Consider the following 50,055-nt stretch of genomic DNA (forward strand, 5'->3'; position numbering starts at 1 on the left):
TTCTCGCCATGCACATTGCCCGCCAGCAGCGGAATGATGCAGACGATGAAGAGCGGCAGCAGCGAGGCGATCGTCAGCAGCGTCTGGATCTGGGCGGTGCGCAGAATGCCGCGATGCTGGATCGCGAACACCACCAGCATGATGGCCGCACCCAGCAGGAAGGTCGCATTGAAGCGCAAGCTGAGGCCATCGGAGATGAAGCTCAGATCCACCAGCGTGGCCTGCCAGGTCATGATGCTGGCATCGGGTGCATAGAAGACCGAGAGCAGGTAGCCGGCCCCCAGCCCCGACCCGATGGCAAGCACCGGGGTCCAGGCCAGCCAGTTCGACCAGAGCGACAAGGGCGCCAGGATCTGGCTGTAGCGGATCCAGGCGGTGGCGCCATGGACGGCGGTGCCGCCCGTCTTGGACGGATGCAGGCCCGCGATCTCGGCATAGGTGAAGGCCTGGGCGAAGCCCAGCAGGACCGAGATGGTCCAGACCAGCCAGGCCGGCGCGCCGACCGTGGCCGAGATGCCGCCCATCGAGAACAGAACCAATGCGGGCACGCCAGCCGCCACGAAGACGACCTGTTTCCAATCGACGTCCCGCAACATCGTTGGACTCTGAGTGGTAGCGCTTGCCATGAGTAATCCCCCTAAAGTGGCCGTTGGGCCCATCGGGCCCGATTTGCCGAAAGCGGCGGCGCCGGTTGCCGGTCTTCCCCCGCCCGTCGATGAATGATCAGGAGACGGCGCGAGGCCGCCTTCGCAATGGAGGGCGATGGCGCGGCCATGCCGTCATGGTTCCCGCCCGTCACGGGCCGGCCCCAAAACCGACGATGTCTCGCGCGTCCTCTCGACATGGATTCCCGCTTCGAAACCCAGCCCAAAACAAAACCGCCACGTCCGTTTCCACGGAACGCGGCGGGCAACCGGATCACCGGGGTGCCGTCGGCACCTTGTGTCCCCTCAACTCCCAGGGCGTCAGGATCTTTACGTCCGAATCCGCCATGGAATCTGGATATCAGAGTGGCCCCGCCGACGCAACGCGGGTGCTTTCGATTTATCCCCGATGAGCCAATTCGATACCGCTTTACCCGATCCGGGCCCGACAACCCGGTCGAACGGGGTCAGGACTCGGAGTCACGGGCGGCTTGCGCCTGGCGGCGGCGGAGATGCCAGAGCTCCCAGCGCAGCCGGGCCTGTTTGTAGGCATCCAGGATCGACATCGCATAGACGAAGACTCCGCCGGCATAGCGGCCGAGAAAGGAATGGTCAGGCGAGGTCAGGTGATAGGTGATCCAGCCAAGGCTCAGCATCGAGAAGGCGAACATGAAGGCGCGTTTGGAATCGCCATTGAAGATCTGCCCCACACCGGGAAAGACCGACATCGCCAGCACGAGATAGGGATGGAAGGGTGGCTTATCCTCGCCCGTGGCCGCCGGCGGCGGGCTTCTGGGTTTCGTGGTCTGCGGTTTCGCCATGCGGGCTCTCGTCATGATGGGCAGGCGGCATCCGGCGGCGGGTCGCGGCGCAATTCTTCAATGATCGCGATCGCCCGGTCGATCAGGCGGCGCGCGAGCGCTGGATCGAGGCGCAGATGCGGGCCGAACTCCGCCTGGCGCAACACCAGATAGTACGGACGCTCGGCCTCGGCCAGTTGATAGACGAGCCGAACGCCCTTGGGCGTCATCACCAGCTCTTTCATCTTGCTGTCGTCGAACAGCGTCGCCTGGTTCGCGATCACCGCGGGGGATGGCAGGCCCTCCGTCCCGTCGGCACTCACGCGCAAGCCCGCCGGATATCCGGCCGGCGTCGGCAGGCGATGCTCCATATGGCTGCTGGGCGAATAGAACTCCGTGTTGAGCGGGCGCGCCAGGAAATCGAGCGCCGACCGCTGCGGCAGCTCGGCCTTGACCGTCGCCAGCAGCCAGAGCGAGGGCAGCTTTCGCACGGCGACATGATCGACCAGCGCTTCGAGCTTGATGTCGAAGCCGCGATAACCGCCGACCAATGCCGGGAAGTCCACATCGTCCTGCTCCACGCGATAGCGCTCGAACAGCGTCAGCACATTCTCGAACAGCGCGCCGCGCTCGGCTTTGACCGCCACGCGATGGCGCCGGTGCATGACGATCAGGATGACGAAGAAGAGAACCGCCAGCGGGGCGGCGAGCCATGACATCGTGCCGGTCCGAAGCCTGTTATCCGGAAAATAAAAGGCCGGCGGCAGAACTTCCGACGCCGGCCCAGTCACAGTGGGAGGTAAGGCGACCGCCGGCAAGCGGCGGTCGCTTATTGCGCTCAATAACCGAGCGGTTTCGGCCAGGCCATGGTGAACTGGTCACCGCGCCGGACGAACTGGTAGCGGCGGAAATGGAACCAGAGCGAGGCGACGATATAGAAGAACATCATCGCCAGGAGCTGGCGGCCATAACCGAGATAGACCGCGAAGAAGGTGATGATGCAGAGCGACAGCAGCACGGCCGCCGGCAGCGGATGGAACGGGTGCTCGAACCCGCGCCGGATCGAGCCGATCGGCCATTTCTTGCGGAAGCTCCACATGTTGATCGGCATGAAGGTGTAGTTCAGCAATCCTGACAGGATCGAGAAGGTGATGATCTGTGCCAGCGGCACCCAGATGGCGAAGATCGCCGCGATCGGAATCAGGAACACAATGGAGCGGTAAGGCGTGCGATAGCGCGGATGCACGGCGCCGAACCATTGCGGCAGATAGCGGTCGCGGCCCATCGAGAACCAGGCCCGCGCGGCGTCGTTGATGCAGCCATTGGCCGAAGCGATGGCCGAGAACAGCGTGCCGACGAAGAGCGCCACATGCAGGAAGGTGCTGCCCGACACGCGCGCCGCGTCGAACAGCGGGGCCAGCGTCGCGTCCCAGCCCAGATATTCCCAGGGCAGCATGCCGACGCAGACATACCAGGTGAGGCCCGCTGCGATCAGCAGCGTGATAATTCCCGTCATCGTGCCCAACGGCAGGGCGCGACCCGGCGAGCGGACCTCTTCCGCCGCCTGGCAGGTGCCCTCGATGCCGAGATAGAACCAGATGCCAAAATGGAAGGCTGCGATCACGCCGAGCCAGCCATAAGGCAGATCCGTCAGCAGCTCGGTATGCCGCATGATTTCATGCGGGTTCCAGGGCTGCAGCCCGATGAAGAGAATGATGATGGTGAGGAAGGCCGCGGCGGTGATGACGAAATTCACCGTGAGCGTCATGAAGACGCCGCGATAATTGAGCCAGGCCAGGATCGCCAGCGACAGGACGGTGAAGGGAACCCAGTTCACGGTGCTGCCCAGCTCGCCGATGCCGATCTGGATCAGCTGGCCCGCGACCTGGATGTCGCCCGCCTCGAGCATGGTGTAGGCCAGCACGAGATAAAGCCCAACATTGAAGGCCATCAGCGGCCCGATCGTGTGCTTCGCCTGGGCGTATTGGCCGCCTGCGGCCGCCACGGTCGAAGTGATCTCGGAATCGATCATGGCGACGCAGGTATAGAGCAGGCCGATCACCCAGCAGGCGATGAGCGCGCCATAGGCGCCGCCCTTGCCGACCGCGTAGTTCCACCCCATGAACTCGCCGACCAGCACGATGCCGACGCCCAGCGCCCAGACATGCGCCGGCCCCAGCACTTTCAGGAGCTGGATGCGTTGAGACGAAGGTGCCGCCATTGTTTGCTCGGCCATGGCTCAGCCCCCCTTCTTGGTTTCGCCGAAGAGATCGTCGACGCCTTCGCGCGAGCTCAGAAGCTGCGCTTCGCTGTAGGAGCGATCCGTCTTCACGAAATCGAACAGCATCCAGGCGAACAGCAGCGCCGAGACGATCCAGGCTGCCCATTCCGCGATTTGCCAGATATCCATGATGTTTCCCCCGGGCTCCCGCGCTACTCGAACTTCTCGGCGATGACGTCTTTGTATTCGCGCCGGGAAAGGACCAGCACGAAGACGAAATAGCCGAGGATGACCACGCCGGTGATGGCAATGCCGCCGACATCGAGCGTGTAGTCGAAGGGCTGCGTGACAATGTCGGCCGCGCCCTCGACCGTGTAGCCCAGGGCCTGCCAGCGTTCCTGCATGGTGGCGTTCTGTCCGATCGCTTCCCAGGTCAAGCCCGTCCAGGTCTGGGTCGGATTGCCGTCGGCGTCGGTCCCTTCGGTGAGTTGGACGGTCGCGGGCAGGACGCGAACGCGCGACGGCACCGCGATCTTGAGCCAGACCGGCACGAACAGGACCGCGAAGACCATCACCAGAAGACAGGCGACGTCGAAGATCTGGCCGATCTTCCTTTGCTGCGGCGGAATGTATTTCTGCGCCATGAATGTTCCCCCTCGCTCGGCGTCGGCGTCAGCGGCCGGCGTCGAGATGTTTGATATCGAGCCCGTAGATATGTTCCTTGTCGTGGCTGTAATGCCGGACCATCGCGCCGATCGACGCGGTGTTGAACAGCAGCAGCACCAAGGCGGCGACCCAGGAGGCGATCCTGATGCCGTTCGACGGAATCATCGAATTGACCGAGAGCAGGACGAAGGCGACCGTGGCCCAAAGCGCCACGACCAGGCCCCAGGCGAAGATCCTGTCGCGCCCGAACATGCTTTCGATGCGCGCAGACAGATTCTGAGCGGATTGTGCCATTGGCTTCCCCCTTGCGACGGGCCGGCCGCCCCGTTCGGGGTCGTCTCGGACCTTGTTCGGCACCGCCGGCAGGCTCGTCGCCTCGCTGGACTCCCCGGATCGAGACCCGACCGGGTAGCCGGAAGGCGCAATCCTCAACCTTTGGCGCCACTCAATTAGGAATCTTCCGTTCCCTATAGGAAACGGTGCCCCGGCGCTCCTCCTGATGTCCAAGCGTCATTTGGCTGCGGGCTTCGCCCGTTTGAGCGGACCATCCCCCGAATTGGGGAGAATCCAGGCCCAACTGGACAAGCGACGCCCAAGCGGTTCCACTGATCGGCAGGGAGGGATGGGACCATGCGGACGATGCGACCCGACGGCAAAATGCCGCCCGACGCGGAGCCGGTGAGTTTGCCGACGCGCGGTCCGACCGGCGCGAGCCGATCTTCGCACCCCGTCCCCATGTCCGAGACCGACCGGCTTTTCGAAGCGATCGCCAACTACACTTACGACTGGGAGAGTTGGCTCGGCCATGACGGCCAGCCGCTCTGGATCAATCCGGCGGTCGAGCGCATGACGGGATATCGCGTCGCCGAATGTCTGGCGATGCCGGATTACCCGCTGCCCCTGGTCCATGAGGAGGATCGGGCCCTGATCGCGGAGGTGATCGATCGCGGCGAGCGCGGGGAGAGCGGCAACGACGTCGCCTTCCGCCTCCGGCGCAAGGACGGCAAGCTGGTCTGGGCCGCGGTCAGCTGGCAGACGCTGTTCGACCGCGCCGGCCGTTCGCTCGGCTTTCGCACCAGCGTGCGCGACATCACCGAACGCAAGCTGTCGGAAGACGCGTTGCGCGATGCCCATGCCGAGGCCGAGCGTGCCAACCGCGCCAAGTCGCGCTTCCTCGCCGCCGCCAGCCACGATCTGCGCCAGCCCTTGCAGGCGGCGCATCTGTTCGCGGCCGCCTTGCGCATCGGCCTGCGCGAGCGCAGCGATCTGGATCTCTTGGGCTCGATCGAGGATGCGCTGAAGGCGGCCAACGAGTTGCTCGACGCGTTGCTCGATGTGTCGCGGCTCGATGCCGGCGTGCTGGCGCCCAAGTTCCGAGATTTCGCCGTGGCCGATCTGCTCGACCAGATCGAGACGGAGTTTTCCGAGGCAGCGCGGGAGAAGCGGCTGGCGTTGCGCGTTTTGCTGTCGAGCGCCACCATCCGCACCGACCCGACCCTGCTGGGCCGGATCCTGAGGAACCTGGTCTCCAATGCGCTGCGCTATACCGAGCGGGGCAAGGTTCTGATCGGTTGCCGGCGCGCCGGCGACCGGCTCGCGATCGAGGTGCTGGATACCGGCATCGGCATCGCGCCCGACAAGATCGAGCGCATCTTCGAGGAGTTCTATCAGGTCGGAAATCCCGAACGCGATCGCACGCGCGGGCTGGGGCTGGGGCTGGCGATCGTGGCCGGTGTCGCCAAGCTGCTCGGCCATCCGATCGAGGTTCGTTCGAAACCCGGCCGCGGCTCGATCTTCCGCGTCCTGGTCCCGCTCACGGAGTCCCATGCGGCGATGGCGTCGCCGGTGCCGCAACGCCCGGCAGCAGCGTCACCGCCCTCGGGAGCGCTGCTGCTCGCGATCGACGACGATCCCGACCAGCTCGAGGCGATGGACGCGCTCTTCGGCCGCTGGGGCTATCAGGTGCTGGTGGCGGATTCCGCACCGGCGGCCCTGGCGAAACTGACCGAGAATGGCCGCACGCCCAGCGCCATCATCGCCGATTACCGCTTGCGCGACGGGTTCACGGGCGCCGACGCCATCGGCTATCTCCGCGAGCGGCTGGGGCTGAAGGTGCCGGGCCTGATTCTGACCGGCGACACCGAGCCAGCCCGGCTGGCCGAGGCCAGCGCCTCGGGTTTCGAGCTGCTGCACAAGCCGATCGAGGCCCATCGCCTGCAAGACGCGATCGAGCGCCTCTTGTCGCTTCGCTAGGTGCGTCCGGCGAGAAATCACGAACAGGACGACCCGGCAATCCCGGTCAATGAACCGGACGCGCAGGATGCCAGCCCAGGCCCGCCGCGACCATCGCGGCCTGCGTGCGGTTGGCGACGCTGAGCTTGTTCAGGATCACCTTGATATGCGCTTTGACCGTGCTTTCGAGCAAGCCCAGATCGCGCGCGATCTCCTTGTTGGATTGCCCGGTCATGAGCAGCCCCAGCACGTCGCGCTGGCGATCGGTCAGATGGGCCAGGGGATTCTCGGGACCGCCCTTGCCCGCCGGGCCGCCCCCGCCCTTGAGTGCCCGCTCCTGCAGCAGTTCCGCCGGCACATAGGTTTCGCCCGACATCACCAGCGACAGGGCGTGCTTGAGCGCCGCGTCATTGATCGTCTTCAGCACATAGCCGCGCGCGCCGCGCTCCAGCGCCTCGCGGATCCGATCCGAATCGCTGATCGCCGAGACAATGACGATCGCCGCTCCTGGCGAGGCATCGCGCAGCTGCTCCAATCCGGAGAAACCGTCCATCCCCGGCATGGCCAGATCGAGCAGCACGAGATCGACCGAGATTCGGCGCACCGCTTCGAGTGCGCTCGCGACATCGCTGGCTTCTTCGATCTCGATTTCGGGATAAAGCCGCTGCAGCAGGAGGGAAAAGCCGCGCCTGAAGAGGGTGTGGTCGTCAACGACGAGAATTCGCATGATAATGCCTGTTCGCAGCCGCCGAGAGGTCGCTTGACGGAGGTCAAGAAACACGACCGCGTTGCGGGCGGCAGCATAGCGCTTTCGAGCCGCGCCGCAAAAGAGTCCCGGCTGGCACCGGATTGGGCCTGAATTTGGCCACTGGCGGAGTTCTAGGGCCTCGTGCCCTTTTGTCCCAAAAGGCAGGGGCGCTGGCCTATGGCCAGCGCCCCTTTGGTCATGGCAAAGGAGGCCTGAACGTGCCGCTACATGCGCTCCGGCGTGTGTTCGGCCTGGATCGCCTTCTGCAGATTGTCACCCTGCTTCAGCATCGCCGCCTCCTGTTCGAGCTGGCGGTTTTCCATCTTGATCTGCCACACATGCCAGCCGATCCAGAAGATGATGCCTACGATGGCCATCGGCACCTCCCATCCCACGAAGGGATAGAGAGGGCCTAGATCGAACATATTGCCGCTCCAATCAGAGAAATTACCCGTCGTCATGACAGTATCCTCTCCTTTTTCTATTCAGCGGCTGCGGGCGAACGCCCGGCCTCAATCAGCACCGCCCTGATCTCGTCGTCCTCGCGCACGGTCACGGCGTGGGCATGATAATCGAGACCGGCCAATTCAACCTCGCGCGGAATGCGCAGCAGGTTCAGTTTCTTGAGCACCCAGGAGAGGGCATAGCCCGGAATGAACCCGAGACCCCAGAACATGATCATGGCACCAGCGAACTGGCCCCATGGCGTGATCTTGGCCCAGGCATGGTCATGCCCCAGCAAAGCATCGGGCGAGGACGGATAGCCCCACAGCACGAAGCCCGTCGCGCAGACGCCGAGGAATCCCGCATAGCCATGAACCGCCACCGCACCGACCGCGTCGTCGATTTTGAAACGGCGCTCCACCCAGTAATGCAGTTTGTAGATAATCACGACGATGATTGCCGCGATCAGCATCGCCTGGATCGGATGATAGAGATCGTTGCCGGCCGAACAGGCGATGACGCCGGCGAGGCCGCCCGAGAACGTCCAGTAGGCGTCACCCTTCGAGACAATGTAACCGGCCATCAGACCGCCGCAGAGCGACATGATGAAGTTGAAGGTAATGGCCGATAGTGTGGTCGGTTGCAGATAGATATTGGTGGCGGACCAGAACACACCGTCGCCAGCCTGCACGTCATAGATCGGAATATTGCAGGCCGCGTAGAAACCCCAGAAGCCCGTATAGATCAGGAACAGACCTATGCAGACCAGCCAGGGATTTTGTGGCGGAATGTTGCGCGGCGTGCCATCCGCTCTGAACTTGCCGATGCGAGGCCCAAGATTCAACAACACGGCCAGGCAAGTGCCGCCCGCGATCGCATGCACGACACCGGACGCGTAGGCATCATGGTAGCCCAGCAGCTGAACCATCCAACCTGCCGGATGCCAACCCCAGGCCGCGTCGATGATCCAAGTCACCGAGCCGATCATGACCGCGATCAGCCAGAAGGCGCCAGACTTGACGCGCTCGATGATCGATCCGGAGACGATCGAGGCTGTGGTCCATGAGAACAACAGGAAGGCGCCCCAGAATACGCCGTTCAGTCGCGCCCACAGCGCCGTGTCCGCGGGCGTTAGACCGGTCTGCACGGGTTTGCCGCCCATATGCGTGCCCATGAGCTCGCTCCAGGGCGTGGCGAAGGGCGCCGGCACGAGACCGCCGGTGATGCCGGGGCCGTTGACCATCGAGGAATAGAGCCACCAACCGAAGAGATAGAAGCTGACGCCGACGACCGGAATCACCATCGCGTTCTTCATCAGCGTGGCCAGATGATTCTTGCGGCGCGAGACGCCGACTTCATAAGTGCAGAAGCCGACATGGATCAGGAACATGAAGACGATCGTGATCCAGTAGTAGGTCTCGGTGAAAAGCACCTGTAAGGCGGTAATGTCGTTGTCCATCGAGTCCCCCTTAAGTCGCTCTGGCGCACAGAATGGGACAAACCGGAAGCACCGAACCGGTCAACGGGCAGGCTCAAAGGCGGCGTTGATTGCTTCTTCCCCCAAACGGCTACCCATCCCCCATCCGGAGGAATTATTAACATTCGTTCAGGGTTACTTCAATCCAACTGGGTACGCCCCGAATGGATAGAGGTACGGAATTGGTCCGGGTTTTCGTCTATTCGGCGCCGGGCTGGGAGTGGCTCTCCCGCGTCGCGAACTCTTCGAGCCGTCCCGAATCGCCCGCGAGATCGAGCGCGGTATAGCGGTTGCGGGTCTGGCGCGCGCGGATGAGCGCCGTCCGGTAAAGCACGGCGGACCAACCGAGATCGAAGGCGCGGCGCGGCGCGCCCGTGACCACGAGGGCGCGCTCGAGCGCCAGCACCGGACGCATCACGCTCTGGAGTCGCGCCCGGATCCGGTCCCAGTGCTGCGCCAGGCGCTGGGTGAGAATCTCGGCCTTGGTCGCGTCGAGCGCCTTGCCTTGCCATTCGCGGCGGCAGGCCTCGCCGCGCTCGGCGCCGAAATGCCGCTTCAGATCGCCCGGAGCGATGGCGGTCGGCCGCAACACCGGCGGCGGCCCGTCGAGGAGACGATGCTGCAATCGCGCGAGGCTGAGGGTGGTGACGCCGATCTGTTCGCCATGGAAGGTCTCGGGCAGCTTGTCGCCCTGCATCATCTCGACATAATGCGAGACCAGATGCTCGCCCTGGCTCGCGGGATAGCTGCCATTGCAGATCACCATGCCGAGGCCGGAGAGCACCAGCGTGCGCGCCAGCCGCGTCATGGCCGCGGCATTGCCGGCGATGAGCGCGCCGGCTTCCTCGAGCAGCGCGCTCTCGTCGGCGGCGAGCAGCGCGAAGGGCGCCTCCCGATAAGGCGTTCCCAGGATCAGATGCGAAAGCAGCCAGTCGGCCTGGGCGGTCGAGCGGCAGAGCGAATCGCCGAGCCCGCTGCGGATCATGCGTCGCGGGGCCGCGGCCAGCACCGAGAGATCGAGGAACACGCCCGCCGGCACGCGCGCCGCCAGCGACTTCTTGAGACCGCCGGCCGTGATCGCCGCATTGGCCGAGCAATAGCCATTCATCGAGGGCGCGGTGCCGAAGACGGCATAGGGCTTGCCGTCGAGGAAGGCCGCATATTTGCAGAGATCGTTGATCGTGCCGGCGCCGACCGCGATCAGCGCGTCGGCGCTCGCCGTTGCGGCGCGGATCGAGGCCACGGTCGCATCGTCGGGGTGAGGACGGTCGGGCAGCGCCACGCGCTGGAGATCGGCGATGCTGCCCAGCGCGCGCTCGACCCGGCGGCCGAGGATGTCATGCGTCGTCGGATCGCTCACCAGCGCCAGGCGCCGTCCGAGCCCCAAAGGTTTGAGCAGATCGGCTTCACTGCCGGCGAGGCTGGGCGCGATCTCGACGCTGCGGATCGATACCGTGACGGCGGCGCCCGTTTCGGGATCGCGCCAGCGCCCGGCCAGGAGATCGGCGATGAGGGAATCGGACATCGCGATCCTACTCGGTCCCGAACATCGGCTTCAGCGACCGGAAGAGCTGGCGATAGCGCCCATGTGCCTCGCGATAGAGCCGGTTGCGATGCGCATCGGGCTCGATCATGAAGCCGGCGGCGCCCATCAGGCCCGCGGCCGTCGCCAGGTCGGGCAGGATTCCGGCGGCCACGCCGCCCAGGATGGCGGCACCGACCGCACTGGCATCGGAATGCCGCGCGCGTTCTGCCGGCAGGCCCGTCACGTCGGCGCGGATCTGCGCCCAGAGATCGCTGCGCGCACCGCCGCCCAGAAGCCGCAACCGGTCGGTCGCCACATTCATCGCCTTCAGCGCCAGCACCACATCCTGGAGGCCGAAGGCGTTGCCTTCGAGCACCGCGCGCGCCAGATGGCCCGGACCATGCGACGGTGTGAGTCCATAGAAACAGCCGCGCGCGCCCGCAATCCATTCGGGGGTCATGGCGCCGCTCAAGGCCGGCAGGAAGAGGAGCCCGTCGGCGCCGGGCGGCACCGCCGCCGCCAGGCGATCGAACGCGGCAAAATCCGGAATGCCCAAGGTGGCGCGCAGCCATTCGAGCGCGCCGCCCGAGACCCAGCCCGGATTCTCGATGTAATGGAACCTAGCGCCCACATAGCGATGGGTCTCGGTCAGGGCCGAGGGATCGATGCGCGGCTCGCGATCGAGCGCGCCCACGACCTCGGCTGTGCCCAGCACGTCGGCGACGATGCCGGTCTGCATCACGCCGCCGCCCAGCGGCGTCGAGAAATCGTCGCCGGTCCCGACCGCGACGGGAATTCCAACCGGCAGTCCGGTGAGCCTTGCCCCCTCGGCGTTGAGGCGGCCGGCCTTGTCCTCGCTGCGGCGCAAGGGCGGCAGCAGCTTGGGCTGAAGCTCGAAGGCCGCCATGAGCTCCGGCAGCCAATTGCCTTCAGCGAGACCATAGACGAGCGAGGTCGAGGCCAGCCCGTGATCGATGGCGCGCGCGCCGGTGAGACGCTCGACCATATAGGTGACGGGCTGATGGAACAGGCTCGCGGATTTGCCGGCCTCGGTCTCGTCGATCAGCCAGCGCATCTTGGGCGCCATATGCGTGCCGTCGAGATTGGCGCCGGTCAGCGCCCGCACGCGCTTGCTGCCGAGACGGTGGCGGACGCGGTTCAGCGACGCGTCGGCGCGCCGGTCCATCCAGATGAGGGCCGCGTGAAGAAGGTGACCCTTGGCGTCGACCGGGATGCAGCCATCGAGCTGTCCGGCTACGCCAAGGGCCGCGACGTCGCCGGGCTTGCTCCCCACAGCAGCCAGCGCGTCAGCAATTGCGGGCCCGAGAGCATCCTCCCAGAGCCGCGGATCCTGTTCGGCCCAGCCGGGCCGAGGGAAGGCAATCGAATAACTCCGTCTTCCGCTGCCCAGCAGGGCCAGAGGTTCATCGAGCAGCACCACCTTGAGGCTCTGGCTGCCGAGATCGATGCCGAGCAAAAGACCCATGGCCGATGAATATCCGTCTTCCTTGCGGGCGGTCTCCCTCCGGCGTCAGGCGGTCGCCGCGCAGGCCTCGAGAATATGTTTCAGCTGATTCGTCAGCAGGCCGTTGCGCGGATAGAAGCTGCCATCGAGCGCCGCCGTGCCGATGGTGAAGAGCGAGGCGCCGGCGGCCGCGATGTCGCGGATGCGCTTGGGCGAGTTGATCGAGCCCGCGACGATGACGGGCTTGTCCGTCACGCTGCGCGCGGCGCGGATGAGATCGAGCGGATCGGCCTCGGTCGCGCGATAGGCCAGGAGATCGACGCCGGCGCAGCCCTTGGTGAGGGCGCTGCGCGTATCGGAGGCAATGCGCTGCGGGCTGCCGCCAAGCTTGGTCGGATGGCCGACGGGAATCCCCGGGAACGGGTAATAGCCGGTGCGCGAGCCCTTCAGCAGCGGCAGGATCAGATCGACCTGCGTGCCGCCCAGAAGACAATCGACGCCGAGATCGAGCCCGATCTGGGCGGAGCGCAGGCAGCTTTCCTCGCTGGTGCTGACCACTTCCATATAGGTGACGCGCCCGTCGGCCTTCAGCTTTCCATGCAGCTTGCGCAGCACATCCACCGGCACCCCGACATCCTTGAAGCCGACATGGCGCAAGGGCAGCGCGCGGATCGTGTCATAGAGCTCGACGCAGTCCTCGATGGTCTGGTCGTCGCGCGTCAGCATGAAGATGAAGTCCATGAATTCCTCTTTTTCGGGCCGGCGGAGGCGCGAGCAGGGGCGGCGGGAAACCCTCCCGCCCCACGCGAGCCCCGGGAGACTAGTCGGGCCGGATCATTTTCACAAATGAAAATATCGAGCAAATCTGTGATCGAAATCGAACATCGCCCGGCGCCCACGGAAACCTCGGGAAATCCGCGCCTCAGCGGGCGAGGAGAAGCCGGGTCTTGCTGCGCTTGATCAGGGTCTTCAAGGCCGCGGGCGGCGGCCGGTCGGTCACCAGCAGCTGCGCCTCCTCGAGCCGGCCGAGGCGCGCCATGGCGTTGCGCCCGAACTTGCTGTGATCGGCCACCACCACCGTCTGCCGGGCATGCTGCATCATGGCCTGGGACACCCGCACCTCGCGCACGTCGAAATCGAGCAAGGTGCCGTCGCCGTCGATGCCGCCCACCCCCACCACGCAGAAATCGGTCTTGAACTGGCCGACGAACTCGACCGTGGATTCGCCCACGAGGCCGCGCTCGCGGTTGTTCATGATGCCGCCGGCCACCAGCACTTCGAAGTCGGCATTCTCCGTCAGGATGTTCGCCGCATGCAGATTGTTCGTGATGATCTTGAGCCCGCGATGATCGAGCAGCGCGCGGGCCACCTGCTCCGTCGTGGTACCGATCGCAATGAAGATCGAGCTGCCGTCGGGAATCTCTTCGGCCACCGCATGGGCGATGCGCTTCTTCTCCGCCAGCTGCATGACCTGGCGCGCCTGATAGGCAGCGTTCTCGATGCCCGAAGGCAGGCCGGCACCGCCATGATAGCGGCGCAGCAGCGACTTGGCGCAGAGACGGTTGACGTCGCGCCGGATGGTCTGGGGCGTGACCGAGAAATGCTCCGCCATCGCCTCGATCGAGACGAAGCCGCGCTGATGCACGAGGGCGAGGATCTGCTCCTGTCGGTCGGCTTCGGTCATTCAGGAACGCTTCCCTGTTGCTCCGCCGACGATACAACGCCGGGGGAGTCCGCCGAAAGCCACTCCTGAACCCAGCCCCGCACGGGCCTCAACCGAGCAGGAAGCCTTGGCCGATCCGGTCGTCGGGCTCATGCGTGAAGCGGGCGCTGCCGCTGTAATGGGCGCGACCACCGACCTCGACCCGCACCGCGGCGAACTCGCCCGCCCGGATCGGCGAAATGGCGCGTCCGGTGAAGACGGCGCCGGTCACGCTCTGGAATTGACGCGGATCGCCCAGCCCGGCGACCCCGCGCGCTACCTGCAGGGCCATGCGCGCGGTGACGCCGCTGCCGGTGGGGCTGCGATCGACCTCGCGCTCGGCGAAAATGCAGACATTGAGCGAGGGGCGATCGATGCCCTCGCCGCCATCGGTGAAGATGGTGCCATAGAGAAAGGCCAGGTCCGGATCGTCCGGATGGCGCAGGGGAACCTGCGCCTTGACCGCCGCTGTGACCCGGGCCGCCGCATCCACCAGATCGCGCATCGGCGAGCCCGGCAGCGACAAGCCCAGCCGCGCGGCCGGCAGCACGGCATAGAAGGCGCCGCCATAGCCGATATCGAGCGTGATCCGAGCCGACCCGGGCAGATCGATCGCGGCATCGAGCGCGAATGCGAAAGCCGGCACGCTCTCGAACCGGACCGCCCCGTCCGCCGCCACCCAGGCGCGCACCATTCCGCAGGGGCATTGGATATTGACCTGGGTCTCGCCCGAGGCGGCGCGCTTCACCCGGCCGCTTTCGACCGCCCAGCGGCCGACCGCGATCACCGCATGGCCGCACATGGTCGAATAACCTTCGTTATGCATGAAGAGCACGGCGAGATCGGCGCCCGGCAGATCGGGCTCGACCGGGATCACGCCATACATGTCGAAATGGCCGCGCGGCTCGAAGATCAGCAGCCGGCGCAGATGATCGAGCCGCTCGCGGGCATAGCGCCGCTTGGCCAGGATCGTGTCGCCGGGAATGGGCGGATAACCCTTCACCACCAGGCGCACCGGCTCGCCGCCGGTATGCATTTCGACAGTCTCGATCGCGATCGGATCGGCCATGGGCATCCCGGCGGAAAGTGACGGCTTTGAAGTTTTAGAGCGGGATCCGGATCAGCGCGGCTTTTCGAGGCCGAGCGTGGCCAGCACCATCCGCGTGATCAGATCGGTCGCCGCGCGATAATCCTCGGCGCCGAGCGCCTTCTTGCCCAGGAGCGCACCGACCTGCACGTCGAAATCTGCGTAATGCTGGGTCGAGGCCCAGAGCACGAAGAAGAGATGATGCGGATCGACCGGCGCGATCTTGCCGTCGCGCCCCCAACCCTCGATCACGGCGCAATGACGCTCGAACCGCTCGCGGACGCGCCCTTGCGTCGGCAGCAGGAAATGCGGGGCGCCGTGCAGGATCTCGTTCGCGAAGATCTTCGACGCGCGCGGCCGGCGGCGCGAAAACTCGATCTTGTCGGCGATATAGAGCCGGAAGGCTTCGGCCGGATCGCTGTCGGCCGTGAACAGGTCCATCGTCTCCTGCCAGCCATCGGCAATGCTGTCGAGCAGCCGGCGATAGAGCTGTTCCTTGGTGCCGAAATAATAATGGAGATTGGCCTTGGGCAGGCCGGCCCGCTCGGCGATGGCGGCCATGGAGGCCGCCGCATAGCCCGCTTCGGCGAAGACCTCTTCTGCGGCGACCAGGATCCGGGCTTCGTTGACCACCCGCTTGGCGCCCGGCCGCCGGCTGGGCTGTGCATCGTGGGCAGTCGCTTCGTTGAGTTCCATGAGCCTGTCGATGTCGACGTCAATTTGCAGGGCCGCCGGGAGATTGGCTGCCCGACCACTTATGCAAGCCTAACCCTATTATCAGAAGGGTTACAAGTGTCGCGGGACAATCTCGGCGGGCCCGCGCCGGGCGGCCGCCGCCTCCCCCGCTTTGGGGAATGCACAAGCGATTGACCTGCGGAACCGGGGGCTTAGCATCGGGCGCCGCCTTGCCGCCGGCCGGTCGTCCGGGTTGGTTCGGCAAGCGCGGGCTTTCGAGGACGGTCCCGGGTCAACCCACATGAACGAGGCTTGGCGGCGCTTCAGGCGCGATAAACTCGCCCTGGCGGGTCTGGTCGTCATCGTCGTCACCGTCCTGGTGGCGGCCCTGGCGCCCTGGGTGGCGCCCTTCGATCCGGCCCAGCAGTTCTTCGACGGGTTGACCCTCGAAGGTTCGCCCCTGCCCCCCAGCGCCCATTTCCTGCTCGGCACCGATCTCCTGGGGCGGGACCTGCTGTCGCGGCTGATCTATGGCGCGCGGACCTCGCTCATCATCGGCGTCGCCGCCAATGGCGTCGCGGTCATCGTCGGCGCGCTCCTGGGCGCCACCGCCGGTTTCGTCGAGGGCTGGCTCTCGATCGCCATCATGCGCTTCACCGATCTGATGATGGCGTTCCCGGCGCTGCTGCTCGCGATCGCGCTCGCCGCCATCTTCGCGCCGTCGCTCTGGATCGTGGCGATGGTGATCGCGATGGTGAACTGGGTGCAGATCGCGCGCGTGGTCTATACCGAGACCCGGGCCCTGGTGCAGCGCGACTATATCGAGGCCACGCGCGCGCTGGGCGCGGCACCCGCGCGGATCCTGTTCCGTCACATCCTGCCGCATCTGGTGCCGACGGTCCTGGTCTATGCCACGCTCGGCATCGCTACCACCGTGCTGCTCGAGGCGACCCTCTCCTTCCTCGGCGTGGGCGTGCGCCCGCCCACGCCCTCCTGGGGCGGCATCATCTTCGAGAGCCAGTCCTATTTCCTCTCGGCACCCTGGCTCGTCTTCTTCCCGGGGGCCGCGATCCTCCTGGTGGCGCTCGCCTTCAACCTGGTGGGCGACGCGTTGCGAGACGTGCTCGATCCGACCCAGCGGGGGCGCGGCTGATGTGGGGCTATCTCTCGCGGCGCTTGGCCGGATCCTTTGCGATCTTGATCGGCATCACCATCGTCACCTTCGGCCTGACCTTCCTCATTCCGGCCGATCCGGTGCGCATGATCGCCGGCCGCAACGCGACGGCGCAGACGGTCGAGAACATCCGCCAGCAGCTGGGGCTCGACCGCTCGGTGCCCGAGCAATATGCGCGCTATGTGATGCGCCTCGCCCAGGGCGATCTCGGGCGTTCCTATGTGCAGAAGACGCAAGTCTCCGATCTGGTCCTGAGCCGCCTGCCGGCGACCTTGCTGCTGATGGCAGGCGCCATCTTCTTCGAGCTCCTGATCGGCATTCCGGCCGGCATCTTCGCGGCGACCCGGCGCGGCCGTCCCGCCGACCGCTGGATCATGATGCTGAGCTTCGCCGGGGTCTCGGCGCCGCAATTCGTGGTCGGACTGCTGCTGCTCTATGTCTTTTCCAACCTGCTCAGCCTCTTTCCGATGGGCGGCTATGGCACGCTCGGACACCTGATCCTCCCGGCCCTGACGCTCGGCATCGCCGGTGGCGGCTGGTATGCCCGCATGATGCGCTCCTCGATGGTGGATGTGCTGCGCCAGGACTATGTGCGCACCGCCAAGGCCAAGGGGCTCGGGCCCGCCAAGGTCGTGCTGGTCCATGCCTTCCGCAATGCGGTGCTGCCGATCATCGCCATGATCGGGCTCGATGTCGGCATCTTCATGAGTGGGGCCGTGGTGGTGGAATCGGTCTATGGCTGGCCCGGCATCGGGCAGCTCGCCTGGATGGGAATCCAGCGCATCGACATCCCGATCATCATGGGCGTGACCCTGGTCGCGGCGGTGGGGATCGTGATCGGCAATCTTGTCGCGGATTTGATCGCGCCGCTGATTGACCCCCGTATCCGGTTGCGTTGACAATGCCCGTCATTGCCGGGGAACGGGCGCAACGGCGGAATTTCTGCGAAAACCGCGCCAAGGGCCGCAAACAAGAGCCCGAGACTGTCCAACATGAACTCAGGGAGGAGAGAAAAACCCATGAAGCGACTTTTCATCGCCGCGGCCGCAGCGCTGCTGCTGTCGAGCCTGCCGGCCCTCGCCGCACCCAAGCAGGGCGGCGCCATCGTCATCACCTACAAGGACGACATCTCCACGCTCGATCCGGCCGTCGGCTATGACTGGCAGAACTGGTCGATCATCAAGAGCATCTTCGACGGCTTGATGGATTACGAGCCTGGCACCACCAAGCTCACCCCCGACCTGGCGGAGAGCTTCGACATCTCGCCCGACGGCCTGACCTACACCTTCAAGCTGCACGACGGGATCAAGTTCCATAACGGCCGCGCCATGACGGCCGGCGACGTCAAATACTCGATCGAGCGCGCGGTCAATCCGGCGACGCAAAGCCCGGGTGCCGGCTATTTCAGCAATATCGCCGGCTATGAGGATGTCGCGGGTGGCAAGGCCACGACGCTCTCGGGCATCACCACGCCCGACGACAAGACCGTCGTCATCAAGCTCACCTCGCCCAACGCCGCCTTCCTCCATATCGTCGCGATGAACTTCTCTTATGTCGTGCCGAAGGAGGAGGTCGAGAAATACGGCGCCGATTTCGGCCATCATCCGGTCGGCACCGGCGCCTTCAAGTTCGTCGAGTGGAATCTGGGCCAGAACCTGACGCTGGAGCGGTTCCAGGACTACAACAAGAAGGGCGTCCCCTATCTCGACAAGATCACCTTCGAGATCGGCCAGGAGCCGACCGTCAATCTCCTGCGCCTGCAGAAGGGCGAGGTCGACATCCTCGGCGACGGCATCCCGCCGGCGCAGTTCGTGCAGGTGACGAGCGATCCCGCCAACAAGGAGCTCTTCGTCGCCGGCGAGCAGCTTCATACCGGCTATGTCGCCCTCAACGTCAAGGTGAAGCCGCTCGACGATGTGCGGGTGCGCCAGGCGATCAACATGGCGATCAACAAGGACCGCATCGTTCAGATCCTGAACGGCCGCGCCAAGGTCGCCAACCAGGTGCTACCGCCGGCCATGCCGGGCTATGACCCGAACTACAAGGGCTATCCCTACGATCCGGCCCAGGCCAAGAAGCTCCTGGCCGATGCCGGTCTCGCCGACGGCTTCTCGACCGAGCTCTATGTGATGAACACCGATCCGCAGCCGCGCATCGCCCAGGCGATCCAGCAGGATCTGGCGGCGGTCGGCATCAAGGCCGACATCAAGGCGCTGGCCCAGGCCGAGGTCATCACGGCGGGCGGCACCGACGGGGCGGCACCGATGGTCTGGTCGGGCGGTCTCGCCTGGATCGCGGACTTCCCGGATCCCTCCAACTTCTACAGCGTGATCCTGGGCTGCTCGGGTGCCATCGCCGGCGGCTGGAACTGGTCCTGGTACTGCAACCCGGATCTCGACAAGCGCGCCACCGCCGCCGATGCGATGACCGATCCGGCCAAGGCCGACGAGCGCAACAAGGCCTGGGCCGCGATCTACGCCGACGTGATGAAGGACGCGCCCTGGGTTCCGATCATGAACGAGACCCGCTACACCATGCACAGCCCGCGGGTGAGCGGCGATCCGCAGCTCTTCGTGGAACCGATCCACATTCCGGTGAACTACGACTACATCTACGCGACCGACGCACAGTAGGCCTGACGATGGCGGGCGACGCGCCGATGGGCCGCCGCCCGCCTTTACTTCTCAACAGAGCCCATCACAACCGTCGCCATCTCCGAACGACGGATCACGAGAGGGAGGCATCGTCATGACGCTCGGCTGCAATCACACCATCCACAAGTCCCACCACCATTTCGGCTGGGACAACAGCTTCAACCCGCGCCTCATGATCGCCTCGGGCGATACGGTCGAGTTCAAGACCACCGATTCCTCGGGCGGGCAGCTCTCGCCCAGCGCCACCGTCGCCGACATTGCCAAGCTCGATTTCGGCAAGATCAATCCGGTCTCGGGCCCGATCTACATCGCCGAGGCCGAGCCCGGCGATGCGGTGAAGGTGACGATCCTGGGCTACAGTGCGTCCGGCTGGGGCTGGACCGCCAACATCCCGGGCTTCGGTTTGCTCGCCGACCAGTTCAAGGACCCGGCGCTGCATATCTGGAAATATGAGAAGGGCCTCGGCAGCCCGGCCAGCTTCAATGCCGGCGCCCGCATCCCGTTGCGTCCCTTCTGCGGCACCATCGGATTGGCGCCGGGCGAAGCCGGCCATCATAGCGTGGTGCCGCCCCGGCGCGTCGGCGGCAACATGGATATCCGCGACATGGCGGAAGGCACCGAGCTCTGGCTGCCGGTCGAGGTGGCGGGCGGGCTGTTCTCGGTCGGCGACACCCATGCCGCGCAGGGCGACGGCGAGGTCTGCGGCACCGCGATCGAGAGCCAGATGGATATCGGGCTGAAGTTCGATCTGGTGAAGGACGCCAAGCTCGCCTATCCGCGTTACTTCATTCCGCATCGCGGCGAGGATCCGCGCGGGAAGAAGGGCTGGGACGCCACCACCGGTATCGGTACCGATCTCTTCACCGGCGCGCGCGACGCGGTCAAGGGCATGGTCGATCTGCTCTGCCGCCGCCACAATCTCTCGGCGGTCGACGCCTACATGCTCTGCAGCGTCGCCGGTGATCTCAAGATCAGCGAGATCGTGGATCAGCCGAACTGGGTAGTGTCCTTCTACTTCCCGCGCGCCGTCTTCGAATGAACCAGGCGGCGTCGCCGCTGCTGTCGGTCGAGGGCCTCACCATCGCCTTTCGCGGCGAAGCCGGCCAGGCCCGCGTCGTCGATGGCATCTCGCTCGCCATGGGTGCCGGCGAGGCGGTCGGTCTCGTCGGCGAATCCGGTTGCGGCAAGAGCGTCACCGCCATGTCGGTGATGCGCCTGCTGCCCACGCCCCCGGCGGTGATCGAGGCCGGCACGATCCGTTTCGAAGGCCAGGACCTGCTGGCGCTTCCGGAATCGAAGATGCGCGCCCTGCGCGGCGATCGCATCGGCATGGTCTTCCAGGAGCCGATGACGAGCCTCAACCCGACTTTCACGGTCGGCTACCAGATCGCCGAGGTGCTGACGCTCCATCGCGGACTGGGTCGCGGGCAGGCCTGGGCCGAGGCCGCGCGGCTCCTGGCCCAGGTCGGCGTCGGCGCGCCCGAGCGCCGGCTGGAACAGTATCCGCACCAGCTTTCCGGCGGCCTGCGACAGCGCGTCATGATCGCGATGGCGATCGCCTGCGGACCCAAGCTCCTGATCGCCGACGAGCCCAGCACCGCGCTGGACGTCACCATCCAGGCGCAGATCCTCGATCTGCTGCGCCGGCTGCGCGCCGAGTCCGGCATGGCGCTGCTGCTGATCACGCATGATCTGGGCGTGGTGTCGGAGCTCTGCGACCGCGTCATCGTCATGTATGCCGGCCGGATCGTCGAGGAGGCGCCGGCGCGCGCGCTCTTCTCCCACGCCCGTCATCCTTATACCGCCGGCTTGCTGGCCTCGCGCCCGAAGCTGGGCGAGACCGCCGCGCGGCTGCCGACCATTCCCGGCAGCGTGCCGCCGCCCAGCAAACGCGGCGTCGGCTGCAATTTCGCCGATCGCTGCTCCCGGGTGCAAAGCCGCTGCCGTTCGGAAACGCCGGTGCTGGCGGCGATGGCGGCCGGCCACCGCGCCGCCTGCTTCAACCCGGTGCCATGACCGCGACCGCCGCCCGGCCCGCGCCGCAGGCGAAGACACCCCTGCTCGAGCTCGAAGGCGTGGTCAAGCATTTCAAATCGCGCGACGGCAAGGGCTCGGTGCGCGCGGTCGACGGCGTCACCCTCGCCCTCCAGCCCGGCGAGACCCTGGGCATCGTCGGCGAATCCGGCTCCGGCAAATCGACCCTGGGCCGGCTGATGCTGCGGCTGCATGAGCCCGACGAAGGCAGCATCCGCTTCGAAGGCGAAGATCTGTTGAGCCTGCGGCCGGGCGCCTTGCGGCTGCGCCGGCGCCAGATGCAGCTCATCTTCCAGGATCCCTACGCCTCGCTCGATCCCCGCTTCTCGGTGGGGGCGAGCATCGCCGAGCCGCTCGTCATCCATCGCATCGGCGACCGCGCCTCGCGGCGGCGCAAGGTCGAGGCGCTGCTGACGCTGGTCGGGCTCGAGCCCGATGCGGCGCGCCGCTATCCGCATGAATTCTCAGGCGGCCAGCGCCAGCGCATCGGCATCGCGCGCGCGATCGCGCTCGAGCCCAAGCTCATCGTCGCCGTCGAACCCGTCTCGGCGCTCGACGTCTCGATCCAGTCGCAGGTGCTCAATCTGCTGGCCGAGCTCAAATCCCGGCTCAATCTCGCCTATGTCTTCATCTCGCATGATCTGGCGGTGGTCGAGCATATCTCCGACCGGGTCGCGGTCATGTATCTGGGCCGGCTGGTCGAGCTGGCGGAGCGCCGCCGCCTCTATCGCGAGCCGGCCCATCCCTATACCGAGGCGCTGATCTCGGCCATCCCGGAGCCGGACGCCGACCGCCGCCGCCAGCGCATCATCCTCAGCGGCGACGTGCCCAATCCGGAATCGCCGCCGCCCGGCTGCCCGTTCCATCCGCGCTGCCCCAAGGTCTTCGATCGCTGCCGCACCGAGCGTCCCGTGACGACCGATGTGGGCCCGCCGGGCGATCCGCATCTGGTGGATTGCCATCTCCATGGGCCGCGCGCGTGATCTCCTCCTCTGGCTGCTGCTGAGCGCGGCCGTCACCACGGTCGCGCAGGCGGGAGAGCCGGTCGATCTCGAGCTGGTGCTGGCGGGCGATGCGTCGGGCTCGATCGATGCCGACGAATTGCAGCTGCAGCGCCAGGGCTATGCCGACGCGATCACCGATCCGCGCGTTCTCGACGTGATCGCCCAAGGGCCCAATGGCGCGATCGCCATCGCCTATATCGAATGGGCCGGCAGTTTCTCGACCGACCTGGTGGTCGACTGGGCCGTGATCCGCGACGCCCCCTCGGCGCAGGCCTTCGCCAACGCCTTGCTGCATGCGCCGCGGCGCGCGCAGGGCTTCAACTCGATCGGCGCGGGGCTGGTGCTGGCGACGCGGCTGATTCAGACCAGCGACTATGACGGCACGCGCCGCGTGATCGACGTCTCGGGCGACGGGCCCGACGTCGGCGCGCCCAAGGCCGACGTGGCGCGCGACGCGGCCGTGGCCGCCGGCATCACCATCAATGCGGTCGCCATCAATTCCCATGACGAGAGCGCCTTCTCCAACGGCATCCCGCTGGCGACCCATTTCACCGACCATGTGATCGGCGGGCCCGGCGCCTTCGTCACCGTCGCCGACGGGCTCGCCAGCTTTCGCGAAACGCTGCTCGCCAAGCTGGTGCGCGAGATCTCAGGCTTGCCCGCGCCAGGTCCCCGTCTCGCCAGCCGGCCCCGGGCCTCGTCCCTGCCGCCGGGCTGATCACGCCGTCGGCAGCCTGCCCGCAAAGCGCGCAATTGCGGGAGCATCTTCCTAGGCCGGGGTTCTCGCCTGTCAAATTCGCACCCCGTCGGGTCAAGTCACCGGTTGCCGGACGGGTCAATCATGGGCATCGTCGGTAGCGGATGGAGTCCGGCCGGACGGGTGGGTCGGGTTGGGCGCCATTTTCTATATCGCAAATGGTGGGTCGTTTTATCTTCAATTGTGAAAATGGCGGGCGGAGGTTAGCTTCTCCCCTGGAGCCGCCGGCATGGCGGTTCCGGAAGGGACGGGGTGTGCCCGTTCGAACCGGGATTCGACTGGCATTTCAATACGCAAGGTAACGATGCCGGGCCGCTCAAGGGCCGGCCCTCAGGGAGGAACAGAGGCATGACGAAGCAATTTTCGCGCCGGGAGTTACTGAAAACGGCGGGGGCCGGTGCTGTGGCTCTCGCAGCCGGATCGGCGCTCGGCCGCAAGGCCTGGGCCGCCCGGGAGACCGAGCTGAACATCCTGTGCTGGGAGGGCTACAACTCGGCCCAGGTGCTCGATCCCTTCCGCCAGTCGAAGAGCGCCACGGTGAAGGCGGAATCCCTCACCAACGATCCCACCATGATCAACCGCCTGCGCGCGGGCGAGACCAATGTGTGGGACCTGATCAATGTTAACAATCCCTGGGCCCGCAAGGTCATGTATCCGGAGAAGCTGATCCGGCCGCTCGACCGCGCCAAGTTCGAGCCTTACTTCTCCAAGATGATGCCGGCCTTCAAGCCGCCCTATCGCTGGGCGATGAGCGATGACGGCAAGGAGCTTCTGGGCATGTGCCAGCGCTTCGGCCCCTACAGCTTCGTCGTCAACACCGACAAGGTGAGCCGCGCCACGGCCGAGGATCAGGGCTGGGATCTGTGGAACGATGCCGCCAATGCCGGCAAATATGGCGTGCTCGAATCCGACGACTGGAATGTGTTCAATATCTGCCTGATCGCGGGATTCGATCCCTTCCGCGAGCATAACGCCGACGAGGTGGCGAAGTTCACCGACACGGCCAAGCGCGTCTTCAAGGGCGCCAAGGTCGTGGGCGATATCGCCACGATGAATCAGGCGCTGATCTCGGGCGAGATCAATTTCCACATGACCGGCGGCACCTATTCGGCCTCGCCGGCGCGCGCGGATGGCAATGCCAATATCCGCGGCATCACGCCCAAGAAGGGTCCGATGCCCGGCGGCAAGGGCGGGGTGAGCTGGATCGAGGTGACCTCGACCGTCAACAACCCGGCATTGTCGCCGCTGGCAACTCAGTTCCTCGAATATGTCCAGCATCCCGAGGTCGCGCATACCGTCGCCTTCGCCGAAGGCACCTTCAATCCAGTGGCGCAGATGGCCAATCCGGATTGCTTCAAGCTCTTCACCAAGGAAGAGCTCGACGCGATCCAGTGGGATTCGCTGGAAGAGGAAATGAACGCCTCGATCGAGTACGATATCGTTCCCGATTACGACAAGCTGCTCGACATCATGACGGCAGCCAAGCGCGAGGCCTCGGGCGGCTGATCGGCTTGGACAAGATCGGGGGCGCCGACCGAAGGGACGGCGCCCCTCATTGTCCGAGCGAAAGCTCGCTTCCGACGTCCATCGGCATCGCATCGAATTTCAGAAGAGGTATAGGGCGTGGCACGGCCGTCGATCCTCGAACTTCAGGGGGTGACCAAGCAGTTCGGCGGGCTGATGGCCGTCGATCACATCGACCTCCATGTCCGCGAAGGCGAGTTCTTCACCATCGTCGGCCCGTCGGGCAGCGGCAAGACCACCCTGCTGCGCATGCTGGCGGGTATGGAGTCGCCGACCGGCGGCAACATTCTGCTCAAGGGCGAGCGCATCAACGACGTGCCGGCAAACAAGCGCCCCACCTGCATGGTGTTCCAGTCGCTGGCGCTGTTCCCGCACCGCACTGTGGGAGAGAACATCGAGTTCCCGCTGAAGATCCGGGGCGAGGCGCCGGCCGTTCGGCGTGAGCGCTGCCTGCAGCTCATGCGCCAGCTTCGCCTGCCGGAAAACTACTACGGTAAGAACGTCACCAAATGCTCGGGCGGCGAGCGCCAGCGCGTGGCCTTGGCCCGCGCCCTCGCCTATGACCCGCAGATCCTGTTCTTCGACGAGCCGCTCTCGGCGATCGACTACAAGCTGCGCAAGACGCTCGAGAAGGAACTGAAGGACATCCATCGCGAGACCGGCAAGACCTTCATCTACATCACCCACAGCCTCGAGGAGGCGATGGTGATGAGCGACCGGATCGGCGTGATGCGCGCCGGCAAGCTGGTCCAGGTCGGCACGCCCAACGAGATCTACACGACGCCCAAGGACAAGTTCGTCTCGGAGTTCATGGGCGAGGTCAATCTGTTCGACGTGCGCCTGGGCGAGGGCGGCAGGCTCGTCTCCGACACCTTCAAGACCAGCTTCACCATCGGGTCCATGCCGGCCGGGTTCCGCCAGGGCTATCTGGTGATCCGGCCCGAATTCCTGCGCTTCGCCGGCGACGGCGAAGACGTCGAGAATCGGCTGACCGGCAAGCTCTATAACGAATATGAGCTGGGCTCGCGCATCCAGTATCAGGTCCGGGTCGCCGGCCATGTGTTCCTGCTGGAGCGGCTGCGCCAGCGGCCCTTCCACGCGAAGCTCGACGAGGATGTGGTCGTCGGCTGGAACGCCAAGGACAGCATCCTGGTGGCGGACTGATGGCCCAGCTCGTGGACAGCGCCAGCCGGATCGAGCCGCCGCGGGGCGGTATCGGCAGCGGCCTCTGGCGGTGGGTCGCGGCCGCGGGCCGGCGGCACTCGCTGCCGATCCTGTTGCTGCTGCTGCTGGGCTTCGTGGCGCCTTTGCTGACGATCGTCGCCTTCAGCTTCATGCCGCCGCGCACCTTCTCGGTCTGGCAATGGCCGACGCTCGAGAACTACCGCGTCATCTTCGAGGAGACCTATTACACCTCCTTCCTCTGGTCGCTGGGCATGGCGGTGGTGACGGTCACGATCCTGATCGCGATCTGCTATCCGGTGGCCTATGGCCTCGCCAAGACCTTCGGCCGCTGGGCCAATCTGGTGACACTGGTCATGGTGCTGCCGCTCTTCGTCTCGGAGAATGTGCGGCTCTATGGCTGGGTGCTGTTCTTCATCAAGGGCGGCGTGCTGCTCGGCACGATCAAGTCGCTGTTCGGGATCGAGCTCGAAAGTGTTCTGTTCCAGCCGGGTACGATCATCTTCGGCATGGTCTATGTCTATCTGCCCTTCATGCTGTTCCCGATGACGCTGGGCGTCTCGATGGTGCCGCGCGATCTGGTCGATGCCGCCAACGATCTGGGGGCCTCGCGGCTGCAGATTTTCCGCGAGGTCGAGCTGCCGCTCGCCATGCCCGGGATCGTCATCGGCAGCCTGCTCAGCTTCGTGCTGGCGGTGGGCGCCATCGCCGAGGCCAAGGTGCTGGGCGGCCAGTCCGTCATTCCCGTGACCCATGATATCGAAATCGCCTTCACCTATGCGCAGAACTGGCCCTTGGGGGCCGGCATCTCGGTGATGCTGATCCTGATCGTCGGCGCCCTGGTCCTGGCGGTGCTGCGGCGCTTCGATCTCGACCGCATATTGGGGCGCCGCTGATGACGATCGAACGCGGCAAGCGCTGGTCGCACGCGCTCATCGCCGCCTGGACGGTGGTGATCGTGGCCTTCCTCTATATGCCGGCGGTCTGCGGCGTGCTGGCCTCGCTGACTTCGAGCCGCTATTTCAATTTCCCGATCACGAAATGGGGCCTCGCCTGGTGGGGAAAGACCTTCGCCTCGCTGGAGGTCCGCGCCTTGCTTTCGACCTCCATCACCATCGCGCTCATCGTCACCGCGATCTCGGTGGTGCTGGGATTCTTCGCGGCCTTGGCCTTCGCCCGCTATGACTGGCGCGGTCGCTCGATCTACCAGAAGATCGTGCTGCTCCCGATCTTCTTCCCGCAATCGGTGCTGGGGCTGGCGCTGCTGCTCTGGTTCAGCGCGCTCGGCATCGACACCTCCTGGAAGACCGCCGTCTTCGCGCATCTGGTCTGGGTGGTGCCGGTCGCGACCCTCGTCATCTCGATCCAGGTCTACAGCTTCGACCCCGCGCTCGAGGAGGCGGCCTTCGATCTCGGCGCCAGCCGCTGGCAAGTCTTGAGAGAGGTCACGCTGCCGGTGCTCTGGCCCGGCCTCTTCTCCGGCGCGCTGTTCTCTTTCCTGTTGAGTTGGGGCAACTTCCCGCTCTCGCTCTATACCGACGGCGCCGACACCACCGTGCCCGAATACATGTATGCGAAGATGGTGGCGGGCTATACGCCCGGCGTGCCCGTTCTGGGCACCGTCTCGACGGTGGGTGCTGCGATCCTGCTGCTGGGCGGCTATGCCTTCATCCTGCTGGTGCGCCGCACCCGCGCCGAAAGCGAAAGCCGCGCGCCATAGGGCATAATTCCTGACTTTCTTCACGCGCGGATTCGCGACTCTGCCGGCACCATGAACGAACTGTAATGATCGCCGAAGCCCGCGATGCGCCAGAGGCTTGGTAGGATCGCACAACGCCGGCACGGCCTCATGGCTCCGGCGCCAGCTCGTCGGCAACAAGGCGGGCCACTTGTCAGCATTGAGATCGGTCGCTTCGCTTCAGGGGGCCATCAGAGCCAGCGCGGATCGATCGAAACTTCTCGGGGCTGTATGAGCGGCTGTCCGCAAGGCGGGCTGCAACCAGAAGAACGATCGCGGGAGAAGTCCATGACGGCTCAAGGATCGAAGCCCACCGGCGCCATCGGCGCCACGGGGGCCTATGAGATTACGCAACGCCAGGATCTCCACATGCTGCACAACAAGGCAGTGGGGTTGCCGGGTGTGCTCTTCCTCACCGTGACCGGCGCGGCGCCGATCTCGGCCATGCTGTTCAATGTTCCGATCGGCGTCGGCTATGGCAATGGCATCGGTGCACCGGCTTCCTTCGCCGTCGCCACGGTCATCCTGCTGCTGTTCTCGGTCGGCTTCGCCGCCATGGCGAAGAAAGTCACCGCGACCGGCGGCTTCTATTCCTTCATCAGCCACGGCCTCGGCCGCGAGCTCGGCATGGCCTTGGGCTTCGGCTCGGTCGTCGCCTATTCGGTGTTCGAGGCTTCGCTCTGCGGTGGCTTCGCCTTCTTCGCCAACGCCAAGGTCATGGAGCTGACCGGTGCCAACATCGGCTGGCACTGGTTCGCACTCTTCATGGTCGCGCTGATCGCGGTCCTGACCTTCTTCGACGTGAAGCTCTCGACCATCATCCTGGGCGCCGCCCTCATCGGCGAGGTGCTGATCCTCATCGTCTTCGATGTCGGCATCTTCACCAGCCCCAATGCGATGGTGTCGGGTGCCGCCGTCAATCCCGCCAACGCCTTCATCGGCTTCGCGGCGCATAAGAATGCCGCCGGCGCCGATCTCGCGGCGGGTGCCGCCGCGATTGGACTCTTCTTCGCCTTCTGGTCCTGGGTCGGATTCGAGATGGCGCCCAACTATGGCGAGGAATCGCGCGATCCCAAGCGCATCGTGCCGCGCTCGCTCTATATCTCCGTGGTCGGGCTCGGCATCTTCTACACCATCACCAGCTGGGCCGCGGTCTCGGCCTATCCGACGCTCGACGACGCCATCACCCAGGCCCAGACCAACTCGGCCATGTTCTACCTGCAGCCGGCGGCGCAATTCATCGGCGGCTGGGCCGAGCAGATCATGAGCTGGCTGATCCTCACCGGCTCCTTCGCCTGCGGCATGGCCTTCCACAACACCGCGGCCCGCTATCTCTACTCGCTCGGCCGCGAGCGGGCCTTGCCGGTGGCGCTCGGCAAGACCCATACGCATTACAAGAGCCCCTATGTCGCCTCTTTCACGCAGTCCGTGATCGCGGCGGTGATCGTGCTGCTGTTCGCGATCTTCGCCGGCACCAACGACGCGACCCAGCAGGCCTATCTGATGCTCTACGGTCTGATGGCGCTGCTCGGCACGGCCCTGGTCATGATCGCGCAAGCCCTGGCCTGCGTGGCGGTGATCGTCTATTTCCGCAAGAATCACACGGCGGACGCCCACTGGTTCAGCACGCTGGTGGCGCCGCTCATCGCCTTCCTGGCCCAGGTCTATATCGTCTATCTGCTGTTCGCGAATATCGACTTCCTCGGCGGCGGCTTCGCCTTCGCCAACTGGATCCTGCCGATCGTGATCGCGGTGCTCGCGGCCGGCGTCGCCTTCGCGCTCTACCTGAAAACCGCCAAGCCCGCCGTCTATGACCAGATCGGCCGGCTCATCTATGAGGGCATGGCGAAGTAACGCGGCCGTGACTCTTCCTCGCCCCTTCCCCTTGCGGGAGGGGGTTGGGGGAGGGAGCGGTTGGAGGGCTTATCCGCCGCTCGAACCTGCGAGCCGGCACCAAGTCAGCTCATGCTTGTTGTGGTGGAGATGGAACAGCTGCGAGCCGGGGATGGCGGCGAAGCGGCGCGCGGTCTCGTGATCGGTCTCGCCCTGGAATTTGAGCGTGCAGAGAAAATTGCGTGCGAGGCCTGAGACCAGCCAGCGCTCCACCAGCTTCAGCAGCCGCTCCGGATAGCAGATCACATCCGAGCAGAGCCAGTCGACCGGCCCGACCTCGACAGGGTCCAGCGCGAAGGCGCTGGTTTTGAGGAACTCGATATGGGGCAGCTTCGCGATGTCGGGTGCCAGCGGCGCCTTGTCGACGGCCAGCACCGTCGCCCCCAGGCTTTGCAGCACCCAGCTCCAGCCGCCGGGACTCGCCCCCAGATCGAGGCAGCGCTGCCCCGGCCCCGGCATGCGGCCCAGCCGCGTGAAGGCCTCCCACAATTTGAGATAGGCGCGGTTGGGCGGCGCCAGCTTGTCCTCGATGAACTGGATCTCGCCATTCGGGAAGGGACTGCTGCAATGGGCGGCCGCGAGGATCGTGGTCGCGTCGAGCAGCGTCCAGGATCCCAGGGGTGCTGCCGGCACGGCCTGGGGAAACTGCAGCGGCTTGGCGCTCACATGCGGCAGGCGTTCCTGAATGAGGCGTGCGCGGCCATGGAGCTGGAAATCATAGAGCGCCCAGTTGCGCTGGATCGCGCGCAGCACCTTCGCACCTTCGGCGATCGAGCCGATCGGGATGCGCACCGGCTCATTCCAGATATTGGCGGCCCAGGCCGCGGGTCGGGCGGGACCTTCGACCAGCACCAGCCGGTCATGGATCGCGGCGACCGCGCCCAGTTCCGCCTTCAGATCCTCGACGAAGCCTTCCGGCGCCAGATAGCCGGTGAGGCCGCTGGCCTCGATGCCGGCCGCGACGGGCGCCGTCTCGCTCACGGTCGCGCGCGGGCCGCGAGCAGATCGGCCGCCAGCTCGGCGAAGCCCGCCCCGCCGCGCGACGGCGTCACATAGCGCGGCTTGTCTTTCAACCGGTCGGTGAAGTCGCGCACATTGGCGACGCCGACCGCATGCGGGAAATAGGCGAACATCGGCTGGTCATTGGGCGAATCGCCGACATAGACGAACTCGTCGCGATGCCCATCCAGATCGACTGCGAACACCTCTTTCAAAAGCCGCCGCGACATGCCGAGCTTGTCGTAATCGCCGAACCAGCCATTGACATGGATCGAGCTGATCTTGGCGGTGCAGCCCGCTTCCTCGAACAGCGCCACGATCCGGTCCACGGAAGCGGGCGGCAAGGGCGGCACGTCCTCGCAGAAATCGATGGCGAGGTCGCTCTCGCGATAGAGCTGGTCCGAGGCGAGGGCCGCCCCCGGCACCGCCGCGAGGATCTTCTCGCCCAACCGCTTCAACCGCGCGCGCTTCTCGGCGCGGGTGGCCTCGTCGTCGAGAAAACGCTTCTCCAGCTTCCGCGCCTTGGCGTCATAGCGGAAATAGAAGGCGCCGTTCTCGCCGACCACCGCATCGACCGGCCACATGCGCGCGATGTGATCGCACCAGCCGGCGGGACGCCCCGTGATCGGCACCACCAGAAACCCCGCCTCATGCAGCCGGCCCAGGGCGTCGTAGGCTTCGGGCGTCAGCTTGCCTTCGCTCGTCAGCGTGTCGTCGATATCGGTCAGGACGCCGCGGATGCGCCGGCGTTCCGGCAGACCGAAGACCGATAGCGGTTGCATCTTCTCGGTCAATGATTCCCCCTGAGCATTCTTTCCCCCTCATCGATCGCCGCCCCATGGGCCTTCAGCGATTGGGCCAAGGGCTCCAGCATCGCCGCATGGCGCCGCCATTTCCCGACCGAACTTTGATAGAGCGGCCGGCGCACCTGCTCGAGGCTCGCCGTATGGATCGGCCGCTGCATCTCGTGAAAGGCCAGGCAGGCGGGTTCGAAATCGAGACCGCAAAACTCGATCAGGCGGCGCGCCGCCGGCTCGAGGTCGGCGACGACGTTTTCATAATGCCAGTCGAGCATCGGCCGCGGCAGCACCCTCTGCCAATGCGCCATCAGCCGGCAATAGAGCCCGTAATAATGGCCGATATCGCGCAAGCTCGTGGACCAGGGATAGCTCTGGGTGAAGTTCTGCTCGAAGCAGGAGAACCCCACATCCATCGGACCGCGGCGCGCATGGATCATCCGGGCCTGGGGGAACAGGGCGGCGATCAGGCCCAGATAGCGGAAATTGGTCGGCGTCTTGTCGACCGCGCGCAAAGCGCCGGGGGTCACGCGGTCGAGCAGGCGGAGATAGTCCCAGGCTTTCGTTCGGAGGCGCGCCGGATCGAGCGACGCCAGGGCCTCGGGCCAGGCGTCGCCGCTGTCGAGCGTCAGCTCTTCGGCGATACGTGCGATATCGATGCGCTCGCCGAGCCCGCTCATTTGCGAATGGCTCGCCAGAATCTGCTCGCACAGCGTCGTGCCCGAGCGCGGCATGCCGACGACAAAGACCGGCCGCTCGTCCCGATGGCCGGCCCCTCCGGCTGCGCGGGCCAGGCGGGCGAACCATTCGGCATCGAAGACACGGATGATCCGCTCCGTCTCGGCTTCCTCGGCCGCCGCATCATAGACGCGCGCCATTGCCTTGCCGGCCTCGGCCTTGAGGCGATTGGCCTCCGCCAGATGCGCGAACGCCGCGGCCGGTTCGAGGCCGGGCTCACGATCGGCCAGATCGAACAGCACATAATGAAGCGGATAGCGCTCGACCGGCCGGCGCATCGGTGCCGCCGCGAGCCGGCTCATATGCAGGCGCGCGTCTTCCGTCAGCGCGCCCAGCCGCGCCAGTCCCGCCAGCGCACCGACATGGTCGGGATCGAGAGCCAGGATGCGGCGTTGGATTTCGATTTCGGCGGCAGGTGCGCCCGCGATGCGATGACGTCGCGCGAGCCCCGCCAGCGCCGAGCGGTTGCCGGGATCGCGATCGAGGATTTCCTGATAGGCGAGCCGGGCCTCGTCCAGGCGCCCGTCACCGAGGAGGGCCGCGGCCCGCTGGATCCGCCAGGACAGATGGGCAGGCTCCTTCGCGATCAGGCGCTCGAAGCCTGCAACCGCTTCCTCATGGAGACCCGATTTGTGGGCGGCGCTCGCCAGATTGACCAGCGCCAGCCGGTGATCGGGATGACGCGCCAGCACCGAGCGCAAGCGTTCGAGGGAGCGGGCAGGATGGAAGCTGGCCTCGACCACGGCGAGATTGACGGCGATATCAGGATCGTCCGGCTTGAGCGCAGCCGCCGCCTCGAGCGCCGCGAGACCGGCCCGCGGATTGCCGAGCTCCGCCTGCAGCAACCCCAGATTGACCTGGGCGCTGGCCAATGTCGGATCCGCGGCCACGGCCCCTTCCAGGCTTGTCCGGGCGGCGGCCTTGTCGCCGGCACGCAAATAAAGCCGGCCGGCCTCGAGCAGCAAGGGCCCGGGCTGCGCCGCTTTGCGAGCCGCGCCGTCGAACAGCCGCGCGGCCTCGAGCAGATTTCCCGCCCGCACGAATCCCGCCGCCTTCTGCAGCAGCGCCGGGTCGGGCCGGGCGACCGTCGACGGTGAGGCTTCGGAGAGAATGCGGTCGTTCATGACAGGGAGCGATCTCAAAGCCGGTCGCGCATCGCGTACCACAACATACCCAGAATCTGGGCCGGATGGCGCAACAACGGCCCGCCGGGAAAGGCGCGGTACGGGATCCGCGCCATGATGTCGAAACGCTCGGCCTGGCCTGCCATCGCCTCGGCGATGACGCGCCCCGCGATGCCGGTGAGGGCCACGCCCTGGCCCGAGAAGCCCTGGGCATAGAAGAGGTCGCCTTCGAGACGGCCGATATTGGGCAGGCGGGACATCGTGACCGCGAGGCGCCCGCCCCAGCCATAATCGATGCGGACATCGGCCAGTTGCGGATAGACCCGCAGCATATGGGGCCGGACGAAGCGCTTGATGTCGCGCGGATCGCGGCGCGAATAGACCTCGCCGCCGCCGAACAGCAACCGATGATCCGCCGACAGACGGTAATAATTCACCACGAACTTGCTGTCGCAGACCGCAACATCGTCGCGGATGAGCGTACGGGCGCGGATCAACCCCAGGGGCTCGGTCGCGATGATGTAATTGGAGATCGGCAGGATGCGCAGCTCCAGCGCCGGCAGCAGGCCTTCGAGATAGGCATTGCAGGCGACCAGCGTGAAGCGCGCCGTCACGCGGCCGCGCCCGGTCTCGATCCCGTGACCCTTCGGGTCGAGCTTCGTCGCGCGCGTGTCCTCGAAGATCCTGGCGCCGGCCTTCTCCGCCGCCGCGGCCAGACCCAGCGCGTAATTGAGCGGATGAAGATGCATCGCGCCGGCATCGGCGAGACCGCCACGATAGAGGGTCGTGCCCAGGCGCTCCGCCATGCCCGCCCGATCGACGCGCGTGGCCTGGTCATAGCCGAGCTGGCTCTGCAGGACCTCGAGATCGCCGTCGATCTCGCCGAGCTCTTCCTCCTTCAGCACCGCATAGAGCGAGCCCGGCTTCAGGTCGCAGGCGATCGCGTGGCGCGCGACCCGGTCGCGGATCATCTGCTTGGCTTCTTCGGAGAGCGCCCAAAGCCGGCGGGCCTGGTCGCGGCCGAACATCGCGACCAGCTCGCCCGGACCCTTGCGATAGCCGGTATTGACCTGCCCGCCATTGCGGCCCGAAGCGCCCCAGCCGACTTTCTCCGCCTCGAGCAGCGCCACCTTGTAGCCGCGCTCCGCCAGTTCCAGCGCCGCCGAGAGACCGGTAAAGCCGCCGCCGACGATGGCGACATCGACCGACAGCGGGCCCTCGAGGGGCGGGCGGGCGGGTCGAGGCGAGGCGGTGGCCGCGTAATAGGAGGCCGGTTCGGGACGGGTCATGAAGGCTCGGACAGCCTGAAGATGGACGGGCGGGCTAGGGAGGGAGCACGGGCCGGCTCCGGGGGCCGGCATTAGAGCAGCCGCCCCGTTTCCGAGGCAAGATATATAACCAATTGAACCAGCTAGATTTTAGTGGATTACAGGATTCGAGAGGGTTGGACCCCACTCCTGAGTCAAAGCGTTAATAAGAGTGAATATCTTATGAATTTGTTTATACTTCACCCGATTCGTTCGATTCGGGGCCATCAGGCAGGCACGAATTGATACCCGGTCGTAGAGACGGGGTTTCGAGGAACTGGATGGGGGGGGCCGCACATCATTTCGATGGGCGTGTCGCATTCGGGGGGATGGCGGCGCCGGCGGCTGGGCCGTCGGGGAATCCACCCCCATCGGCTCATTCCAACGGGCCTTCTTCTCCCGATAGGTCCGGCGGCAAGGCTCCTTCCCGCCCTGATTTCATTCCTGCTGCTCCTGACAGCGCTCCCGGCCCAAGCCGGCGACCTGCTGCCGGCGCCCCAGGGGCCCGTGCTGCTCGTCGTCTCGGGCGACATCGACCGGACCACGGACGGCAAGGTCGCGCTGTTCGACCGGCAGATGCTGGAATCGATGGGCATCATCACCATGGCGGCGATCTCGCCGCTCGATGACGAGCCGGTCCAGTTTCAGGGCGTGCTGCTGCGCCGCCTGCTGGCGGTCGTGGGCGCCCATGGCACCGCGGTCGAGGCGATCGCGCTCAACGATTATGTCGCGGAAATCCCGATCGCCGAAGCCGAGCATCATGATGTGGTCATCGCCCTGACGCGTCAGGGTCACGACATCCCGGTGCGCGAGATGGGACCGCTCATGATCCTCTATCCGATCGAGCGGGAGCCCGGGCTCGACACCGAAGCCATCGCCGCGCGCTCGGTCCGCCAGTTGTCGCAGATCGTGGTGCGTGACGGTGCGGCACCCTGGGACGGCAAGTCGGTCGTCGCGCGCAGCGTGGCGACGTCCAACGACGGGGCGAGCCTCGCGCCATGAGCGGTCTCATCGGGCAGGCGCTTCTGGAGAGGCGACGGTGAAGCGTCTGCGGGCGCGCCCGATCCATTGGCTGCTCGGCACGCTGGTCGGCGTCTTCTCCCTGACCGTGGTCGTGGCGCTGGCGCTGATCCTGGGCGAGCATGCCGCGGTGTCGCGGGGGCCGACGGAGAACCTGACGCTCGCGGCTTCCGAGCTGCAGGTGGAGTTCGCGCGGTTCCAGCAGAAGCTGGCGGCCGCCGAGGCCGATCCCAACACTGGCAATCTGCGCCAGGTATCGCTGCAATATGACATCCTGATCAGCCGGGTGGAGCTGCTGGCGCGCGGCGAGAATGCGCGCGCCATGAGCGGCGACAGCGAAGCGGTCCAGCTGGTGCAGCAGACACGCGCGGAAACCATGGCGCTCGATTCCCAGGTCAGCGATCTGCCCCAGGGCGGCGGATCGCTCGCGGTCGTGAGCGCCGAGATGCCCTCGCTCGAGCAGTCGGTGAGCCGGCTCGCCTCTCATGTGGTCCAGCTGGTCGCCGATCGCGCCCAGGAGTCGCGCGAAAGGCTGGGACAGCTCTATCTCATCCTGGCGGCGATGCTGACCGGCCTCTTCGCCAGCGCGCTGGTCTTCGTCGGCATGCTGGTGCAGCAGTTCCGCAAGCTCGACCAGGCCCGCCTCGAGCTGGGCGATCTGTCGGAACGGCTGATGGAGGCCAAGACCCAGGCCGAAAGCGCCAACCGCGCCAAGAGCGAATTCCTCGCCACCATGAGCCATGAGCTGCGCACACCGCTCAACGCCATCATCGGCTTCGCCGACCTGATGCGCAGCGAGATCAAGGGCCCGATCGGCCATCCGCGCTACCGCGAATACTCCAACGACATCCACAATTCGGGCCAGCATCTGCTGAGCCTCATCAACGACATTCTCGATCTGTCGCGGATCGAGGCCAATCGCTTCGAGCTGCATGAGGATACCGTCTCCATCGATACCGCCGCCGAGACCTGCCTGGGCCTGATGATGCCGCAGATCGAGCGCAAGAAGCTCAAGCTCAGCCTGGACGAGGTGAAGCGGCTGGGCGAAATCCGCGCCGACGAGCGGCTGGTCAATCAGATGATTCTCAATCTGCTGTCCAACGCCATCAAGTTCACGCCGGAGCGCGGCATGGTCAGCTTCTCCGGCCGGATCGCGGCCGATGGCGGCCTCGAGCTCGTCATCACCGACACCGGCATCGGCATGACCGCGGCGGAGATGGAGATGGCGCTCGAGCCCTTCGTTCAGGTGGAATCGAGCCTGTCGCGCCGCTTCGGCGGCTCGGGTCTCGGCCTGCCGATTACCAAAAGATTTATCGAGGCCCATGGCGGCCGCCTGACCCTCGACAGCCGCAAGGGCGAAGGCACCTCGGCGACGCTCTGGTTCCCGGCCGAACGGCGGATGGAGGCGTCGCGGCTGGCCGGCTAGAGCGGCGGATCCCGCACCTGAAAAAGCCGGATTAACAGGGGCCTACGAAGGAACCGCGATTGCTGTCGGACGTTCCCGCTGCTGATGGGACCAAGCCGGCCCGGCCCCTTGGGAATCGCCCTCAGCGCCTTAGTGGCATTCTAACCCTTTTCTGCGACCCTCTGTCCGATCGGACAGGTGTGACGGACCGCCGATCAGAATGCTGTGAGACCTCGAACTTCTGGGGTCCGCTCGAACCGAAAGTGTGCCGACGCGTTCCATGTTGTCCAACTCGATTCCTCGTTGGCCGATGCTCGCCGTGATCGCCCTGCTGCTCCTGGGCGCGGTGGCGATTCTGACCGTGACGCAGATGGCGGCACGCAGCCAGGACCGCCTGGCGGTGACGCAGTCGCAGACGACGCTGGCCGCCATCCTGGTCGCGCGCCAGCACGAGGTCGCGAATCTCGCGCGCGACTACAGCTTCTGGTCCGATGCGGTCGAGAATCTGGTGGATCAACCCTCGGCGGAATGGGCCGATGCCAATATCGGCGAGTATCTCAACACCTCGTTCCATATCGCGACCGCCGTCGTGATCGATGGCACCGACCAGCCCACCATCGTCTTCGTCGAGGGCGAGGCGCAGCCGCCCGCCGCGATCGCGCCGGTCCTGATGGTGCTGCAGCCTCTCTTCAATGCCGCCCGTGCGGCGGCCAAGGGCCACTGGACGCAGGACACGGGCCCGGAGCCTGCCGATGGCTTCGTGATGTGGCAGGGCGCGCCGGCCATCGCCGCCGTCGGCGCGATCACGCGGCAGGATGGCGAGCCGGGACCGCAGTGGGATCACCTGCTGGTGCTGATTCGCGCGATCGATCCCGGTCTTCTGAACGAGATCGGCACCAGCTACGGATTCAAGAATCTGCACTGGCAGGCGACCGGCGCCAAGCCGGCCGATACGGCCATTGCCCTCAGCGCACCCGACGGCAGTCCGATCGGCGCCATCGCCTGGGATCCGGAGCGGCCGGGCCAAGCGCTCCTCCGGCAGATGCTGCCGGCGATCATCGGCGCCTTCCTGCTGATGCTGGCCCTCTCGGGCGGGATCATCTTCTTCCTCGAACGCAATCGTGCCGTGATGCTGCGCCATCGGGCGCTGATCGAGGAGCAGAACCTGGCGCTGATGCAGCAGAAGGAGCGCGCCGAGCAGCTGAGCCGCGCCAAATCCGATTTCCTGTCGATCATCAGCCATGAGCTGCGCACGCCGCTCAACGCCATCATCGGCTTCGCCGACCTGATCCGCAGCGAGGTGCGCGGGCCCATCGTTCCGGTCTATCGCGACTATGCCGCCGACATCCGCAATTCCGGCCAGCAGCTGCTGGGCCTGATCAGCGACATCCTGGACCTGTCGCGCATCGAGGCCGGCAAGCTGCAGCTCCATGAGGAGCGCGTCAATCTCAGCAAGATGGCCGAGGCTTGCGTCAATCTCCTGCGCCCGCAGCTCGATCAGAAGCGGCTGACGGCCACGCTCGGCGATCTGGAAGGGTTGGGCTGCGTCCTGGCGGACGAGCGGCTGGTGCGCCAGATGCTGCTCAATCTGCTGTCCAACGCGATCAAGTTCACGCCCGAGCGGGGCCGCATCGCGGTCGAAGGCGGGCGGGCGACGGATGGCGGGATCGAGGTCCGGGTCACGGATACCGGAATCGGCATGACCGAATCCGAATTGAAGATGGCGCTCGAGCCTTTCGTGCAGATCGAATCGAGCCTGGCGCGCCGCGTCGAAGGCAGCGGGCTCGGGCTCTCCATCACCAAGCGCTTCATCGAGCTCCATGGCGGCCGCATGACGCTGGAGAGCCGCAAGGATGTCGGAACCCGGGTCACGCTGTGGTTCCCACCTGCGCGCGCGCGAAGCCGACCGCATGGTGAGCTAGACGGCGAGAATCGTCCGGGCGGCGGCGTCCCGCTTCAATGCGTCTCGCAGATCTCGCAAGGCTCCACTTCGACGGTCACATGCGACAGACCCGGCAAATCCTCGAGCCGGGCCTTGTAGTGAGCCGGCGTCTGCGGCGCGGTGGAGACCAGCGAGGCCATGGCCGCATAATGACCCGGCCCCAGCCGCCACAAATGAAGATCGGTCACGCGATCGGCCTCGCTCTCGAGCCGCGCTCGGATGCGCTGTTCGAGATCCCGATCCGGAACCGCATCGAGCAGCACGGCGCCGCTGGTTTTCAGCAGTCCCAAGGCCCAGCGCCCGATCACAACCGCACCGACCATGCCCACTGTCGCATCCATCCAAGCCCAGCCCCAGAAAAGCCCAGCCATAAGTCCGACGATCGCCAGGACCGAGGTTGCGGCGTCCGCGATCACATGCAGATAGGCGCCGTGGAGATTATGATCGCGATGGCTGTGACCATGTCCGGCTTCGTGCGCGTGGTCGTGATCATGGCGATGGCCATGTGCGTTCCCGGCGGGCTCATGCAGCAGCGCCGCGCAAACGAGATTGACCAGCAGGCCCAGGACCGCGACCCCGAGCGCTTCGCCATAGGCGATGGACTCCGGCGCCAGCAGGCGGCGGACGCATTCCCAGACGATGACGCCGGCGATCAAGGCCAGGACGATCGCATTGGTGAAAGCCGCGAGATCGCCGATCTTGCCGGTGCCGAAGCTGAAGCGGCTGTTGCGCGCATGGCGCGCGGCATAGCGGTAAGCCAAACCGGCCAGGCCCAAGGCACCGGCATGAGTCGCCATATGCCAGCCATCGGCCAACAGCGCCATCGAGCCAAAGGCATAGCCGGCGACAATCTCGGCCACCATCATGGCGGCCGTGAGCCAGACGGCGAACCAGACGCGCCGCGCGCGCCGGTCATGGCGGTCGGCCAGATAGAAATGGTCGTGATGCCAGCGATCGAGGGAATGGGCGGCGTGAGGCTTCACGGGGGGAGAACTCCGGTCGTGAGGGCGTGGATCGGCCGCGTCTAGAGATAGCGGGCGATCGCCTTGAACTCGTCCAGCGCGACACGGGTTCCGCGCGAGACCGGGCCCGTCGCCCGCTCGATGCAATTGTCGATATGGTCATGGACCAGCAGGCGCTTGGCATTGGCGATCGCGCTTTCGACCGCCTGGAGCTGCTGCGCGATGTCGAGACAGCCGCGATCGGCCTCGATCATCGCCATGACGGTGGCGAGATGGCCTTGCGCGCGCTTGAGGCGCTTCAGAACTTCGGGATGACTGGCATGGGGCGTGCCCTTGTGGGCTTCCCCGCGATGATCGTCGGGCATGGTCGATATCCTATCCTCCCCCATAGGATAGGTCAAGTCGCGCGGACGCGGCTGCCGGGACCGGGAAAGCCCGCGCCAGGCGGGCTTCAGCGGCTCAGATAGTCGTAGGCCGAGAGGGTGTGGGTGCGCACGATATGGAGGAATTCCTCGATCGCGACCCGCTCGTCGGTCTTGCCCATGGTCTTGGGCGAGGGGCCATAGACATAGGCGGGGATGTCGCGATAGCGCCAGAGCCGCGTGTCGGTGCCGCCGAGCCCGACGATGGGCGCCGGCTCGAAGCCCTTCATCGCCTTCACATTGCCCTGGATGATTCCGATCATCTCATGCTCGGGATCGCACCAGTTCGAGGGGCTGTAATTGATCTCGGCCATCGAGGCCTGCGGGTAGCGGCTGAGGAGTGTGTGGATCTTCTCCATGAGCCCCTCCCTGCCGATGCCGACCGGCAGGCGGAAATCGGCCTCGAAGCGGCATTCGGACGGGATCATGTTCACTTTGAGCCCGCCCTGGATCACGCCGATATTGAGCGTGACCGAGCGCATCACCTCGGTGGCGCCCGTGCCCAGCGCGCGCTCGATGACCTCGGCCGAACGATCGAGGATGCCGCCCACATTGCCGGGCGGCGGCACGTTCTGGCGCGCCAGCTGATAGAGATCGCCGATCAACGAAGCGGCAATCTGGGTGGCGCTCTCGGTCAGATGAGGATAGCCGCCATGGGCGCCCTGGGTGCGGATGGTGAAGGCGAGCCAGAGCGGCCCCTTCTCGCCGAACCTGACCGTGAGCGGGTCGCTGGGCTCGCCATTGAGGCAGCAATCGCCATGGATTTCGGGATGATGCTCCATCAGATAGCGGGCACCCCAGGGGCCGAAGGTCTCTTCGTCCGAGACCACGGTCAGAGTGAGCCTGCCCTTGAGCGTCTCGCGCAGGCGATGGAGATAGGCATAGGTGAAGATCGAGGCGGTGGTGCCGCATTTCATGTCGGCGGCGCCGCGGCCCCAGACATAGCCGTCGGCGATGTCGCCGCTCCAGGGCCCATGCGTCCAATTCGCCGGATCGCCCGAGGGGAACACGTCGATATGGCCGTTCAACACCAGATGCTTCCCGGCGCCCTTGCCCTCGAAGCTCGCGACCAGATTGGGCATCTGCTCGTGCGGCGCGATCACCCGATAGGGCAGTTTCTCCGCCTCGAGGAAATTGCGGACAAAAGCCGCCGGCGCCAGCGTGTCGCCCGGCGGGTTGGGGCTCGCCGCCTGCACGAAGCCGCTGAGAAAACCGATCAGCCGATCGCGGTCGCGCTCGATCCAGCCCAGCAATGTCGCCTTGTCGGCGGCGATGCGATCGGCGGCGGCGCTGTCAGGGCTCATATCGGTTTCCTCGGCAGTTCCGGGATCGGCCCCGGGTAATAGGGCAGGCGATCGACGCGCGGGTTCCAGCTTCCGTCGGCCACGACCTTCTTCACATGGGCCGCGATCTCCTCGAGCTTCGCGAACCAGACCCTGCCCTTGCCCTGCATATGGGCGATCAGGTCGGCCAGCGCCGCGGCACGGGCGAGGCGCCCCATCAGCATCGGATGCCAGACCGAGATCCAGAGCCCGCCATAGCGCCAGGCCGCGTCGAACTCCTCGCGGAAGACGTCCATGCCATGGGACGGCGCCTTGATCGGCATCATATAGCCGAGGTCGCGCGCCACCATGAAATGCGCCCAGTCGTCCATCGCGTAATGCGACGGCAGCTCGACCACGCGGCCCTGGCCATTGTCGAGCAGATAGGGAATGTCGTCGCCCATCAGCGAGGCGTCGTAGCTCAAGCCGCGCTGCACCAGGAAATCGAGCGTCTTGGCCGAGAAACGATAGGAGGGCGCGCGGAAGCCGCGTGGCGCCTGGCCGGTCGCCTTCATGATCGCGTCGATGCTGCGATCGAACCAATAGAGCTCCTCCTCGGGCGGCAGCTCGTTGGGATGCTCATGGAGATAGCCGTGATGGCCGATCTCATGGCCGCCCTCGAGGATGAGCTCGACCGTCGCCGGGTAGCGCTCGATGCACCAGGCCGGCAGGAAGAAGGTCTGCTTGATGCCGAACTCGGCGAACATGTCGACCAGACGCGGCACCGCGACCTCGGGGTCGTAGCGCAGCATCGACATGGTCGCGACCTTGTTGTTGGCCTGCTCGTGATGCGCCAGATGCAGGATGCTGTCGGCATCCATGTCGAAGGTGATCGCGACTGCGCAGCGTGCGCCATCGGGCCAGGGAATCGGGTTGCGGATCATAGCTCGCACTTTCTCCGTCACATCACATCGGGCACATCACATCGGGCACATCACATCGGGCGACGCGCCCATTCCTCAGGCAATCCCGGCCCGCTTGCGGATGGCCGCCATGGCAGGCTCCCGATCATAGACCCGATAGAGCTCCTCGCGTAAAGCCGGCGCCGGCGTCGCGTTGATGTTCTCGAAGAGGGCGAGCCGCATGGCGCTCGGGCTGCAGGACATGTCCCAGACCAGGTTGAAGAGGCGGTTCTTGTCGCGGGCATTGAGCTTGTGGCCCGGCAGATATTCGTCGAGCAGCGGCCCGATATCGGGCCGATCCCAGGTCGCCTGCGGCAGGCGCCCGATCAGGCCCTGGCCCGACAGCTCGCGCAGGATCTGCATGATGCGCGGATAGGCCTCGATGCTGTGGAGCCGGCCCGCCGTCACGAACACATGGTCCGGGAGCATGACGCCGCTCTCGGTCGGTTTCGCCCGCTCGACAGCGGCCGTCATCATGCCCCGGAGCGTGGCGGCATAATGGATCACCTCGGAGACCAGCGCGCGGACGGCCGGGATCTGGTCGGTGCCCAGCGCATCGACGATCATCTGCGCCACCCCGGCGAAGATCTCGGCGCGATAGGAGAGCCGAGTCGCGATCTTCCAGAAGGCGAACTGGCCGAGGATGTTGTAGATGTCGGCCGTGGTCTTGTTCTTGTAGCTGAACACATAGTCCCAGGGGACGAAGACGCGGTCGAAAATCAGGAGACCGTCGCTTTCCTCGCCATTGGCGTCGATCGGGTGATCCTCGGAGGCCTCTGCGCCGTTCGTATTGGCCTCGCGCAGCAGCAGCTTCATGCCGGGGGCATTGGCCGGCACGACCGCCCAGATCATGCATTCCTCGGGCATGCCGGGGGTGGGCGGCGGCATCGAGATGGTGCCGATATTGCCCTGGGCCAGCACCGAATTGCCGGCCTTGGCACCCGAGATCACAATGCCGTCTTTCCGTTCCTCGACCACGCGCAGGCGGGCGGCGCGCTGCGCCACCGGCGTCTTGCGGTCGGTCTGGACATCGATGATGACGTCGGCGCTGGTGAGGTTGTTGCGCTGTCCCACCCGCAGGAAATTCATGATCTTGTCGAGCGCCTCGGGCTCCAGCTTGCGCACCAGATGGTTCCAGGCGACGAAGGAGATGGCCTTGACCGGGCCGTAGTCGGGCGGGCGGCCGAACACGCCGAAGCTCAAGGAGGTGCTGCATTTGATCATGGCGTCGTAACGCCAGAGATCCTCGATCGAGCGCGGCACCAGCCAGGCGGTCGAGATGCGCTCGCCGGTGTCGGGTTCGACGGTGGTGAGCAGGTCGCGCGTCGCCGGGTCATGCTGCGCGTCGAAATAGCGGGCGAGCTGGTCGATGCCGCGGCCGAGCGTCGGCTCCTTCGTCACGTCGGACACGTCACGGCCATTGACGATCACATGGCGGCCGTCGCGCAGGCTCTCGCGGAACTCCGAGCCGGTGCGAAGGTTGGGATCGGTCGCGCGGCGTGCAATCGATTTGCTGACGACGTAATCGCGCTCGTTGCGCTCGGTGTCCGGCATGGCGGGCCTCCTCTCCGGCAGGTCCCGAGGCTCGCAAGGAACCGCTAGATAGGAAAATATAATTTATTTATGATCTGCATTGATGAACCTGATCGACCTTCCCTTGCGGGTGCTGCGCTATTTCGTGGCGGTGGCCGATGCCGGCAATGTCACGGCCGCGGCGCGCGGCCTCCATGTCTCGCAGCCCGCGGTCTCGCTCGCCATCCGCCAGCTCGAGACGGCGCTGGGCGTCGATCTCTTCGTGCGCCAGCATGCGCGCGGCGTGGCGCTGACGCCGGCCGGAACGGAAGTTCTCCGCGAAGTCCGCAAGCTGCTGAGCCAGGTCAACGACTTCGCCACCACGCTCGCCGGGGTCGGCAGCGAGCTGCGCGGCACGCTCTCGATCGGCTGCCTCGCCTATATCCTGGCGCGCTACCTGCCCTCGATCATCAGCGGTTTCACCGCGAGATATCCCGAGATCGAGGTGGTGTTCCATGAGGGCGATCAGATCTTCCTGCAACGCGGCATGATGGAGGGCTGGATCGAGCTGACCCTCACTTACGACATCCAACTGCCGCGGCGCTTTGCGGTCGAGCGCATGATGGAGCTGCCGGCCTATGCGTTGCTGCCGGCCGACCACCGTCTCGCGCGGCGGCGCGCGATCTCGCTCAAGGAACTGAAGGACGAACCTTGCGTGCTGCTCGACATGCCGGTCAGCCGGGACTACTTCGCCTCGGTCTTCGGCGCGCTCGGCCTGTCCCCGCAGGTGCGCTATCGCACCCAGTCGGTCGAGGCGGTGCGCAGCCTGGTGGCGAACGGGCTGGGTTATACCGTGCTGAATCATCCCTCCAAGACACTCGCCACCTATGACGGCAAGCAGACGCGGGCGGTCAAGCTGACCGACGCGCTCCCTGCCGCGCCGATCGCCGCCGTCCATCTGGCCGACCACAAGCTGCGGCCGGTGGCGCAGGCTTTCCTGGATTTCACCCGCGAGTTCTTCCGCCGCGAGCGCCGCGCTGCCTGACGATGTCGGTCAACATGACAAAACCGTCAGCGTGACAAAGCCACCATGCGGGCGTTTTGCCACCTTCTCGCCATCTTCCGCGACTATCGCTCGAACCCAGCCGGTATCGATGCGCGAAGGACGGGATGGGAGTCCCCGCTTCGCGGCACCGCCGCTCGAGGGGCCAGGGATCCCGTCCATCGCCGCCCCCCGAACGGAAACTCAGAGTGATGGGGATCGCGGATGAAAGCGATGAAGCAGGCCAAGGCAACGAACCCGGACAGCGAGGCCATGCGCCTCTTGCGCGCCATCGTGCTCGAGCTCGATTTCGATCAGGTCGAGGGCCATGCGCCGGGCGACACCCTGGCCGAGCTGCGCGACAAGGCGCGCCGGCTGATCGAGGCTGAGAAGCGTCAATCGTAGCGATATTGCGGCTGCCAATCGCCTGGCCCGAAGCCGACGTCCGAGACTCTGAGAATCCGGCCGCCCTTCTCACAGGGATAGCCCATACCGATTGATTACCAAGAACGGGCTATGGGAGCCGCGACGAGACGGCCGCGCTGCGGCTAAAGTGGCCGGCCTCGTCACCGTCGCCGGAGCGCCCATGGCCCGTGGATTCCTTCTGGGAAAATTCCTCCCGCCGCATCAGGGTCATGTGCTGCTTTGCGATTTCGCCCGCGACTATGTCGAGGATCTGACGATCCTCGTCTGCAGCCTGGCGCGCGACCCCATTCCCGGCGCCTTGCGCTTCGCCTGGATGAAAGAGCTCTTTCCCGAGGCGCGCGTCGTGCATCTGACCGACGACGTGCCGCAGGAGCCGGCCGAGCATCCGGATTTCTGGCCGATCTGGCGCGGGATCGTGAAGCGCGCCCATCCCGAGCCGATCGATTTCGTCTTCGCCTCGGAAAGCTATGGCCATCGCCTGGCGGCGGAGGTCGGCGGCCGCTTCGTGCCGGTCGATCCGCCGCGCCTTGCCGTGCCCGCCGCCGGGCGCGACGTGCTGGGCGATCCCTTCGCCCATTGGGACCGGATCCCCGCGCCCGTCCGACCCCATTTCGTGAAGCTGGTCTGCCTGTTCGGGCCCGAGAGCACCGGCAAATCGAGGCTGGCGCGCCGGCTGGCCGCGCATTTCGACACGCTGTTCGTGCCGGAATACGGACGGACCCACACCGAGCATTTCGGCACTGGTTGCAGCCTGGAAGATCTGGTCCTGATCGCGCGCGGCCATGAGGCGCTGACGGCGGCGGCGGCGCGCCAGGCCAACCGCATCCTGCTGCTCGACACCGATCCCGTCCTGACCGCGGTCTGGTCGGACATGTTGCTGGGGGAGCGCGATCCGCGGCTGAATCACATCGCCAAGCCTGCGGATCTCTATCTGAATTGCGATGTCGACGTGCCCTGGATCGATGACGGCACGCGCTATTTTCCGGACCCCGAAATGCGGGCCCGCTTCGCCCGGCACTGCCAGGTGGAACTGACCGGACGCAACCTGCCGCATATGACGCTGACCGGCGATTGGGAAGAACGCTTCCGACAGGCGGTCGCGGCGATCGCCGATCGTTTCCCGCAATTGGCGACCCCGACCGGTTCGCCGCGTCTGGCTCCTTCCTTGCCACAGAGATGACCTCGACAAGCTGCTAGACTGCGGTGCCGTCTGGGGCGGTGGCTGGTTCCCGACCATCAGGATGAGGACTCGCGCCGACCGGTCGCGACCGGATAAGCTCGACGGTGTGATCGCCCGCGTTGAGGGCGGTAGTTCCACAATTCAGGAGGCGACGACCCAAGTTCCCGAGTTCAGAGGAGGCTTTATGCGCGTGCTTTTCGTCCATCCCGGCCCCTTGATGTATAGCGAGGTCTATCTGCGCCTGGAGCCGCTCGGCATGGAGCGTGTCGCGCAAGCGGTGCGCGCGGCGGGCCACGAGGTGCGGCTGATCGACCTCCAGAATTTCGGGCATGAGGATTTCGCGGCCGAGCTCAAGAGCTTCGCCCCGCGTGCCATCGGCTTCTCCCTCAATTATCTCGCCAATCTGCCGGAGGTCGTCGACCTCGCGAAAAGCGCCAAACAGCAGATCAAGGATTGCTATGTGTTCGTGGGCGGACACAGCGCTTCCTTCATCGCCGACGAGCTGCTCGAGCATGGGGCCGGCGCCATCGACTGCGTGCTGCGCGGCGAGGGCGAGATCGCGACGCCGATGCTGATCGGCGCGATCGAGGATGGCGGCATCGATCGCGTTCCCGGCACCGTGACGGCGAAGGGCCGCGGCCCCGTGCCGGTGCTGCTCGAAAGCCTGGACCAGTTCCCCCCGGCGCGCGATCTGCTGCGCCGGCGGAAGAATTATTTCATCGGCATGCTCGACCCTTGCGCCTCGATCGAGTTCACGCGCGGCTGCCCCTGGGATTGCTCCTTCTGCAGCGCCTGGACCTTTTACGGCCGCAGCTACCGCATGGCGAGCGCCGAGGCGGCGGGCGAGGATCTGGCCGCCATCAAGGAGCCGAACGTCTTCATCGTCGACGACGTCGCCTTCATCCATCCCGAGCATGGCTTCGCCATCGGTCGCGAGATCGAGCGGCGCGGCATCCGCAAGCAATATTATCTCGAAACCCGGGCGGACGTGCTGATCCGAAACCAGGAGGTCTTCACCTACTGGAAGAAGCTGGGTCTCAAATATCTGTTCCTCGGGCTGGAAGCGATCGACGCGGAGGGCTTGAAGCTGCATCGCAAGCGCTCCTCGCCCGGCGTGAATTTCGAGGCGCTCGAGGTGGCGCGCAAGCTCGGCATCAAGGTCGCCATCAATCTGATCGCCGACCCGGACTGGGACAAGGAGCGCTTCGCCGTCGTGCGCGAATGGGCGCTGAGCGTGCCCGAGGTCGTGCATTTCACGGTGGCGACGCCCTATCCCGGCACCGAGCTGTGGCTGACCGAGGCGCGCCGCCTCGCCACCCGCGACTACCGCCTGTTCGACATCCAGCATGCGGTGCTGCCGACGCGCCTCCCCCTGCTCGAGTTCTACGAGCAGCTGGTGGAGACGCAGCGCAACATCGCCCAGAAGCATATGGGCTTCCGCGCCCTGCGCGACACCGCGGGGCTGATCCTGAAGCTCGCCCTCCAGGGCCAGACCAACTTCGCGCGCTCGATCTGGAAGTTCGACCGGGTCTATAACGCCCAGCGGCAGTTCGCCGACCATCAGCAGCCGGTCAGCTATGCGATCCGCCCGCCACCGCCTGCGGTGCTGGTCGCGAAGGATTCGGCCGACCTCTATGTGCATCCGCGCCGCGAACACACAAAACGGCAGGCGCAGGTTTAGGGCGAGATTGAACTCAGGGCGTTGATGCCGCGGCCCAGGCGGCGAGCTTGCGCATGAAGCCGACGCAGGCCTCGACCTGGGCGATCTCGATGAACTCGTTGGGCTTGTGCGCCTGCTGGATGCTGCCCGGGCCGAACACCACGGCGGGAATGCCGGTCTGCTGGAAATGGCCGGCCTCGGTGCCGAAGGCGACGCCGATCGCTTCATTGACGCCGGTCAGCGCATGGATGAGCGCCTCGGCCGGGGAGTCCGGTTCCGGCATCAAGGGCGGCAGGGCCACCAGCGTTGTCGTCTCGACATCGGCTTCCTCGGCTGCCTGGCGCATCCGCGGCAGCAGCTCGCTATCGACGAACCCCTGGACTCGCGCGATGACGGTCTCGGGCGCCACGCTGGGAATGGGGCGAAACTCCCAGATGATCTCGCATCGTCGCGCCACGATGTTGAAGGCGGTGCCGCCATCGATCTGGCCGACATTCACCGTGGTGTAGGGCGGATCGAAGCTCTCATCCTGCGGGCCTTCGTCGCGCAGCTCCGCCGCCAGGCGCGAGAGGAAGGTCAGGAACTCGGCCGCCGAGAAAATCGCGTTGAGGCCGCGCTGCGGCGCGCTCGAATGGCCGTCGCGGCCGGTGAAGCGGGTGCGGAACACCAGATCGCCCTTGTGGCGGTTGGCGAGCTGCATCGAGGTCGGCTCGCCGATGATCGCCATGGCCGGCAGCGGCAGGTTGGCGGCAATGTCGCGCAGCATATGCGGCACGCCGAAACAGCCAACCTCCTCGTCATAGGAAAGCGCCAGATGGATCGGCCGGCGCAAACCCGCCTTTTGGAACTCCGGCACCAGGGCCAGCGCCACCGCGATGAAGCTCTTCATGTCGCTGGTGCCGCGGCCATAGATCTTGTCGCCGCGCCGCGTCAGGGTGAAGGGATCGCTCTCCCAGGGCTGGCCCGCGACCGGCACCACGTCGGTATGGCCCGAAAGCACGACACCGCCCGGGTGATCCGGCCCGACAGTCGCGAACAGATTGGCCTTGCGTTTGCTTTCGTCATAGGTGAGCCGGCTCTCGACGCCGAGGTCCGCCAGATAGTCGCGCACGAACCCGATCAGGTTCAGGTTCGAATCCGCGGAGACCGTCGGAAACCCGACCAGCGTCTCGATCATCTCCATCGGCGAATAGCGGCGCGCGCTCATGAAACCTCGGGGGCCCTCGATCCGGCGCCTAGGCCAGCAGAGATTCATGGCCTTGGCCAGCGTGAAATGAAACCGCTCGGAGCCTTGCCGGCGATCGCGTGGCTTCCGTGCCCGATCGGCCGCCGCTATCCTGCCGCCCCGCGCCGACTGGAAAAGGACAAGACCATGGAGATCTCGCTCGCCGATCTGTGGGATGCCTATCCCGACGAGTTGCTGGTCTGCGAGGCGCAGTTCCGCGGCTTCGGCCGCCGGCAGAGCTTCGCGGGCCCCTGCATGACGGTGAAGGCGCATGAGGATCACCGCACGCTCATGAGCCTGGCGGCGACGCCGGGCCAGGGCCGCGTGCTGGTGGTCGATGCCGGCGGCTCGCTGCGCGTCGCCTCGATGGGCGACCGCATCGCCGCCGCGGCCGCTGCCAATGGCTGGATCGGCGCCGTGATTC

The 50,055-nt window shown here is 65.9% G+C and carries 46 protein-coding genes and 1 pseudogene; 21 read left to right on the plus strand and 26 right to left on the minus strand.

Going from position 1 to position 50,055, the window contains the following annotated elements:
• The 7 genes from ACREE8_RS08680 to ACREE8_RS08710 form a co-directional block, all read right to left on the minus strand.
• On the minus strand, nucleotides 1-596 hold a 596-nt coding region (locus ACREE8_RS08680), incomplete at its 3' end, for an amino acid permease (protein WP_431572590.1).
• Nucleotides 597-1,111: 515 nt separating this feature from the next.
• Nucleotides 1,112-1,465, minus strand: coding sequence for a hypothetical protein (locus ACREE8_RS08685; protein ID WP_431572591.1), 354 nt, complete (start codon nucleotides 1,463-1,465; stop codon nucleotides 1,112-1,114).
• 11 nt (nucleotides 1,466-1,476) lie between these two features.
• Nucleotides 1,477-2,163, minus strand: coding sequence for a hypothetical protein (locus ACREE8_RS08690; protein WP_431572592.1), 687 nt, complete (start codon nucleotides 2,161-2,163; stop codon nucleotides 1,477-1,479).
• 119 nt (nucleotides 2,164-2,282) lie between these two features.
• A complete protein-coding gene (locus ACREE8_RS08695; RefSeq protein WP_431572593.1) occupies nucleotides 2,283-3,680 on the minus strand; it encodes an APC family permease in 1,398 nt (465 codons plus the stop codon).
• A gap of 3 nt (nucleotides 3,681-3,683) precedes the next feature.
• Nucleotides 3,684-3,854, minus strand: coding sequence for a hypothetical protein (locus ACREE8_RS08700; protein ID WP_431572594.1), 171 nt, complete (start codon nucleotides 3,852-3,854; stop codon nucleotides 3,684-3,686).
• A 23-nt stretch (nucleotides 3,855-3,877) separates the two neighbouring features.
• Nucleotides 3,878-4,309: a hypothetical protein gene (locus ACREE8_RS08705; RefSeq protein ID WP_431572595.1), complete on the minus strand. Its 432-nt coding sequence runs from the start codon at nucleotides 4,307-4,309 to the stop codon at nucleotides 3,878-3,880.
• A gap of 28 nt (nucleotides 4,310-4,337) precedes the next feature.
• Complete coding sequence (locus tag ACREE8_RS08710) at nucleotides 4,338-4,625, minus strand: hypothetical protein (protein WP_431572596.1); 288 nt, start codon at nucleotides 4,623-4,625, stop codon at nucleotides 4,338-4,340.
• Nucleotides 4,626-5,066: 441 nt separating this feature from the next.
• On the opposite strand from ACREE8_RS08710, the gene ACREE8_RS08715 reads away from it, so the two are divergent.
• Nucleotides 5,067-6,584 (plus strand): hybrid sensor histidine kinase/response regulator, encoded by a 1,518-nt coding sequence (locus ACREE8_RS08715; protein WP_431572597.1) that lies wholly within the window; start codon nucleotides 5,067-5,069, stop codon nucleotides 6,582-6,584.
• Between the two features lie 46 nt (nucleotides 6,585-6,630).
• Here ACREE8_RS08715 and ACREE8_RS08720 read toward each other — a convergent pair whose 3' ends face one another.
• From ACREE8_RS08720 to ACREE8_RS08760, 9 genes are all read right to left on the minus strand, one after another.
• A complete protein-coding gene (locus ACREE8_RS08720) occupies nucleotides 6,631-7,290 on the minus strand; it encodes a response regulator (RefSeq protein ID WP_431572598.1) in 660 nt (219 codons plus the stop codon).
• A gap of 245 nt (nucleotides 7,291-7,535) precedes the next feature.
• Nucleotides 7,536-7,772, minus strand: a complete 237-nt coding sequence (locus tag ACREE8_RS08725) for a hypothetical protein (RefSeq protein WP_431572599.1) — start codon at nucleotides 7,770-7,772, stop codon at nucleotides 7,536-7,538.
• Between the two features lie 20 nt (nucleotides 7,773-7,792).
• Nucleotides 7,793-9,214, minus strand: a complete 1,422-nt coding sequence (locus ACREE8_RS08730; RefSeq protein WP_431572600.1) for an ammonium transporter — start codon at nucleotides 9,212-9,214, stop codon at nucleotides 7,793-7,795.
• Nucleotides 9,215-9,431: 217 nt separating this feature from the next.
• Nucleotides 9,432-10,757 carry an iron-containing alcohol dehydrogenase gene (locus ACREE8_RS08735; RefSeq protein ID WP_431572601.1) on the minus strand — a complete coding sequence of 442 codons (1,326 nt, stop codon included), beginning with the start codon at nucleotides 10,755-10,757 and terminating at the stop codon, nucleotides 9,432-9,434.
• 7 nt (nucleotides 10,758-10,764) lie between these two features.
• The gene (locus tag ACREE8_RS08740) at nucleotides 10,765-12,243 is read right to left on the minus strand and encodes a xylulokinase (RefSeq protein WP_431572602.1); all 1,479 of its coding nucleotides are present in this window, start codon (nucleotides 12,241-12,243) and stop codon (nucleotides 10,765-10,767) included.
• A 45-nt stretch (nucleotides 12,244-12,288) separates the two neighbouring features.
• Complete coding sequence (locus ACREE8_RS08745) at nucleotides 12,289-12,963, minus strand: HisA/HisF-related TIM barrel protein (protein WP_431572603.1); 675 nt, start codon at nucleotides 12,961-12,963, stop codon at nucleotides 12,289-12,291.
• Nucleotides 12,964-13,144: 181 nt separating this feature from the next.
• The gene (locus ACREE8_RS08750; protein ID WP_431572604.1) at nucleotides 13,145-13,906 is read right to left on the minus strand and encodes a DeoR/GlpR family DNA-binding transcription regulator; all 762 of its coding nucleotides are present in this window, start codon (nucleotides 13,904-13,906) and stop codon (nucleotides 13,145-13,147) included.
• An 88-nt stretch (nucleotides 13,907-13,994) separates the two neighbouring features.
• Nucleotides 13,995-14,993 (minus strand): proline racemase family protein, encoded by a 999-nt coding sequence (locus tag ACREE8_RS08755; protein ID WP_431572605.1) that lies wholly within the window; start codon nucleotides 14,991-14,993, stop codon nucleotides 13,995-13,997.
• 51 nt (nucleotides 14,994-15,044) lie between these two features.
• Nucleotides 15,045-15,707: a TetR family transcriptional regulator C-terminal domain-containing protein gene (locus tag ACREE8_RS08760; RefSeq protein ID WP_431572606.1), complete on the minus strand. Its 663-nt coding sequence runs from the start codon at nucleotides 15,705-15,707 to the stop codon at nucleotides 15,045-15,047.
• 280 nt (nucleotides 15,708-15,987) lie between these two features.
• Here ACREE8_RS08760 and ACREE8_RS08765 point away from each other — a divergent pair, with 280 nt between their 5' ends.
• From ACREE8_RS08765 to ACREE8_RS08820, 12 genes are all read left to right on the plus strand, one after another.
• Nucleotides 15,988-16,839: an ABC transporter permease gene (locus ACREE8_RS08765; protein WP_431572607.1), complete on the plus strand. Its 852-nt coding sequence runs from the start codon at nucleotides 15,988-15,990 to the stop codon at nucleotides 16,837-16,839.
• Nucleotides 16,839-17,759, plus strand: coding sequence for an ABC transporter permease (locus tag ACREE8_RS08770; RefSeq protein ID WP_431572608.1), 921 nt, complete (start codon nucleotides 16,839-16,841; stop codon nucleotides 17,757-17,759). The genes ACREE8_RS08765 and ACREE8_RS08770 overlap by 1 nt, the downstream gene beginning before the upstream one ends.
• A gap of 120 nt (nucleotides 17,760-17,879) precedes the next feature.
• Nucleotides 17,880-19,493 (plus strand): ABC transporter substrate-binding protein, encoded by a 1,614-nt coding sequence (locus ACREE8_RS08775; RefSeq protein WP_431572609.1) that lies wholly within the window; start codon nucleotides 17,880-17,882, stop codon nucleotides 19,491-19,493.
• A gap of 115 nt (nucleotides 19,494-19,608) precedes the next feature.
• Nucleotides 19,609-20,553, plus strand: a complete 945-nt coding sequence (locus ACREE8_RS08780) for an acetamidase/formamidase family protein (RefSeq protein WP_431572610.1) — start codon at nucleotides 19,609-19,611, stop codon at nucleotides 20,551-20,553.
• A complete protein-coding gene (locus ACREE8_RS08785; protein ID WP_431572611.1) occupies nucleotides 20,550-21,530 on the plus strand; it encodes an ABC transporter ATP-binding protein in 981 nt (326 codons plus the stop codon). The genes ACREE8_RS08780 and ACREE8_RS08785 overlap by 4 nt, the downstream gene beginning before the upstream one ends.
• On the plus strand, nucleotides 21,527-22,531 hold the full coding sequence (locus ACREE8_RS08790; RefSeq protein WP_431572612.1) for an ABC transporter ATP-binding protein: 1,005 nt from the start codon (nucleotides 21,527-21,529) through the stop codon (nucleotides 22,529-22,531). Before ACREE8_RS08785 ends, ACREE8_RS08790 begins: the two co-directional genes overlap by 4 nt.
• Entirely contained in the window at nucleotides 22,515-23,270 is a 756-nt protein-coding gene (locus ACREE8_RS08795) for a DUF1194 domain-containing protein (RefSeq protein WP_431572613.1), read from the plus strand. Before ACREE8_RS08790 ends, ACREE8_RS08795 begins: the two co-directional genes overlap by 17 nt.
• 387 nt (nucleotides 23,271-23,657) lie before the next feature.
• Nucleotides 23,658-24,815: an ABC transporter substrate-binding protein gene (locus ACREE8_RS08800; protein WP_431572614.1), complete on the plus strand. Its 1,158-nt coding sequence runs from the start codon at nucleotides 23,658-23,660 to the stop codon at nucleotides 24,813-24,815.
• Between the two features lie 117 nt (nucleotides 24,816-24,932).
• Nucleotides 24,933-25,997 (plus strand): ABC transporter ATP-binding protein, encoded by a 1,065-nt coding sequence (locus tag ACREE8_RS08805; protein WP_431572615.1) that lies wholly within the window; start codon nucleotides 24,933-24,935, stop codon nucleotides 25,995-25,997.
• Complete coding sequence (locus tag ACREE8_RS08810; protein ID WP_431572616.1) at nucleotides 25,997-26,911, plus strand: ABC transporter permease; 915 nt, start codon at nucleotides 25,997-25,999, stop codon at nucleotides 26,909-26,911. The genes ACREE8_RS08805 and ACREE8_RS08810 overlap by 1 nt, the downstream gene beginning before the upstream one ends.
• The gene (locus ACREE8_RS08815; protein ID WP_431572617.1) at nucleotides 26,911-27,735 is read left to right on the plus strand and encodes an ABC transporter permease; all 825 of its coding nucleotides are present in this window, start codon (nucleotides 26,911-26,913) and stop codon (nucleotides 27,733-27,735) included. Before ACREE8_RS08810 ends, ACREE8_RS08815 begins: the two co-directional genes overlap by 1 nt.
• Before the next feature lie 306 nt (nucleotides 27,736-28,041).
• Nucleotides 28,042-29,607: an APC family permease gene (locus ACREE8_RS08820; RefSeq protein WP_431572618.1), complete on the plus strand. Its 1,566-nt coding sequence runs from the start codon at nucleotides 28,042-28,044 to the stop codon at nucleotides 29,605-29,607.
• A gap of 69 nt (nucleotides 29,608-29,676) precedes the next feature.
• Here ACREE8_RS08820 and ACREE8_RS08825 read toward each other — a convergent pair whose 3' ends face one another.
• Genes ACREE8_RS08825 through ACREE8_RS08840 form a run of 4 tightly spaced genes read right to left on the minus strand, consistent with a single transcriptional unit; the run spans nucleotide 29,677 to nucleotide 34,593 of the window.
• Nucleotides 29,677-30,627, minus strand: coding sequence for an SAM-dependent methyltransferase (locus tag ACREE8_RS08825; RefSeq protein WP_431572619.1), 951 nt, complete (start codon nucleotides 30,625-30,627; stop codon nucleotides 29,677-29,679).
• Nucleotides 30,624-31,427: an HAD-IIB family hydrolase gene (locus ACREE8_RS08830; protein WP_431572620.1), complete on the minus strand. Its 804-nt coding sequence runs from the start codon at nucleotides 31,425-31,427 to the stop codon at nucleotides 30,624-30,626. Before ACREE8_RS08830 ends, ACREE8_RS08825 begins: the two co-directional genes overlap by 4 nt.
• Nucleotides 31,428-31,435: 8 nt before the next feature.
• On the minus strand, nucleotides 31,436-33,304 hold the full coding sequence (locus ACREE8_RS08835) for a tetratricopeptide repeat-containing sulfotransferase family protein (protein ID WP_431572621.1): 1,869 nt from the start codon (nucleotides 33,302-33,304) through the stop codon (nucleotides 31,436-31,438).
• Between the two features lie 14 nt (nucleotides 33,305-33,318).
• Nucleotides 33,319-34,593 carry an NAD(P)/FAD-dependent oxidoreductase gene (locus ACREE8_RS08840; RefSeq protein ID WP_431572622.1) on the minus strand — a complete coding sequence of 425 codons (1,275 nt, stop codon included), beginning with the start codon at nucleotides 34,591-34,593 and terminating at the stop codon, nucleotides 33,319-33,321.
• 525 nt (nucleotides 34,594-35,118) lie between these two features.
• Here ACREE8_RS08840 and ACREE8_RS08845 point away from each other — a divergent pair.
• From ACREE8_RS08845 to ACREE8_RS08855, 3 genes are all read left to right on the plus strand, one after another.
• The gene (locus ACREE8_RS08845) at nucleotides 35,119-35,613 is read left to right on the plus strand and encodes a molybdopterin-dependent oxidoreductase (protein WP_431572623.1); all 495 of its coding nucleotides are present in this window, start codon (nucleotides 35,119-35,121) and stop codon (nucleotides 35,611-35,613) included.
• A gap of 37 nt (nucleotides 35,614-35,650) precedes the next feature.
• Nucleotides 35,651-37,057, plus strand: coding sequence for a sensor histidine kinase (locus tag ACREE8_RS08850; protein ID WP_431572624.1), 1,407 nt, complete (start codon nucleotides 35,651-35,653; stop codon nucleotides 37,055-37,057).
• Between the two features lie 289 nt (nucleotides 37,058-37,346).
• Nucleotides 37,347-39,077, plus strand: coding sequence for an ATP-binding protein (locus tag ACREE8_RS08855; RefSeq protein WP_431572625.1), 1,731 nt, complete (start codon nucleotides 37,347-37,349; stop codon nucleotides 39,075-39,077).
• On the opposite strand, the gene dmeF is transcribed toward ACREE8_RS08855, so the two are convergent.
• From dmeF to ACREE8_RS08880, 5 genes are all read right to left on the minus strand, one after another.
• Nucleotides 38,993-39,961 carry a CDF family Co(II)/Ni(II) efflux transporter DmeF gene (dmeF, locus tag ACREE8_RS08860; RefSeq protein ID WP_431572626.1) on the minus strand — a complete coding sequence of 323 codons (969 nt, stop codon included), beginning with the start codon at nucleotides 39,959-39,961 and terminating at the stop codon, nucleotides 38,993-38,995. The two genes, ACREE8_RS08855 and dmeF, sit on opposite strands and share 85 nt — an antisense overlap.
• 41 nt (nucleotides 39,962-40,002) lie before the next feature.
• Nucleotides 40,003-40,305, minus strand: a complete 303-nt coding sequence (locus ACREE8_RS08865; RefSeq protein WP_431572627.1) for a metal-sensing transcriptional repressor — start codon at nucleotides 40,303-40,305, stop codon at nucleotides 40,003-40,005.
• 86 nt (nucleotides 40,306-40,391) lie between these two features.
• Nucleotides 40,392-41,666 (minus strand): M20/M25/M40 family metallo-hydrolase, encoded by a 1,275-nt coding sequence (locus tag ACREE8_RS08870; protein WP_431572628.1) that lies wholly within the window; start codon nucleotides 41,664-41,666, stop codon nucleotides 40,392-40,394.
• The gene (locus ACREE8_RS08875) at nucleotides 41,663-42,568 is read right to left on the minus strand and encodes a polysaccharide deacetylase family protein (RefSeq protein WP_431572629.1); all 906 of its coding nucleotides are present in this window, start codon (nucleotides 42,566-42,568) and stop codon (nucleotides 41,663-41,665) included. Before ACREE8_RS08875 ends, ACREE8_RS08870 begins: the two co-directional genes overlap by 4 nt.
• 75 nt (nucleotides 42,569-42,643) lie before the next feature.
• Nucleotides 42,644-44,140: a 4-hydroxyphenylacetate 3-hydroxylase N-terminal domain-containing protein gene (locus tag ACREE8_RS08880; protein WP_431572630.1), complete on the minus strand. Its 1,497-nt coding sequence runs from the start codon at nucleotides 44,138-44,140 to the stop codon at nucleotides 42,644-42,646.
• An 82-nt stretch (nucleotides 44,141-44,222) separates the two neighbouring features.
• Here ACREE8_RS08880 and ACREE8_RS08885 point away from each other — a divergent pair, with 82 nt between their 5' ends.
• From ACREE8_RS08885 to hpnR, 4 genes are all read left to right on the plus strand, one after another.
• Nucleotides 44,223-45,143, plus strand: coding sequence for a LysR family transcriptional regulator (locus tag ACREE8_RS08885; RefSeq protein WP_431572631.1), 921 nt, complete (start codon nucleotides 44,223-44,225; stop codon nucleotides 45,141-45,143).
• 222 nt (nucleotides 45,144-45,365) lie between these two features.
• Nucleotides 45,366-45,545, plus strand: coding sequence for a hypothetical protein (locus tag ACREE8_RS08890; RefSeq protein ID WP_431572632.1), 180 nt, complete (start codon nucleotides 45,366-45,368; stop codon nucleotides 45,543-45,545).
• A 181-nt stretch (nucleotides 45,546-45,726) separates the two neighbouring features.
• Nucleotides 45,727-46,746 (plus strand): AAA family ATPase, encoded by a 1,020-nt coding sequence (locus tag ACREE8_RS08895; protein WP_431572633.1) that lies wholly within the window; start codon nucleotides 45,727-45,729, stop codon nucleotides 46,744-46,746.
• Nucleotides 46,747-46,930: 184 nt separating this feature from the next.
• Nucleotides 46,931-48,427 carry a hopanoid C-3 methylase HpnR gene (gene hpnR / locus ACREE8_RS08900; protein ID WP_431572634.1) on the plus strand — a complete coding sequence of 499 codons (1,497 nt, stop codon included), beginning with the start codon at nucleotides 46,931-46,933 and terminating at the stop codon, nucleotides 48,425-48,427.
• A 13-nt stretch (nucleotides 48,428-48,440) separates the two neighbouring features.
• Here the strand turns inward: hpnR and argE are convergent, their stop codons facing one another.
• A complete protein-coding gene (gene argE, locus ACREE8_RS08905; RefSeq protein WP_431572635.1) occupies nucleotides 48,441-49,613 on the minus strand; it encodes an acetylornithine deacetylase in 1,173 nt (390 codons plus the stop codon).
• A gap of 165 nt (nucleotides 49,614-49,778) precedes the next feature.
• On the opposite strand from argE, the pseudogene ACREE8_RS08910 reads away from it, so the two are divergent.
• A pseudogene (locus tag ACREE8_RS08910) lies at nucleotides 49,779-50,055 on the plus strand (ribonuclease E activity regulator RraA); the annotation flags it as partial.

It is taken from the genome of Hypericibacter sp. (assembly GCF_050729195.1).
Lineage (GTDB): Bacteria > Pseudomonadota > Alphaproteobacteria > Dongiales > Dongiaceae > Hypericibacter.

Excerpts from the sequence above, each read along its gene's own strand:
- ACREE8_RS08685 (WP_431572591.1), bottom strand. The coding sequence starts at position 1,465 with ATGGCGAAACCGCAGACCACGAAACCCAGAAGCCCGCCGCCGGCGGCC.
- ACREE8_RS08690 (WP_431572592.1), bottom strand. The coding sequence starts at position 2,163 with ATGTCATGGCTCGCCGCCCCGCTGGCGGTTCTCTTCTTCGTCATCCTG.
- ACREE8_RS08695 (WP_431572593.1), bottom strand. The coding sequence starts at position 3,680 with ATGGCCGAGCAAACAATGGCGGCACCTTCGTCTCAACGCATCCAGCTC.
- ACREE8_RS08700 (WP_431572594.1), bottom strand. The coding sequence starts at position 3,854 with ATGGATATCTGGCAAATCGCGGAATGGGCAGCCTGGATCGTCTCGGCG.
- ACREE8_RS08705 (WP_431572595.1), bottom strand. The coding sequence starts at position 4,309 with ATGGCGCAGAAATACATTCCGCCGCAGCAAAGGAAGATCGGCCAGATC.
- ACREE8_RS08710 (WP_431572596.1), bottom strand. The coding sequence starts at position 4,625 with ATGGCACAATCCGCTCAGAATCTGTCTGCGCGCATCGAAAGCATGTTC.
- ACREE8_RS08715 (WP_431572597.1), top strand. The coding sequence starts at position 5,067 with ATGTCCGAGACCGACCGGCTTTTCGAAGCGATCGCCAACTACACTTAC.
- ACREE8_RS08720 (WP_431572598.1), bottom strand. The coding sequence starts at position 7,290 with ATGCGAATTCTCGTCGTTGACGACCACACCCTCTTCAGGCGCGGCTTT.
- ACREE8_RS08725 (WP_431572599.1), bottom strand. The coding sequence starts at position 7,772 with ATGACGACGGGTAATTTCTCTGATTGGAGCGGCAATATGTTCGATCTA.
- ACREE8_RS08730 (WP_431572600.1), bottom strand. The coding sequence starts at position 9,214 with ATGGACAACGACATTACCGCCTTACAGGTGCTTTTCACCGAGACCTAC.
- ACREE8_RS08735 (WP_431572601.1), bottom strand. The coding sequence starts at position 10,757 with ATGTCCGATTCCCTCATCGCCGATCTCCTGGCCGGGCGCTGGCGCGAT.
- ACREE8_RS08740 (WP_431572602.1), bottom strand. The coding sequence starts at position 12,243 with ATGGGTCTTTTGCTCGGCATCGATCTCGGCAGCCAGAGCCTCAAGGTG.
- ACREE8_RS08745 (WP_431572603.1), bottom strand. The coding sequence starts at position 12,963 with ATGGACTTCATCTTCATGCTGACGCGCGACGACCAGACCATCGAGGAC.
- ACREE8_RS08750 (WP_431572604.1), bottom strand. The coding sequence starts at position 13,906 with ATGACCGAAGCCGACCGACAGGAGCAGATCCTCGCCCTCGTGCATCAG.
- ACREE8_RS08755 (WP_431572605.1), bottom strand. The coding sequence starts at position 14,993 with ATGGCCGATCCGATCGCGATCGAGACTGTCGAAATGCATACCGGCGGC.
- ACREE8_RS08760 (WP_431572606.1), bottom strand. The coding sequence starts at position 15,707 with ATGGAACTCAACGAAGCGACTGCCCACGATGCACAGCCCAGCCGGCGG.
- ACREE8_RS08765 (WP_431572607.1), top strand. The coding sequence starts at position 15,988 with ATGAACGAGGCTTGGCGGCGCTTCAGGCGCGATAAACTCGCCCTGGCG.
- ACREE8_RS08770 (WP_431572608.1), top strand. The coding sequence starts at position 16,839 with ATGTGGGGCTATCTCTCGCGGCGCTTGGCCGGATCCTTTGCGATCTTG.
- ACREE8_RS08775 (WP_431572609.1), top strand. The coding sequence starts at position 17,880 with ATGAAGCGACTTTTCATCGCCGCGGCCGCAGCGCTGCTGCTGTCGAGC.
- ACREE8_RS08780 (WP_431572610.1), top strand. The coding sequence starts at position 19,609 with ATGACGCTCGGCTGCAATCACACCATCCACAAGTCCCACCACCATTTC.
- ACREE8_RS08785 (WP_431572611.1), top strand. The coding sequence starts at position 20,550 with ATGAACCAGGCGGCGTCGCCGCTGCTGTCGGTCGAGGGCCTCACCATC.
- ACREE8_RS08790 (WP_431572612.1), top strand. The coding sequence starts at position 21,527 with ATGACCGCGACCGCCGCCCGGCCCGCGCCGCAGGCGAAGACACCCCTG.
- ACREE8_RS08795 (WP_431572613.1), top strand. The coding sequence starts at position 22,515 with ATGGGCCGCGCGCGTGATCTCCTCCTCTGGCTGCTGCTGAGCGCGGCC.
- ACREE8_RS08800 (WP_431572614.1), top strand. The coding sequence starts at position 23,658 with ATGACGAAGCAATTTTCGCGCCGGGAGTTACTGAAAACGGCGGGGGCC.
- ACREE8_RS08810 (WP_431572616.1), top strand. The coding sequence starts at position 25,997 with ATGGCCCAGCTCGTGGACAGCGCCAGCCGGATCGAGCCGCCGCGGGGC.
- ACREE8_RS08815 (WP_431572617.1), top strand. The coding sequence starts at position 26,911 with ATGACGATCGAACGCGGCAAGCGCTGGTCGCACGCGCTCATCGCCGCC.
- ACREE8_RS08820 (WP_431572618.1), top strand. The coding sequence starts at position 28,042 with ATGACGGCTCAAGGATCGAAGCCCACCGGCGCCATCGGCGCCACGGGG.
- ACREE8_RS08830 (WP_431572620.1), bottom strand. The coding sequence starts at position 31,427 with ATGCAACCGCTATCGGTCTTCGGTCTGCCGGAACGCCGGCGCATCCGC.
- ACREE8_RS08835 (WP_431572621.1), bottom strand. The coding sequence starts at position 33,304 with ATGAACGACCGCATTCTCTCCGAAGCCTCACCGTCGACGGTCGCCCGG.
- ACREE8_RS08840 (WP_431572622.1), bottom strand. The coding sequence starts at position 34,593 with ATGACCCGTCCCGAACCGGCCTCCTATTACGCGGCCACCGCCTCGCCT.
- ACREE8_RS08855 (WP_431572625.1), top strand. The coding sequence starts at position 37,347 with ATGCTCGCCGTGATCGCCCTGCTGCTCCTGGGCGCGGTGGCGATTCTG.
- ACREE8_RS08865 (WP_431572627.1), bottom strand. The coding sequence starts at position 40,305 with ATGCCCGACGATCATCGCGGGGAAGCCCACAAGGGCACGCCCCATGCC.
- ACREE8_RS08870 (WP_431572628.1), bottom strand. The coding sequence starts at position 41,666 with ATGAGCCCTGACAGCGCCGCCGCCGATCGCATCGCCGCCGACAAGGCG.
- ACREE8_RS08875 (WP_431572629.1), bottom strand. The coding sequence starts at position 42,568 with ATGATCCGCAACCCGATTCCCTGGCCCGATGGCGCACGCTGCGCAGTC.
- ACREE8_RS08880 (WP_431572630.1), bottom strand. The coding sequence starts at position 44,140 with ATGCCGGACACCGAGCGCAACGAGCGCGATTACGTCGTCAGCAAATCG.
- ACREE8_RS08885 (WP_431572631.1), top strand. The coding sequence starts at position 44,223 with ATGAACCTGATCGACCTTCCCTTGCGGGTGCTGCGCTATTTCGTGGCG.
- ACREE8_RS08890 (WP_431572632.1), top strand. The coding sequence starts at position 45,366 with ATGAAAGCGATGAAGCAGGCCAAGGCAACGAACCCGGACAGCGAGGCC.
- ACREE8_RS08895 (WP_431572633.1), top strand. The coding sequence starts at position 45,727 with ATGGCCCGTGGATTCCTTCTGGGAAAATTCCTCCCGCCGCATCAGGGT.
- hpnR (WP_431572634.1), top strand. The coding sequence starts at position 46,931 with ATGCGCGTGCTTTTCGTCCATCCCGGCCCCTTGATGTATAGCGAGGTC.
- argE (WP_431572635.1), bottom strand. The coding sequence starts at position 49,613 with ATGAGCGCGCGCCGCTATTCGCCGATGGAGATGATCGAGACGCTGGTC.